We start from the raw sequence: 56032 nt of genomic DNA, 5'->3' as shown, positions 1-56032 counted from the left end.
GCTGGTGCTCAGTCTGTTGATGATGGGCGGAGCGACGTTCGCCATCGGGCTGTTGCCGACGCATGCCACGGTCGGGGCCGCCGCCCCCGTGCTCCTCACCCTCCTGCGTCTGGTGCAGGGCTTCGCCCTCGGTGGTGAATGGGGTGGGGCCGTGCTGCTGGTTTCGGAGCACGGGGACCCCGAGCGGCGCGGATTCTGGGCCTCCTGGCCGCAGACCGGAGCTCCGGCCGGGCAGTTGCTCGCCACCGGGGTGCTCTCCGCTCTCACCGCGCTGATGTCGGACTCGGCCTTCGGGGCATGGGGGTGGCGCATCCCCTTCCTGCTCTCCGGGGTTCTGGTGCTTCTCGGCCTGTGGATTCGTCTCTCGGTCGACGAATCGCCGGTGTTCAAGGCAGCGCTGGCGCAGGCCGAGGAGCGCAAGTCCGCCGCCGGCGCGACGGAGAAGATGCCGCTCGTCGCCGTACTGCGGCACCACTGGCGCGATGTGCTGATCGCCATGGGGGCCCGGATGGCGGAGAACATCAGCTACTACGTCATCACGGCGTTCATCCTCGTCTACGCGACCACCGCGGCAGATCTGGGCAAGCAGACGGCGCTCAACGCGGTACTCATCGCCTCGGCCGTCCACTTCGCGGTCATTCCGGCGTGGGGCGCGCTGTCGGACCGGATCGGACGCAAGCCCGTCTATCTGGTCGGCGCCATCGGCGTGGGGCTGTGGATGTTCCCGTTCTTCGCGCTGATCGACACCCGGAGCTTCGGGAGCCTGCTGCTCGCCGTCACTGTCGGGCTCATCTTCCACGGCGCGATGTACGCGCCCCAGGCGGCCTTCTTCTCGGAGATGTTCGCCACCCGGATGCGCTACTCGGGCGCGTCGATCGGGGCGCAGTTCTCATCGGTCGCGGCCGGTGCCCCCGCGCCGCTCATCGCCACCGCTCTGCTGGCGGACTTCGACAGCTCGACGCCCATCTCGCTGTACGTCATAGCCGCGGCGCTCATCACCGTACTGGCGGTCGGTTGCGCCAAGGAGACCAGGAACCGGGATCTCACGGACATCGAGGGGGCTGCCGCCCCGGAGCCGGACGCGCCCGCCGCGCTGCCGGCCGACGCGCGAGGCGTCTGAGCCGTGCCGTCGGACGGGCCGGGGAACCGGGCCCGTCCGACGGCACCGTCGTCACTCCTGAGCGGTGGGCTCGAACCAGGTGGGTCCGTCGGTCAGCGACTGCTTGATCCTGAAGAGCCCGAACTCGTTCAACGGCGGCAGCGCGTCCACCGGGAACCAGCCCACCTCCAGCGACTCGTCGTCGTTGACGCGTGCCTCGCCCCCGGTCGCCCGGCAGCGGAAGGTGACGTCGAGATACTGGCAGCGGTCGCCGTTGGCGTACTGCACCGGTTCCAGGGCCTGTGTGAGCACCACCCGCTCCGCCACACAGCGCACAGCGGTCTCTTCGTACACCTCGCGCTCCGCCGTCGCCGCCGGCTGCTCACCCGGCTCGCAGATACCGCCGATGACCGACCACTTGCCGGTGTCGGAACGGCGCCCGAGGAGCACTCGCCCCTCGTCGTCGAAGACCACGGCGGTGACGCCCGGCAGCAGGAGCAGCTGTTGGCCCGCGGTGGCGCGGATCTCGCGGATGAAATCAGGAGTAGCCATGGGCCCGACCCTACGCGGCGGACGGGATGGTCAGCGGCGGCGCCTCACCCGTACCGAACGCACGGTGACCCAGCCGAGCCCCGCGACGGCGATCAGCGCGAGGACTCCTTCGGGGAGCGTGCCCATCCTGGTCGCGGGCGTGAGCGAGGACCTCAACGGCACCTTGTCCACCAGCGCGTCCGCGGTGAACAGCTTCGTCTGCTGGACGATCGACCCGTCGGGACGGATGACCGCACTGACCCCGCTGGTGACGGGGACGACGACGGACCTGCTGTGCTCGACCGCCCGGACCCTGGACATGGCAAGCTGCTGATAGGTCATCTCGCTGCGCCCGAAGGTGGCGTTGTTGCTGGGTACGGCGATCAGTTGGCTGCCGTGCTCGACCGTGTCCCGTACGGCGTCGTCGAACGCCGCCTCGTAACAGGTCACCAGTCCCACGTTCGTACCCGCCAGGTCGAAGACACCGACCTGCTTTCCGGGACCGAAGTCCCGCCGTACACGGTCCACGTCGGAACTGAAGAGGCGTACGAAGGAGCGCATCGGGATGTATTCGCCGAACGGCTGGATGTGCCGCTTGTCGTATGTGCTGACGGGCCCCTTCTTCGGGTCCCACTGGATGAGGGTGTTGCGCAGCTTGCCGGTGTCGGGCTCGACCACCGCGCCGATCACGGTGGGTACGCCGATCGCCTTCACCGCGTCGTCGATCACGATCCGGGCGTCGGCGTTCCGGTAGGGGTCGAGGTCGGAGGAGTTCTCCGGCCACAGGACGAAGTCGGGCTGGGGAACCTTGCCCGCCTTGACATCCTGGGCGAGCTGTTCCGTGCGGCGCACATGGTTGTCGAGGACGGCGCGGCGCTGGGCGTTGAAGTCGAGTCCGAGCTGCGGCACATTGCCCTGGATCGCGGCGACGGTCGCGGTGCCGTCCTCGGGCGAGTCGTCCACGAGCGGCAGGGCGGCGAAGGCCGCGGCGACGGGTACCAGGACGGTCACGGCGGCTGCGGCGACGGCGGCTCGGGGCGCCTCGCCCGTGCTGCGGTAGATACGGAACCGGCGTACCGCTTCACAGAGGCCGAAGCCGCACAGCACCACCGCGAAGGAGAGCAGCGGTGTGCCGCCCACGGCCGCGAGCGGCAGGAACACGCTGTCCGCCTGCCCGAAGGCGATCTTCCCCCAGGGAAAGCCGCCGAACGGCACCCTGGCCCGGATCCCCTCGTCGAGCGCCCAGACCGCGGCGGCCCACACCGGCCACCAGGCGAGCCGGGAGACGGCGGCGATCCCGATGCAGCCGACGGCGATGAACAGCGCCTCGGCCGTGGCGAGCGCCAGCCACGGCACCGGACCGACCTCCTCGCCCGTCCAGTGCAGCAGCGGCAGCATGAAACCGAGCCCGGCGAGAAGGCCGAGGCCGAATCCGGCGCGCAGTCTGCGTTCGTGCAGCACCCAGCCGAGCAGGGCGAAGCCGGGCAGAACCAGCCACCACAGGGGCCGGGGCGGGAAGCTCAGATACAGCAGCACTCCCGAAATCACGGCGGCTGCAGGCCGTACGAGCCGCGGCATCACGCGTCTGCCCCTGGACGTGGGGGTGGATGCGGGCCGCTGCGGGTCGTCGACTGGGGTGATGGTGGCGCTCACCCGGCGGAGTCTACGGTGGTCGGCGGTGTGCCAGGCAGCCCTGCTCGCGTGATGGAACCCCTCGCGCCGGATCGTTTCGCCACTTTCCCGCACAGATCCGGGCCGCTGGCATTACCGTGTGCGCCAGCCCCCCACAGATCGGCCGTGTCCGGCCGATCGCGAACGGGACGGTCACAGGTCGGGGGCGAACGTGACGATTGCACCAGCGGGACGGGGCCGAGCGCGGGAACGCGGCAGCACTTCCGACGGAGCCGGGGCCGTGATCCTCGCCGCCTGCGCGATCTGGTCGTTGATCAGCGCCGCCGGACGGGAGACGGGCCCGGAAGGTGTCCTGCTGGCTCTGCTCGCCGTCGCCGCGGGCTTCGCCTGCGGACGGATCTGCGGAACGCTGCTCCCGGTGGCGACGGCCACGGCGGCCGCCGTGGCGGCGCTCCTTCTGGGGCTCCTCTCGCGTCATGGCGTGCCGGGCGCCACGGCCACGACGGACACGGCGCCCGGTCACGCCGGGGCTGCCGCCGCACTGCTGGTGCTCGCCGCGGGCGCCGCCTGCTGCGCGGCGGCGACGTCCCGGCAGGCACCACTGCGGTTCGCCCTGCGGCTGCTCGCGCTCGGCACCGCCTGCTCCGCGCTGGCGCTGCGCTCGGTGGCCGGGTTCGCCGCGGCACTCGGGGTGCTGCTGTGTTCGCTGGCCGCCACCAGGATGCGACAACGGCTGCTCGGCCTCGCCGGGCTCGCCCTGGCCACCGGTCTCGTCGTCGCCACGTCCTGGGCGGTCGCCGCGGACGCGCTGCCCCAGGGCCTCAAGATGTCCCTGGAAGGTCCGCTCACGGCGCACCGGGTGCAGCTGTGGCAGGACGCGTCGGAGCTGGCGGGCGAACATCCGGTGCTGGGCATCGGCCCGGGACGGTTCGCCGAGCTGAGCCCCACCGTGGAGCAGACCGTCCACTCCGACGGCAAACCGCACTCGGCACCCCTGCAGCAGGCGGCCGAGCAGGGTGTGACGGGAGTGGTGCTGCTGGGTTCGTCCTTCGGGTGGCTGCTGTACGTGCTGTGGCGCTCGCCCCGCAGCACGGCCGTCGTCCTGACCGCGGGCACCACGCTCACCGCACTCGCGGTGCTGGCAAGTGTCGGCAACGCGCTGAGCTTGACGCCGGTGACCGCGGGGGCGGGGCTGCTCGCGGGGCTCGCGTCGGCCCGCAGCCCGATCGGCGAGGGCACGGCGGGCGTGGGCGGCACGGCTGACGACGGGGAGGTCCGTACGCACGGGACGCATGAACCGGACGGTGCCGGCAGCGTCCGGTGATCCGGACGGGGCGAACGATGCGGCGTACGGGCCCGGCGTTGCGGCCGGAACGGCCCGCGGGTCGCGGTACGGGCGATACGGCGTACGACCCCTCGGTCACGAACCGTCGTGCCCGGCCGGCCCGTCGCACCCCGCTCCGCGCCGTTGCCGGGGCCCGGGGACCGCGGTTCGTGCCGCGGGTCAGGCTCCGGCCGGCGCGCCGGTCGCCCGCAGGTGCAGGCGCTCGCGGATGAACCGTACGCCCGCTTCCGCGTCGTCGACCGTGATGGTGAACGTGCGGCCGTCACCGAGCCTGAGCACCAGCCCCTCGCCCCTGCGGACCACCACGGCCGTGCCCTGCTCGGGGCGCCAGCGGTAGCCCCAGCCGCCCCACTGACGCGGGGTGACCCGAGGGGCGAATTCCGCGCCCACCACATGAGTGAGCAGGATCCGGCGGCGCGGCAGGCCCATGTGGCCGCAGCGCACCTCCAGAGCGTCCCCGTCGACCCTGACGGCCACGTTCACGAAGGCGAGCGTGCCGAACAGCATGAGCAGTCCGGCGGCGACGCAGCCGATCACGGACATCAGCAGCGGGGCGATACCGGAGGTCCAGTTGGAGGTCACGGCCAGTTGGACGCCGAGCGCCACACAGGCCGCCCCTGCGGCGGCGAGCACCCACTGGGCCCGGTTGGTGGCCCGGCCGATCCAGACCTCGGAGTGGGGGTCGGCTCCGGTGTGCCTCGGTTTTCGGGGGTGGTCCCTCATGTCAAGCAGCGTACTCAAGAACCCGCACGCCGGAGATGGGCCCGACGGCCCGCGCCGGGTCAGCGGGCGGGGCTGACGGCCCCCAGCAGCTGCCCCTCGGCATAGGCCAGAGCGGCTTCCGGCAGGTCGGCGACGCGCCCGTTGAGGAGCACGGTGAGGCCTCCGGCCGATTCGGCCGACGGAGCGGGTTCGACCCCGATCCGGCGCAGTGCCTGGGCGGCGACTGCGTCGGCGGAGCCGTGGAGCGCGACGGGAGGCAGACCGGGCTGCCGGACGGCGGCACGGATGCGCTCGGCGACCAGTTCGTAATGCGTGCACCCGAGGACCACAGCCCGCACATCACGCGGGGTGAGCGCGGCGGCTGCGGCGACGGCCCGGTCGATCGCCGCCTCGTCAGCGTGCTCCACGGCGTCGGCGAGACCCGGGCACGGAACTTCGGTGACGGCGACGGGGCCGGCGAATTCACGGATGAGTCCGCGCTGGTACGGGCTGCCCGTGGTGGCGGGCGTGGCCCAGATCGCGACGGGGACGCCGTCGGCGACGGACGGCTTGATGGCGGGAACGGTACCAATGACCGGCACTCCGGGTTCGAGTTCGGCGCGGAGCGTCGACAGGGCGTGCACGGAGGCCGTGTTGCAGGCGACGATCAGTGCGTCGGGCCGGTGGGCCGCAGCCGCTCGGGCGACGTCCAGCGCGCGGACGGTCACGTCCTCGGGGGTACGCGGCCCCCACGGCATGCTGTCCGGGTCCGAGGAGAGCACCAGATCGGCGTCGGGCCTCAGGCGGCGTACCGCGGCGGCGGCCGCGAGCAGGCCGATTCCGGAGTCCATGAGCGCGATCTTCACCCGGTCACCTTAGTCGACCGCCCTTGCGGTTCCGTCACAGTGGGGCAGACTGCGGCAAATGAGTGCCGTTGCCTGGATCGCCGTGGGTTCGCTGGCCGCGTGGTTGTGGCTGCTGCTGGGACAGGGTTTCTTCTGGCGCACCGACCAGCGGCTGCCGCCCAGGGAGGCCCCGGAGCACTGGCCGTCCGTCGCGGTCGTCGTGCCCGCGCGTGACGAGGCGGACATGCTGCCGGTGAGCCTGCCGTCCCTGCTGGCGCAGGACTATCCGGGGGTCGCGGAGATCTTCCTCGTCGACGACTGCAGCGAGGACGGCACCGGCGATGTCGCCCGCGCGCTGTCCGTGCGGTACGGGGGGCTGCCGGTGACGGTGGTGTCGCCCGGCGAGCCGGAGCCTGGCTGGACGGGCAAGCTGTGGGCCGTGCGGCACGGGATCTCGCTGGCGCGGGCCCGGCAGCCGGAGTATCTGCTGCTGACGGACGCCGATATCGCGCATGAACCGGACAGTCTGCGGGAGCTCGTCGCCGCCGCCGTCTCGGGCGGGTTCGACCTGGTCTCGCAGATGGCCCGGCTGCGGGTGTCGAGCGTCTGGGAGCGGATGGTCGTCCCGGCCTTCGTGTACTTCTTCTCGCAGCTCTATCCGTTCCGGTGGGTGAACCGGGCGGATGCCCGGACGGCCGCGGCGGCCGGCGGGTGTGTGCTGCTGCGGACCGGAGCGGCGGAGCGGGCCCGCGTGCCGGAGTCGATCCGGCAGGCGGTGATCGACGACGTGTCGCTGGCGCGGGCCGTGCGGCACGGCGGCGGGCGGATCTGGCTGGGGCTGGCGGAGCGGGTGGACAGCGTGCGCCCCTATCCGTGCCTGGCGGATCTGTGGCGGATGGTGTCGCGGAGCGCGTACGCCCAGCTGAGGCACAGTCCGCCGTTGCTCCTGGGGACGGTCCTGGGGCTCGCGCTGGTCTATCTCGCGCCGCCGGTCGCACTCGTCGCCGGGCTGCTCGGCGGGGCCCCGGTGGCGGCGTGGGCGGGCGGAACGGCGTGGGCGGTGATGACCGGCACGTACATGCCCATGCTCGGCTACTACCGGCAGTCGCTCTGGCTGGCGCCGCTGCTGCCGTTCACCGCCGCGCTCTATCTGCTGATGACGGTCGATTCGGCGGTACAGCACCACCGGGGGCGCGGCGCGGCCTGGAAGGGGCGTACGTACGCCCGTCCCGAGGCCGCGCCGGACCGGTGAGCGGAGTCGGCCGTGGGCCGATGACCGCAGTACCGACCGGACCCCCGGGGGGTCATTTACGGCCGGGCGTCCAGTTCATGCCCCACCCGTAGGCGTAGTCGATGGTGCGCTGCGGGCTCACTCCGCGCTCGGGTACGAGATAGCGGGCCTCGCGCTGCACCGTGAGGTCTCCCCCGTTGTTGGTGAGGAGCGCGAGCGCGCAGACGGTGGACGGCACGGTGCACTCGTCGAGCGAGAAGTCGATCGGGGCGCCGTGCTGGGGCCGGAGGGTGACCGTCGCATGGAGATCGGCAAAACTCCGGGCGCCTTCGTAGATGGTGACGAAGATCAGGACGCGGCGGAACTTGTCCTTCTGGTCGAGGTTGACAGTGAGGTTCTCACCGGTGGCGACCGCGCCGGTGCGGTCGTCTCCGTCGAGATGGATGTAAGGGGGCTGCCTGAGCGCACCGAACGCGTTTCCGAGTGCCTGTACGACTCCCTTGCGGCCGTCGGTGAGCTCGTAGAGGGCGCAGAGGTCGAGATCGAGGTCCGCGTGATCGGCAACCGCTCTGCCGAGTTTGCTCGCCCAGCCCTTGAACTGTTTGCGCACTTGCCAGTTGAGATTGACCTGCAGGACTCCCGTGGTACCGCCCTGTTTGGCCAGGGAGACCGAAGGCGTCTCCTTGGTGAGCGTCACCTTCGACAGACGGACGGGCGGGACGGCAGGAGGTACGGGGGGCGCCGTCGGCGGCGCGGGCGGGAGGACCGGCGGCGGCAGGGGCAGATCGTCAACCCGCGGACCCCTCTGGGTCTGTTGGGGCGCTTGGGGTTGTTGATACAGCTGGGGCCGCTGTGGTTCATCGACGGAAATACCGAAGTCCGTCGCGAGACCTTCGAGACCGCTGCTGTAACCCTGGCCGATGGCTCGGAACTTCCAGGCGCCCTGGCGCCGGTAGAGCTCGCCGAGAATGAAGGCGGTCTCGACCGTCGCGTCGGCACTGTCGAAGCGCGCGATCTCCGAACCGTTCGACGCGTCCATGACCCGTACGTGAAGCCCGGCCACCTGGCCGAAGGTGCCGCCGTCCGCGGAGGCCGCCAGGACGATGGTCTCGACGGCCGGCTCGACGCGTACCAGATCGACGGCGAGGCTGTCCGTCACCCCGTCGGCGGTGGTGCGCTTGCCCTCGTGACGAACCGCGCCGGATGTGTGGGACGGCTGGTTGTAGAAGACGAAGTCGGCGTCGTCGCGCACCTTTCCCGACACGAGAAGGAGTGCCGAGCCGTCCACGTCCGGTGTCCCTGGAAGGGCGCGCCACCCCAATTCGACCCGCACGGCCCGAGCCGCCACCGGAACATTGGCGCCTTTTAGCATGGTCATGCTCGCCCCCATCGCGAGTCCGGCTGCCCGAAGGCTTTTCTCCGACAACCTAATCCCCTGCGCGCCACGGGGCCCACAGCAGTGCGTCCACCGCCCGGCGATCCGTCGGTGACTCCCCGGGAACTCGCCCTCCGCACGATCCCAGCGCCGCCGCGTCACACGAACGTCGAGCAACCCGGAACTTCCGCCTGCCCGGGAGGAGTCATGTCGCGCAGCCGCTCCCGGGCGAACTCGGCGAGCGCCTGCTGCTGCTTCTGACCCTCGTGGCTCCCGCCACCGGCGGCGGTGCGTCAGTCCTGCTGCTGCACCGTCCGTCCTGGCGTGCCCTCTCCGCCGGGGCTCCGCCGCGATGGCGCTCATGGTCACCGGGCTGCTGGGCGCCGTCACCCGCAGATGACCTCCTCCGCGGCGGTGCACATCCCCGTGTCACCGCAGAGCCCGCGCCTCCTCACTCCGGATACTTCGGTATCAGCCGGGGAGCCGGGCGCCCGGACGAGGCACGGGCTTGATTCATGCCGACGTGCCGTACGGCCTGGAGCGAACCAGCCGCCCGCCGTCCTGTACTGCTCCCCCGCTGCTCGCGCTCTTCTCTACTCCTCGACGTCCGGCAAGCAGAACGGGTTGGGGTCGCAGCTCTGCGGGCACATGTCCGGCTCACAGCTTTGCGGACAGCCGTCGGGAACGCACGCGCTCTGCGGGCAGTCGCCCGGCACACAAGGCCCGACGTCCGGTGAGCAGTACGGCTCGGGTTCCCGGAGCTCCGAGGGTTCGCAGGCCTTCGAGCGGTCCGCGTGGGACTGCGCCCGGGGAACCCACACCTCCTCGCGGATGGTCTGACGCATCCGGTCGAGCGGACCACTCCGGAGGATCTGCGCGAGCTCCTCCTCCAGAACGTTGCCGACCGGCCACTCCCGCGCCATGACACAGGCGTACGCCGTACCGTCGGGGCTCACGCAGAGCCGTCCCCGCCAGCAGTGGCCGCACAACCCTGAGAGCTGCGCGTTCTGCGACATGACGTCCTGCGCGCGGCCGAACTCCCGGATGTCGCCCACGCGCACGGAGTCGACGCCCATGCCGTGCAGGAAGTCCTTGGTCCGGTCGATGTCGTCCTGGCCCTGATCGATGGCGATCACCGCTGCGCGGACGGTCACTCCGCGCTCGACGAGCCTGCGGAGGTTCCGGACGGTGCGCTCGTGGCTCGACCGCACCTTGGTCACGCGGTCGTGCACAGCGGGGTCGTGAGAGTACACCGACGTCGCGAAGGCAACGTCGTGCTCCACTGCGAAGTCGAGCGTTTCGTCGCTGAGGTGCGTCAGATTGGAGAACACCTCGACGAATTCGTACCCGATGTGCTTCGCCCTCGCCAGGAGGTGGCCGAAGTGCGGGCTCAGCTGCGGCTCCCCGCCGATCAGCTGCACCTTCCGGCATCCGAGCTCGTAGGCGTCCGTCATGATCTTGTCGTAGTGGTCCTTCGACAGAAGGTCGCGGTGGCCGCTCTGCGGGTGGGAGTCCGTGTAGCAGTGCACGCACTGCAGGTTGCAGCGATTGGTCAGCTCCAGCCAGAGGAAGTCCAGCCAGACCGACTCCTCCTCGAGGACCGGTTCCGCGCAGACCTGACCGCCCACTTCGACCACACTCCCTGACGTCGGGACCTGCCGTCGGCCCACACCCGTGCCACTGTCCCACCGGTCTCCCGTCACGGTCCGCACACGCGTACCGTCCAGACGGGTGTGTCGCGGCAGCACACCGCGCCACGCCCCTCAGGGCGCGGTGCGGCCGCGAGCCCGGCCTGATCCACAAGACGCGGCCCGGGCTGTGGAGGCCGCCGACCGGCAGCAGACCAGCCTGCCCGCTGCCCTTGCCGCCGACGGCGCTTGCAGGGTGAGGCCTCTGTCCTGAGGCCGATCTGCCGGGTCTGCGGTGACACGGTCGACCGACGGGCAGGCCTGCGGGAGTATCCGGTTGCGGCATCCGACGGTGAGGAGCCCGGTGATCACTCAAGGAGCAAAGGTCACGGCGCGGTGCGGCGCCTGCGGTGGCGTGCTGATACGCAAAGTCGGCCAGTTGCGGTTGCGGGGCGGCGGCCGACGGCACGAGGTGGGTCTTCTCGTCTGCAGGAACGGGCCCAGCGGCGATCAGGCGGCGGATCGGGTCTGGGCAGCCGGTATTCGGCTGTGCACCTTGTGCGGTGTGACGCCCGAACTCAACCGTGTGCTCCGCGCGGCTTCGATATTCGGCGCACGCCCCACGCGTGCTCGACGAGTTCGGGCGGCGGATCGAGTCTGCCCCGGAACGACCGAATCGTGATCGGCGACTCCGTCACTTCGAGCCGTAGTACAGCCGGAGGAACTCCTCCATCGCCGCGTCGACACCGACGCGGTCACCGGTGGCGAGCAGGTCGAGCAGCAGGCCACGGACGGTGGCGAGTCCCAGCCTGGCACGGTTCCGGGCCACGGCAGGGTCCGCACCTGCGGCGACCTCGGCGGCCATGAGCGGCTCCAGCCAGTCGTTCACGAGCCCTTCGAGGACCGGGGCGGCCTCGGGGCGGCCCCGCAGCGCGTGCCCGCAGATTTCGAAGAAGAGCCGCTCCTGACCTGCCAGTCGAGGGTCCGTCAGCTGCCGCCAGAGGAGCCGCGCGGTATCGGAGGGCGAGAGACCGGGATCCAGGCGGAACCGGGACAGCAGATCACGCTGGCGCTGTTCCGACGTCCGGACGATCTCGACGAGCAGCTGCTCCTTGGAGCCGAAATAGTGGATCAACATGCGGTGACTGACGCCGATCGCGGCACCCAGGCCGCGCAGGCTCAGGTCCGCGAAGCCGTGTGCCGCGACGTGGTCGACAGCCGCGTCGACCAGTTGAGAGCGCCGGCCCCCGTCCGTGCCGGGCGCGGCCTTGCCCTCAGGATGCGAGCCGTCCGTATTCACCACGTCGCGAGTGTACCAATTGGTACATGCGCTATGTACCGTGTGGTACATGAAGTCTGTCACCGTGTTGATCGACGTACCGCAGACGCCCGAGCAGGTCTACGACTTCCTCGATGTCGTGGCTCACCACGAGCGATTCACCAACCACTACCTGACCGACTGGCACTACAGTGGCCCCGCCCGCGGCATCGGATCGTGCGCCACGGTCACAGCCGCGCTGGGCGGTACGAAGACCGACGTCACCATCGAGGTCGTCGAGGCCGACCCGCCGCGGCGCATTGTCGAACGGAACGTCAGCGCGGCCGGCCGGCGCCTGGCCCACGGCACCTACACCATCGAACCGCTGCCTACCGGCGGAAGTCACGTGTCGTTCACATACGCCTGGGCGCGTGTCCCGCTCGCCGACTGCCTGCTGGCGCCCGTCATCCGTGCCACGATGCGGCGCGCGAACCGTACGGTCATGCGACGCCTGGCCACCGAGTTGGGTCACCACGTGTCCACTGCCGGATCCTGACGCGTTCGGTACATGTCGCTCTTCCGCCCGTCACAGGACCTGTTATGGAGACGGACACCCGGCCTCCCTGACGGCCCCGTGAGCCGCTCGGGGGCGATACGCCCTGATGCCCTTTCATGCCCAGGACGCAAAACCAGAAGCTTCAGCCCGCCCTGCACACGTCGCGCCAACCCGACCCGAAAGAACGCCAGTTGGAATGAAGCTCAAGATCCTTCCATGGCGGATTCCTCGTTGTGCCGTCGGCCGCGAACCCTCGCAGGGGGTGCCGAGGGAGGGTGAGGACCGTGTCAGACATGTCCCGGCGGAAACTACTGGGCGCCACCAGCACGGTTACCGCTGCAACGATTCTCACCACGACGGGAGCGGCTCAGGCAGCCGAAACCGCGGGTGACATTCGTGGAGATACACCGAACACCACCACGAAGGACACCGACACACCCATGGCCGGCACAACCTCGACGGTCAAGTACGAGGCGTACCTCGTGGAAGACACAGAGGGCGAGTGGGCGGCCAGTGCCACGTTCGGGTCCGGTGCCGACCCCGGTGACATGTGGGCGTTCGTCGACGCAGCCAAGGCACGTATCCAGCGAAGGTATCCGACGTTGACCTTCACCGGCCATGTCGTCCGGTACGACGAAGTCACCACCGAGATACCGCACCCGTAGCCGCACCTTCAAGGCAACCCCTCTCTCGCCTGCGCGCGGAAGGGAAGATGGGGTACCGGCTCTCCGGCCACTTGGCGGGAGAGCGGACTTCGCATGACTTCGCCCCGCCGGACAGATCCGGCGGGGCGAAGTCACAGGGCTCGAATCGGCCAACAGCGTCCGGAGGTGGTCGGCGGGGGCCTTCCGCGTTTCTCATACGGGCGGAAGCCTGAAGAGCGCCGTACTTGTCACTGTCGGTGCGTCAGAGGACCGGCTTCTGAACGGAGGTCGGCCTGGTGGCGAGCAGCGCCGTGATCTCATCGGCGAGCTGCTCGCCGAGCCGGCCCCAGCCGTCCTTGTAGCCGTAGACGCCGGCCAGGGTGCGGGCCTCGTAGTCGCCGTTCATGATCTCGATGTCATCGGGTGTGATGAGTGCCGGGTGGGCGACGCCGACGGCCGCCGAGACCTTCATCAGCTCCTTGCGCAGGGTGCGCAGGTAGACAGCGGCTCTGGTGGCCTTCGAGGTCGGGTCGATGCCGCGGGCCAGCCACGGGTTCTGGGTGGCGATGCCGGTGGGGCACTTGTCGGTGTGGCACTTCTGCGACTGGATGCAGCCGATCGACAGCATCGCCTCACGGGCCACGTTGATCATGTCGGCACCCAGAGCGAACGCGACCGCGGCGTTCTCGGGCAGGCCGAGCTTGCCGGAGCCGATGAAGGTCAGGTCATCGGTCAGCCCCCGCTCGGCGAATGTGCCGTAGACCCGGGAGAAGCCCATCCGGAACGGCAGCGACACCGAGTCGGTGAAGATCAGCGGCGCCGCCCCGGTGCCGCCCTCGCCGCCGTCGATCGTCACGAAGTCGACACCACGGTCACCACGCGCCATCAGCGTGGCCAGATCCTGCCAGAAGCCCATCTCCCCCACCGCGCTCTTGACCCCGACCGGCAGACCGGTCTCGGTGGCGAGCAGCTCGACGAAGTCGAGCATCGAGTCGACGTCGCTGAACGCGGTGTGCCGCGACGGGGAGGCGCAGTCCTTGCCGGCCGGGATGCCGCGGATTCCGGCGATCTCCGGGGTCACCTTGGCGCCCGGCAGCATCCCGCCCAGCCCTGGCTTGGCTCCCTGGGAGAGCTTGATCTCGATCGCCTTGACCGGGGCGCCGGCGACGACATCCTTGAGCTTGTCCAGGTCGAAGCTGCCGTCCTCGTTGCGGCAGCCGAAGTACGCCGTACCGAGCTGAAGGACGAGGTCGCCGCCGTTGCGGTGGTACGGCGACAGGCCGCCCTCGCCCGTATTCTGCATCGCGCCCGCCAGCGCCGCCCCCTTGTTGAGCGCCGTGACGGCCGCGCCGGAGAGCGATCCGAAACTCATCGCCGAGATGTTCACCACGCTCGCCGGTCGGAACGCCTTGGCGCGCCCACGCGGCCCGCCCAGCACCTTGGCCGAGGGCAGTGGGGCCTGCGGGTCGTGCATGTCGGGCAGAGTGTCGGCGAACGTGCGCTGCTTCAGGTAGGCGTGCCCCTGCACGTGCTCGACATCCACGTCGGTTCCGAACCCGAAGTAGTTGTTCTCCTCCTTCGCCGACGCGTAGATCCAGGTGCGCTGGTCACGGCTGAAAGGCCGCTCTTCCTCGTTGGAGGTCACGATGTACTGCCGCAGCTCCGGCCCGATCGTCTCCAACAGGTATCGGGCGTGTCCGATCACCGGGAAGTTCCGGAGCAGTGCGTGCCTCTTCTGGACAAGGTCGCGGGCGGCCACCAGCGCCAATGCTGTTGCGGCGACCGCGCCGATCCTCCGGGCGTGCATGAACGTTCCTCCTCGATGAGCGGCTCCATCGCCGCGCGGTGGACGTCGTTGTGTCGTGTTGGGCGCCAGGCGACGGGCGCTGCCGGTCAGGCATCAGCGTCCGCCAAAGAAAGCGAAATGATATTAACCTCGCGCTTTCGTGAGCGGCCCGTCCGGCAGGTGATCGGACGGACGCCGGGGCGCGGGCACAGACGTTGGCGGATCGTCGCGGTGGAACGCCCCCAGGAACAGAAAGATGCCTTGTGAAGTGGACGCCGGGGCTTTCCAGGAACTCCATCCGGCAAGAACAGCAAGGCATCTCGTAGGTGCGATCTCCTCATGCCACGGCGGCGGCCCGGACCGCGTCGGACGAGCAGAACCTGTTGCCGGTGCGGTCGCGGGCCACCACCGCATGCGGGATCCGCCTCCACCACCACGCCCGCGCGGGGCCGGGCAGGCGGTGGGCGTCAGGGGCGTCGGCGCCGAAGGCGGTTGCGGCTGAGGTCAGGCTCTCCCGGACCGTCAGCGTCTCCCGCAGCCCCTGGGGCATGGCCGGGGCACTGTCGGGTGGTGCGGCCGGGGACGTGCCGAACATGCTGATCTGAGCGGGACCACGTCGCCGCTGTCGGCCGGGTTGGTCCATTGCCCGACTGGGGCCGGCCAGTCCCCTGTACCGCCCTGCTGCGGTGCGGGCTGCGGACGGTCGAAGACCAAGCCCGGCCGGACCCGGCGGGGAGCCGAGGGTGGTGGCCAGGGTCGGTCGCGGCCGCTCCGGCCGGGGCACGCACAGCGCCTCGTAGGCGACCACCTAGTGCCGGTCACGGCACTAGCCCAGCGAGTGCCCCATGACCACCCGGGTGTCCGGCGTGATCAGCTCCGAAGTCCGGGCCCGTACGGCTTCACGCGGCTTGGGCACCGTGAAGTAGCGACGCACCTGCTCCAGGGTCGAGACGAGTGGCCGGCCTGATACGGCACCGAAGAATCGAGTGCGGGTGAGAGCGTGCAGGGGCGCGGCGAAATGGAATCCCGGCGCAGGGCGATTCCGGCCCCACCGCGCAGCGCCGGCTCGACTTCCGCCAACAGAGCCTCAGGGGTGTCGAGTTGCCGCCGTCTCCATCCTGGGGAGTGCCACGCGGGTGTCGCCCCCGCAGCCCATCCACCACTCCCGTTAGTCATGGGCCCTTCAACGGAATTGCCCCCGCTGTTATCGGAAGCCTTAGCGATGATTTAGCAGGTCAGGCGGACAGAACCAGCGTAAAACGGATGACCCCGAGATTGGGACTCCCCAACCAGCACATCGTGGGCTTAACTTAGGTGTCATGACCTCCCCTCGCTCCACCTACGGCGGCGGCTACTACGCCGCCCCGTCGTTCCCCGACACTCCGATCTACGACTCCCTGGTCGCGGAGCGGGGCACCCCTCAGATCGCTCCGATCCGAGTGCCTGCCGCCTATGACACCGGCAACAGCTATCTGCCGGCTCTCCCGGCGGCGCTGCCGGCCCTTCCCTCGGCCCCTTCCCAGCCCAACCCCTCGTACGGCCACCCGCAGCCTGCGCAGCAGGGCTACGCGCCGATGCAGCCCGCACAGCTGCAGCACGCCCCGGCCCCGTACATCCCGCAGCAGCCGACCGCGGCCCGCGGCGGGTACCAGGCGCCCTATCCGCCGCCGCAGCAGCAGCGGCCCGCGCCCGGCACCGGGTACGAGGCCATGCGCCCGGCGTCACCGCGGCCCGCCCCGGCCCCCTCCCCCTACGAGGACCCGTACAACCGCCCGTACCAGGGCCGGGGGTACTGAGCCGGTCATCACGGACGGTCGCACCGAGGTCGTCGTCGAGCCATGGGGACTCGCCGGCGACCTCGACGTACCCGCACCGGGCCGAACGGCCCACCTCGCCGCACGCACGCCCCGGACGGACCGTCAGCCCCGACGGTCGCCGGGGAACTCACGGGGGTGGTCCGTGCGTTGGACGGGGTGATGTCGCTCTCTCTTCGTCGCTTCATCGTGCGAAGCGTGCCGTATCGGGTCAAGAGGGATACGGAAGGGGGTGCGGGACTGTGCGAGCGGTCACGGGAGTGTGGCGCTGGCGGCGCAATCCTCTGCGCCGCGCCACCGACCGGCGCGAGGCGTGGGTGGCTCTTGCAGCGCTGCTGCTCATGGTGCTGGCGGCGCCGGCGCTCGGCTGGGTGTGCGGGTCGCTCACCGACAACGCGCTGCAGGAGTCGGTGCGCACCCAGCAGGCACAGCGTCACGCCACGACAGCGGTCGTGGTGCGCCGGGCACCGGACGCGCCGCATTTCGTCTCCGATCCCGAGGTGTCCTCGGAGCACGCCCCGCAGACCCTGGTGGTCGCGCGATGGAAGGCTCCGGACGGCACGAACCGGCACGGTACGGTGAGCACGCTCTCCCGGAAGACCCGTCCCGGCGCCGTCGTGGAGATCTGGACCGACCTGGACGGCCGGCCCGCGCTGCGCCCCATGGACGCGCCCACGGCTCGTACGCATGCGGCCCTGGCCGGGTTCGGGGTGGCGCTGCTCACCGTCGGACTGGTCGAGGGAGGCCGGCGTCTGATCGTCTGGCGCATGGTGCGGAAGCGGTACAACCGGATCGACCGGGCCTGGGCGGCTGCCGGTCCCGACTGGGGCAGAACCGGGACCGGCAGCTGATCGGGTCAACTCCCGCCCGTCGCGCGCGCTACGGTGGACCGGCCCGCCCCCTTCCTCGGCGGGCGGGCCCGGGGTTCGCCGCTGTCTGAAGGCCGGTGACCGGGCATCACACACGCACGAGGCGGGGACACAACAGCGCCATGGCACAGGGCACGGTCCAGGTGACGCACACCGGCACATCGCGGTGGCGGCGCCGCACAGGCGAATACGCCTCCCTCACCGCAGCCCTGGAGGCCGCGGCGGACGGTGACGTCCTCACCGTCGCTCCGGGCACCTACCGGGAGAATCTGGTCCTGCACCGCGCGGTGACCCTGCGCGGTCCCGAGGGGTCGGTCGGCTCCGTGCGGATCGCTCCGGTCGACGGCGTGCCGTTGACCGTCCGCGCCTCCGCGGTCGTCTCGGACCTGCATGTGGAAGGGCAGGACTCGACCGCTCCGGCGCTGCTCGTCGAGGACGGCGCCCCGGAGCTCGCGGATCTGCGGATCGTGACACGTTCGGCCGCCGGGATCGAGGTGCGCGGTGCGGCCCGGCCGACCGTGCGCCGCTGCACGGTCGACAACCCGGCCGGCGCCGGCATCGCCGTACTCGACGGTGCGGGCGGCGTGTTCGAGCAGTGCGAGGTCGTATCGGCCGGCCAGGCCGGCGTCTCGGTGCGTGACGGCGCGCATCCGCGGCTGGAGCGGTGCCGGGTCCACCACGCGTCCGGCGCGGGGCTGAGCATCACCGGCGAGGGCAGTGGCCTGGAAGCCGTCGGCTGCGAGGTGTACGAGATCAAGGGCAGCGGAATACAGGTGACCGCCCGCGGCGCCGCCCACCTCACCGACTGCACGGTGCACCGCACTTCGGCGGACGGCGTCACCCTCGACACCGACGCCGTGCTGACGCTCGCCGACTGCGACATCCACGACATCCCGGAGAACGCGGTGGACCTGCGTTCCCGTTCGGTCCTCACCCTCACCCGCTCCACGGTCCGCCGGTTCGGCCGCAACGGCCTCTCCGTCTGGGATCCCGGCACCCGTGTCGACGCCAACCAGTGCGAGATCCATGACAGTACGGGCGACTACCCGGCGGTCTGGGTGAGCGACGGGGCGACCGTGATACTGGACTCCTGCCGGGTCCACGACGTACCCGACGCCATCTTCGTGCTCGACCGGGGATCGCGCGCCGACGTGGTGGACAGCGATCTCTCCCAGATCCGCAACACCGCGGTGTCGGTGAGTGACGGGGCGACCGCCCAACTCGACGACTGCCGCATCCGCGAGGCGTCCACCGGCGCCTGGTTCCGCGATCACGGCAGCGGCGGCACGCTGAACAACTGCACCGTCGACGCGGCACAGACCGGAGTGATCGTCACCAAGGGCGCCGACCCGACGATCGAGCGCTGCACGGTCACCTCGCCCGCCGAGGCCGGTTTCTACGTCTCCGCCGAGGGACGCGGCACCTTCCACAGCTGCCGGGTCACCGGCAGCGAGGGCTACGGCTTCCACGTGATGGACGGCTGCCGTACGACGCTGACCCGCTGCCGTACCGAGCGGTGCGCCCGTGGTGGCTACGAGTTCGCCGAGGGCGGCGACGGTCAGGGATCGGGGCCCGTCGTGGAGGACTGCACGAGCGACGAGAGCGCGCTGCGTGCCCCGGCTCCGCCCGCCCCCGCCGTACTGACGGCGACCCAGTCGCCCCCCGGGCTGCTCGGCGCGGTCCCCGGGCCGCGCGCCGTCGAGCCCTCCCCCGCCGAGGTGCCCGCCGCCGAGCCGGCACGCGCCTCGGACGCCGTCCTCGGGGAGCTGGACGCGCTGGTGGGCCTGGACAGCGTCAAGCGGGAGGTGCGTGCCCTCACCGACATGATCGAGGTCGGCCGCCGGCGTCAGGAGGCGGGGCTCAAGGCCGCGTCGGTCCGGCGCCATCTCGTCTTCACCGGCTCCCCCGGCACCGGCAAGACCACCGTGGCGCGGCTGTACGGAGAGATCCTCGCCTCGCTCGGGGTGCTGGAGCGAGGCCACCTCATCGAGGTGTCCCGCGTCGATCTGGTCGGTGAGCACATCGGCTCGACCGCGATCCGTACCCAGGAGGCCTTCGACCGCGCGCGCGGCGGGGTGTTGTTCGTCGACGAGGCGTACGCCCTGTCGCCAGAGGACTCCGGCCGGGACTTCGGCCGGGAGGCGATCGACACGCTCGTGAAGCTGATGGAGGACCACCGCGACGCGGTGGTCGTCATCGTCGCCGGGTACACCCATGAGATGGAGCGGTTCCTCACCATCAACCCCGGTGTGGCGTCCCGCTTCTCACGGACGATCACCTTCAGCGACTACGAGCCCGCCGAACTGCTGCGGATCGTCGAGCAGCAGGCCGACGAGCACGAGTACAGCCTGGCCCCCGGAACCGGGGAGGCGCTGCTGAAGTACTTCACCGAGCTGCCCAAGGGCCCGGCGTTCGGCAATGGCCGCACGGCCCGGCAGACCTTCGAATCGATGGTGGAGCGGCACGCGGGCCGGGTCGCCCAGCTCGCCGAGCCGAGCACGGACGACCTCAGCCTGCTCCACCCGGAGGATCTGCCGGAGCTCCCCTGAGACCGGGGGCCTTCGGGGCCCGCGCCCCGTCGGCCTGACGGGGCAGGACCGGTGCGAGCCGGTCCAGCAGCGCTGCGCGTTCCTCCGCGAAGACCGGGTCCGCCTGGTAGTCCGAGTGCCCCAGAACGGGTTCGGGCAGTGGATGTTCGGGGGTCCGGCCGTAGACCAGCGGGTCCTTCAGCGGCCCCCGGTCCACCGCGGGCTCCGGTCCCTCGTCGAGCCTGACCATGCCGCCGATCGGGTCGGTGGCCCGCCACAGGTTGCGCCAGCAGTTCACGGACCGATGGAGTCCGTGCAGCGGTACGGGGCCGAAGTAGGCCGGGAACCAGCGCCCGTACAACCGCTCGATCGGCGATCCGTAGGTGAGCAGCGCGACCCGGCTCCGGGTTTCGGCGGGCAGTTGCCAGACCGCGGAGGCTGCGAGGACGCTGCCCTGTGAGTGGCCGGAGATGACGAGCCTGCCACGGGTCAGTCCGGTCCAGCCGGACATCCGTGACGCCAGATCGGGGACGGCGCGCTCGGCGTAGCAGGGCGGGGCGAAAGGGTGTGCGGCGCGCGGCCAGAACGTGCCGACGTCCCAGAGGATGCCGATGGTGCGCCGCGCGGAGGCGTCACGGTAGGCGCGCCGCCCCCAGGTGACGAAGAGTATGAACCCGAATCCGATCATCCAGGAGCCGGTGGACTGGGCCGCTTCGGCCACGGCCTCGGCGAACGGGCCGCTGCCGTTGAGCGCCAGACCGGGCACCTCACCGCTCACCCAGGCCCCGCCGACCGCCGCCGCGCCGAGCAGCAGCGTGGCTCCGGAGACCGGGCCGAGGATCCAGGGCGCGGAGTCGGTCAGGGCCGCCGTGGCCCGGATCCGGGCGATCTGCCGGGTCCTGGCGGGGTCCGGCCGCTCCTGCCCGTACTCCCGGTCGACATCGGGTTCCAGGGCGCGGGCGGCGAGCCAGGTGCGCGCCAGCAGCAGGAGGGCGGGAATCGCCAGGAGCACCAGGAGCACGGGAATGACGGAGGCCTGCCAGCTGAGCAGTACCGGTGGCCCCTCGATGGCGGAACCCCTGCCCATGCCCGGGGTACCGGATCCGTCGAGCCAGTCGGCGACGCGCTGGGCGACCCCGCCGGTCATGACGCCGCCGAGGGCGCACGCGAGCATGGCGACGACCGGTCCGCCGAGTCCGTACATGACGGTGCGGGGTTCGGGGGTGCGGCGGTACAGGCTCAGTGAGACCACCGCGAGGACGACGACGAGCATTCCTTGGCCGAGGGTGACGACGCTGAACGCGACATCACCCGGCAGGGCGCCCGCCGACACCCAGGCGGGGCGCGACCACGACGCGTACACCGCGGCGAGGACGAGCAGGGCGAGCGCTGCGCCGGGCAGATAGGTGATGAGGGCCTGGTCGAGCCGGTTGTCGAGGCGCCGTTCGCTCCGGCCGCGGCGGCAGACGACCCAGAGCACCACGAGCGCGCACAGGACCAGTGCCGCCTCGATCAGCCGGCCGAGGATCCCGGGCACGGGGCCGCTGACGGCGCGGTCGTGGCGGGCCGCGGCGCCCGCGACCGACGCGGCGACGGTCAGGAACCCGGCGGCGGTGTGGGCGGCGCGCAGCCGGGCGACCAGACGGCGGCCGTACCAGAATCCGGGCCGGCCGAGGGCCGGCCGCCCACCGGGAGCGGTGCCGGGCGTGCTCAGGTCGTGTCCGGTCTGCGGGTCGACGTCGTCCGGTTCGGACCCGGTGAGCGGGCGCTGTGACTCGTACGCGCTCCAGGTGCGGTTCGACAGGAACCAGAGCAGCCCCACCACGGCCGTGGGCACCAGCGAGGCGAGGGCGAGCCGCCGGCCCGGCTGGGACCACCAGCCGCCCTGGGCGGTCGACAGGAACCCCAGCCAGGACCGCTGGTTCGAGCAGTCCGGCACGCCGGCGCACTGCCAGGCCGTCAGATCGAGCGCGACCTCGCAGGCCGCCGCGGTCAGCAGGACCGTGAGGCTGAGCGCGACGAGCCGGACGACGACGCCGTACAGGCGTACCGCGCGGGTTCGGGCGCGGGCGGTGGGACGCATCCAGTGGGCAAGGTTGACGACCATGAACGGGAGCAGCAGCAGCCACAGGGCGCGGGAGCCGTTGCCGGAGGTGAGGTTGGACCAGCAGTAGGCCTCGGCGATGGGCCGGTCGCGGTACCGCTCCGGGTGCTGCTCGGCGTCCATGTCCTCGGCGCGCCGGTAGATGGCGGCGGTCGCGTCGCCGGTGACCCGGACCGTACGCGGATCGTCGAGCATCTCCTGAGGGGTGGCACCGCCCACGCCGTGGACCAGAAGTTCCAGCGCGGGCCCCGGACTCTGCGGGGCCTGGGTGTCAGGTGGCACTGGAGTGACTCGCTCTCTCGGTCGTGGGGGGGGGTGCTGATGCACGGTCACCAGAATCATGGCAGCGGAAGGGTGCACGCATCGCTCTCACGGAATCTCCCCAGTGCGACGGCCCACGACACCGCGTGGCAGGATGACCCCGTCCGAAGAGAGCCTGCCGTACGGCCAGAGGGAAGGACCGGACCGGCGTTGAGCGAGAATCAGAACCTGCTCGCGGAGCAGCGGCGTGCCCTGATCCTCGACGAGGTGCGCAGGCGTGGCGGGGTACGGGTCAATGAGCTGACCCGCAAGCTGAGCGTCTCCGACATGACCGTCCGCCGGGATCTGGACGCGCTGGCCCGCCAGGGGCTGATCGAGAAGGTCCACGGCGGGGCCGTTCCGGTGGTCGAGGCCAGTACGCACGAGCCCGGCTTCGAGGCCAAGTCGGCTCTGGAGCTGACCGCCAAGGAGGACATCGCGCGGGCGGCCGCGGCGATGGCCGTGCCCGGCAGCGCCATCGCGCTCTCCGGCGGTACGACGACGTACGCGCTCGCCCAGCGGTTGCTGGACGTACCGGATCTGACCGTGGTGACCAACTCGGTGCGGGTCGCGGATGTGTTCCACTCCGCGCAGCGTTCCGGGGCCGCGGGCGGGGTGCGGACCGGGGCCGCCACGGTGGTGCTCACCGGCGGGGTACGGACTCCCTCGGACTCGCTCGTCGGGCCGGTCGCCGATCAGGCGATCGCCTCGCTCCACTTCGATGTGCTCTTCCTCGGGGTGCACGGGATCTCGGTGGAGGCGGGGCTTTCGACGCCGAATCTGGCGGAGGCCGAGACCAACCGCCGTTTCGTGCAGTCGGCGCGTCGTGTGGTGGTGGTCGCCGACCACACCAAATGGGGCACGGTGGGCCTGAGTTCGTTCGCCACTCTGGCCCAGGTGGACACGTTCGTGACGGACGCGGGTCTGTCGGCCGCTGCCCGCGAGGAGATCGAGGAGCATCTGCCGGGCCTGCTCGTGACGGGCGGGATCGAGGACGGCGACTGCTGAGGCGCCGGGCCGTGTGTCGTTTCCGTACATCCTGGACCGGGCGGCGCACCGCCTGAGGGCCGTCCCGTAATTCTTGGTGGATCGGCGCGCGGCGTCGGATGCGGCGCGTCGCAAGGCGGAGGGACGTGCGCGTACCGGATGTATTCGGATGTTCCGACCGACGCGTGTTCCTGTTCCGACCGACGCGGCGAGGTGCCGTGGCTGTCGTCGTGCGCCCGCCGGGGGTTACGGGGCAGCCCGTAGGATCGTGCTGTGGCCGTCTTCCGGATCGAGCGCTTCACGCATCTTCCCACTGCCGAGGCCTGGCGTCGGGTGACGGACTGGGAACGGCACGCGGCGCACGTCCCGCTGACCACGATCACCGTCCGCACGGGACCGCCGACCGGGACGGGGACCGTCTTCGTGGCGCGTACGGGTGTGGGTGCGCTCGGGTTCGACGACCCGATGGAAGTGGTGCGGTGGACGCCGCCCGCCGCCGGGCGGGCGGGGCTGTGCCGGCTGGCGAAGCGCGGTTCGCTGGTGCTGGGGCGGGCGTCGATCGACGTGTGTCCGACGGACTCCGGGTCCCATGTGGTGTGGGTGGAGGAGCTGAGTGTCCGGCTGCTGCCGCGGTGGTTCGATCCGTTGATCGCCGCGGCGGGCCGCCGGGTCTTCGGCCGGGTGCTCGACGGCATGCTGGACCCTCCGGCCGGTCCGTTTCCGCGGCCCGGCATGGCCGGGTGACCCGTGTGCCGCCGTTCGGACTGATCCACCGGGCCCCGTGCGGCGAGCCGGTGGAAGACTCGGCCGGGTGAGCGAATCCTCCGGTGACACGCCGCTGCGTTGCCTGGTGACCGGTGCCTCCGGGTACATCGGCGGCCGGCTGGTGCCCGCACTCCTGGACGCCGGCCACCAGGTGCGCGCGCTGGCCAGGACCCCGCGGAAGCTGCGTGACCACCCGTGGGCGGACAGGGTCGAGGTGACCGAGGGGGATGTCTTCGACGCCGCCTCGGTGCGCGCGGCGATGCGGGACATGGACGTGGCCTACTACCTGGTGCACGCGCTCGGCTCCGGGCCGGGGTTCGAGGAGAAGGACCGGGAGGCGGCCCGGATCTTCGGCGAGCAGGCGCGGGCCGCGGGGGTCGGCCGGATCGTGTACCTCGGCGGACTCACCCCGGCCGGGGTGCCCGAGCGGGAACTGTCGCCGCATCTGCGTTCGCGGGCCGAGGTGGGGCGCATCCTGCTGGATTCCGGGGTGCCGACGGCCGTCCTGCGGGCCGCGGTCGTCATCGGATCGGGCTCGGCCTCGTTCGAGATTCTGCGCCATCTCACCGAACGGCTGCCGGTGATGATCACCCCGAGCTGGGTGCGCACGTCGATCCAGCCGATCGCCGTACGGGACGTCGTGCGGTATCTCGTCGGCTGCGCGCGCCTGCCGGCCGAGGTGAACCGCACGTTCGACATCGGCGGCCCGGACGTCATGACGTACCGGGACATGATGCGGCGGTACGCCGAGGTCGCCGGTCTGCCGCATCGGGTGATCCTTCCCGTACCGGTGCTCACGCCGGGACTCTCCAGTCTCTGGATCGGTCTGGTGACACCGGTGCCGCCCTCCCTCGCCCGGCCGCTCGCGGAGTCGCTGCGCCACGAGGTGGTCTGTCGCGAGCACGACATCGTCCGGTATGTGCCCGATCCGCCCGGCGGATCCATCGGCTTCGAGCGGGCGCTGCGGCTGGCGCTCCAACGGATCAAGGACGCCCGGGTCGACACCCGCTGGTCGTCCGCCGCGGTGCCCGGTGCGCCCAGTGACCCCTTGCCCACCGACCCCGACTGGTCCGGCGGCAGTCTCTACCGCGACGAACGGGAACTGACCGTGCCGGTGGCGCCGGACGCTCTCTGGCGGGTGATCGAGGGCATCGGCGGCGAGAACGGCTGGTACTCCTTCCCGCTCGCCTGGGCCGTGCGGGGATGGCTCGACCGGATCGTCGGCGGTGTCGGGCTGCGGCGCGGGCGGCGGGACGCGCAGCGGCTGCGGGTGGGCGACTCCTTGGACTTCTGGCGCGTGGAGGAGATCGTTCCCGGTGAGCTGCTGCGGCTGCGCGCGGAGATGCGGCTGCCCGGTCCGGCCTGGCTCGAACTGTCGGTGGACCGCGACGAACAGGGGCGGACGGTCTACCGGCAGCGGGCTCTGTTCCATCCGCGCGGACTGCTCGGCCACGCGTACTGGTGGAGCGTATGGCCGTTCCACTCAGTGGTGTTCGGCGGGATGGCCCGCAACATCACCGCGGCCGCGCGTGCGGTCCCGTAGCGGAGTTCCAGGCAATTCGCTTGCAGGGAAGGACATCTGACGATCTGTCAGCTATGGTGTGCGCGAACCGTCCGCCGCCGACCGCATGGGAGGTGCGATCCGTGTTCCGTCGACTCCGTTCCGTGGAACTCGACTTCGTCGAGTCCGCTCCACTGCGACTGGTCTTCGCCGCCGAGGTCTCCGCGCCGCCGCAGGCGGTCTACCGTGCGCTCGCGGACGATGTGGCGGGCTGGCCGAGCTGGTTCACCTCGGTGACGGCGGCCCGGCCCACCCGGGCGGGCACGGGGCGCCAGGTCCGCCTCAAGGGGGGCACGGTACTGCGCGAGACGATCCTCGCGACGGAGCCGGGAGAGCGGTACGCCTACCGGGTCGACGAGTCCAACGCGCCTGGTCCGCGGGCGCTGCTGGAGGAGTGGCGGCTCACCCCCGCCGGGACCGGGACGCGGGTGCGGTGGACGTTCGCCGCGGACGGTTCCGCACTCTTCCGGTTCGCGCTGCGGCTGGGCCGGTCGGGGGTTGGGCGGGCCTTCCGGGACGCGGTGCGCATGCTCGACGGACGGCTGACCGGGCCCACGGCCTGAAAGCGGCCGTGGACCGCGCGGACCCCGTTCCGTCGGGCTATCCGGGCCATTCACCGCTGCGCAGGAAGGAGTCGATGGTCTCGGTGTACGGGGCGATGTCCAGGCCCTGTGCGGCGAGCCAGCTGTCGGAGTAGTACTTGTCGAGGTAGCGGTCGCCGGGGTCGCAGATCAGGGTGACGATGCTGCCGGTGGCCCCCTCCCCGACCATTTCCGCGACCAGTTTGAACGCACTCCACAGCCCGGTGCCGGTGGAGCCGCCCGCCTTCCGGCCGATGGCCTTCTCCAGGGCACGTACGGCGGCGACGCTGGCGGCGTCGGGCACCTTCATCATCCGGTCGATGGCCCCGGGCACGAAGCTCGGCTCCATCCGGGGCCTGCCGATGCCCTCGATCCGGGAGCCGCAGTCGCTGGTGGCGAGGGGGTCGTGGTGGGTCCAGCCGTCGAAGAAACAGGAGTTCTCCGGGTCGGGCACACAGATCCTGGTGTCGAACTGCATGTAGTGCACATAGCGGGCGATGGTCGCCGAGGTGCCCCCGGTTCCGGCCGTGGCCACGATCCAGGTCGGCTCCGGGTACCGCTCCAGTCTCAACTGCTGGTAGATCGACTCGGCGATGTTGTTGTTGCCGCGCCAGTCGGTGGCCCGCTCGGCGTAGGTGAACTGGTCCATGTAATGGCCGCCGGTGTCGGCGGCCAGCGTCGCCGACTCCTCGTACAGCCTTCGCGAATCGTCGACGAAGTGGCAGCGGCCGCCGTGGAATTCGATCAGCCGGCATTTCTCGGGACTGGTGGTGCGGGGCATCACGGCGATGAACGGCACACCGATCAGCTTGGCGAAGTACGCCTCCGAGACGGCCGTCGATCCGCTGGACGCCTCGATCACCGGCTTGCCGGGCCGGATCCAGCCGTTGCAGAGCCCGTAGAGGAAGAGCGAGCGGGCCAGCCTGTGCTTGAGGCTGCCGGTGGGGTGCGTCGACTCGTCCTTGAGGTAGAGGTCGATGCCCCATGCCTCGGGGAGCGGGAATCGCAGCAGATGGGTGTCCGCGGAGCGGTTGGCGTCGGCCTGGACCTTGCGTACGGCCTCATTGAGCCAGGCCCGGTACTCGGGGTCGGAACGGTCGATGTCGATGGTCGCCGCGGCCCGGCCGTCATGTGTGTGCTCACTGGTGCCCATCAGCGCGTTCCTCCTCGTGTCACCGGACTCTGGCCGTCAACGATATTCCCCCCACCTGCAGAAACGTTCACTTTGATGTCCCATAGCCCCGCCTTGGCCTCGACGGACCGGGCGGCCGTGACATTGCGCCATGACGCGGCCTGGCGCGTCGCTCCCGGGTTGTGCAGACTGCCCATCAGAGACACCACGAAGGGGGCGAAGCGGCCATGCCGGAAACGGAGTTCAGCGCGACGGGGGTACGGATCGAGCGGTGGGCCCGCTCGCTCACCACGGCCGGGCAGGTGATCGTCAAGGACGGCAGGCTGGCCCTGCTGACCAGCTACGGGCGCGAGATCGACAGCGCCCCGGTGGTGGCGGTCAGCGCGGGCAGGCCGTGGTTCGCCGGGGCCGGTGCGGCCGTGGCACGTCTCAACGGCACGCGGTACCGGCTGACGATGGGGCAGCGCAATCATGGCCCGGACGCGGCGGGGCCCACGCGCAGGTTCCTCGAAACGCTGCGCAGTGCGGGCGGCCGGATGATCTGACGGGACGGCGCCACCGGAAGGGGGCACCGCGAGTTGCGGTCCCGTGACCCCTGAGCGACATTGGTCACACGTCACTCATGGTTTACCGGCGGTGACACTCGGATCCGCACCGTCGGGCCGGACTCAGCGGCTGGATGTCTGCTGATTCCGTTCCTCCGTCTTCTTCCGGACCTATTTCGGGGAGTCGCAGCCGTGATCAGCGAGCCAAGCAGGCACTGCACGGTGGAGCTCCAGGCCCTGCCGTCGCGGATCGGTCAGGTCCGCAGAATCGTTTCGGCGCAGCTGCGCTACTGGCATCTCGATCCTCTGATCGATCCTGCGGCGCTCGGCGTCACCGAACTGCTGACCAATGTCCACCGGCATGCCCAGCCGGACAAGGCATGCACCGTCGAGATCGAGTTGCTGCTCGAACGGCTGACGGTGTCCGTCCACGATCACGACCCCCGCCTGCCGACCGTGCGCGAAGCCACCGCGTCCAGCACGTCGGGGCGTGGGCTCGCCCTGATCGCCGCGGTCAGCGAGAGCTGGGGGGTGCGCCCGAGGGGCGGGGCCGGGAAGGTCGTCTGGTTCACGCTTCCGGCACCTCCCCTGTTCGCCGCACAGCCGCCCCACCTGGTGTACGGGGCGACGACTGACGGACCGTTCGAGCCGGGCGCCGTCGTGTACCTGGAGACCGCCACGCCGTCCGCCGCCCGGTCGGCGGTGGTCGGGTAGCGGACGCAAGGAGGAGCGGGGTGTCGGCCGACGCCCCGCTCCTCCTTCCGCCGTGCCGCTCCCGCGGCGGATCCCGCTGTGCGCTACTCGGCGGCGACCGCTCGGAGCACGTCCAGCCGGGCTGCCCGGCGGGCCGGCCGTCGGCCCGCCAGCGCCCCGGCCGTGATCCCGACGAGGGCGACCGCCAGGAGCCGTAGCGGCGGGAGCGCGAAGGCGAGGGAAGTGCCGCCCGTGGACGCGGAGGCCTCGACCAGCACCCAGCCGAGGAAGCCGCCCAGCAGCAGACCGCCCGCCGTGCCGAACGCCGCGACCAGGACGGACTCCCAGCGGACCATGGACCGCAGTTGGCTCCGGGTCTGCCCGACGGCCCGCAACAGGCCCAGCTCCCTGGTGCGTTCGTGCAGGGCCAGGGTGAGTGTGTTGGCGATGCCCAGCAGGGCGATCAGTACGGCGAGCGCCAGCAGGGCGTAGACCAGGGTGAGCATCATGTCGATGCCGCCCGCCGAGGACTGCGCGTACTCGCTGCGGGTCTGTACGTCCGGGTTGCCGTACGCCGCCGCGGTCCTGGCGACCGCCGCCTTGCCGTCGGCGGTGGACACACCGGGCTCGAAGGAGACGGCGATCAGCGAGTCGGAGTCCTGCGCGCGGTGCGGGGCCCAGGCCTGACGGGTGATGAGGTAGTCGCCCGCGAGCTCCGACCGTGCGTAGACGGCGCGGACCGTGAAGTTCCGCTGTGCGCCGTCGGCGAAGGCGAGCCGTGCGGTGGAGCCGGTGCGCAGTCCGCGCTCGGCGGCCTCGGTGCCGGACACGGCGATCCCGTTCGCGCCCAGGTCCTTCAGCGACCCGTCGACCGTTCCGAGGTCGAAGACCCTGCCGAGCGCGGCCGGGTCGGTGACGGTCAGGGCGCGTCCCGCGCCGTCGACCTCGGCGACCCCTTTGCCGAGGCCGACAGCGGTCGCGACCTGCGGCAGCCGGGCGACCGCCGGGGCGAGCCGGGGGCTGAGGCCGCTGCCGCCCGCGCCGAAGGCGGGGGCGCTGATGGCGACGTCGCCCGCGAAGGACCGGTCCACCGTCCGGTTCATGGTCGCCTTCAGCGAGGCGCCGAAGACGGTGAAGAGACAGACCACGGCGACGCCGATCATCAGCGCGGTCGCGGTGGAGGCGGTCCGCCGGGGGTTGCGCAGGGCGTTGCGCACGGCCAGTCGGCCCGTGACGCCGCGCAGCCGGTCGAGCGGGGCGCCGAGGAACCGTACGGCGTACGAGGAGGCGACGGGTCCGAGCACCATGAACGCGGCGACTGCCAGCACCGCGCCGATGGCCGCCGGCAGGACGGACGGATCGCCCGACACACCGGTCAGGATGGTGCCGACGGAAGTCAGCATGAGCACGGACCCCGCGACGGCGCGCGTCCGGGAGGCCGCGGAGTCGTCGACGGCGCTCTCGCGCAGGGCGGCGAGCGGGGCGGTGCGTCCGGCCCGGACGGCGGGCAGGAGGGCGGAGCCGAGACAGACGAGGACGCCGACGGCGAGCGGCAGCAGCAGGGACACCGCGCCGATCACCAGCGCGCCCTCGGGGAACGGGAATCCGACGGCGGGAAAGAGCGCCCGCAGTCCGGCGGCGATGCCGATGCCACCGGCCAGACCGGCCGCGGAGGCGATCACGCCGACCACTGTCGCCTCGACGAGTGTCGCGCCCACGACCTGCCGACGGGCAGCCCCGAGGGCGCGCAACAGCGCGTTCTCGCGGGTTCGCTGGGCGACGACGATCGCGAAGGTGTTGTGGATGGAGAAGGTGGCGACGAGCAGCACGATCCCGGAGAACACCAGCAGCAGCGTGGTGAACACGCCGAGGAACGCCCCGGAGATCAGGTCCCGGTTCTCGGCGGCCGAGGCCTGTCCGGTGATGGCCTCGACTCCCGCGGGCAGTACGGGGCGCAGCGCGTCGACGAGTTCCTGCTGGCTGGTGCCCGGGGTCGCGCGCACCTGGATGGCCGATGCCTCGCCGGGCCTCGGCGTGAGGTACTTCTCCGCATCGGCCTGCGTCAGCGCGGTGTAGGTGACCTGCCCCATGCCGTCCTGGCCGCCGAAGGTGGCCAGACCGACGATCCTGACGTGCACGGGGTCGGGGGTGCGCAGCACGGTCGTGTCGCCGATCCTGAGCCCGCCCCGGACGGCGGCGCCGCGGTTGACCACGGCTTCACCGGGTGCGGACGGGGCGCGCCCGGCGGCGAGGCGGTACGGGTTGAGCTTCGGGTCGTCGATCCAGTTGCCGGCCAGGGTGGGCGGCCCCTGGCCTCCGACGGGTGTGCCGTCGGAGCCGATGAGCTGACCGGCGCCCTGGATGTCGGGCGCCGCCGCGGCGACCCCGGGGATCCGCTCGATCCTCTGCACGAGTGCGGTGTTCACCGGTTGCCGGGTGCCCTGGGACTCACCGGCGACGGTGACGACATTGGAGCCGCGCACCACGGCGTCGGTACCGGCGGCCGCGTTGCCGAACATGGTGTCGAAGCTCGCGCGCAGGGTGTCGCCCATGACGAGCGTCCCGGTGAGGAACGCGACGCCGAGCAGGACGGCGACGAATGTGCCCGCGAACCGGCGCTTGTGGGCACGGAGCGAGGAGATGCTCAGGCGTACGGAGGTACGGGTGCCGGTCATGTCGTCACCGCCTGTGGGTGGGGCGGGGCGAAGGACTTGAAGCGGTCGAGCACGCGCTCCGCCGTGGGGTCGGGCATTCGGTCGACGAGCCTGCCGTCGGCGAGGAAGACGACCTCGTCGGCATGGGCCGCGGCGACCGGGTCATGGGTCACCATGACGACGGTGCGGGCGGTCTGCCGGACGGTGCGGCCGAGCAGCCGGAGCACCTCCTGGCCGGAGCGGGAGTCGAGGTTGCCGGTCGGTTCGTCGGCGAAGACGACGTCGGGGCTGCCCGCGAAGGCCCGTGCGACCGCCACGCGTTGCTGCTGTCCGCCGGAGAGTTCACCGGGCCGGTGGTGCAGCCGGTCCCGCAGTCCGACGGTGTCGACGAGCGCGTCGAGCCACTCCGGGTCGGGCCGCTCCCCCGCGAGGTCCAGGGGGAGGGTGATGTTCTCGGCGACGGTGAGCGTCGGCAGGAGGTTGAAGGACTGGAAGACGAAACCGATGCGTCGGCGGCGCAACAGGGTGAGCCTGCGGTCGTCGAGGGTGCTGAGATCGGTGTCGCCGATGAAGGCCGAGCCGGAGGTGAGGGTGTCGAGTCCGGCCGCACAGTGCATCAGCGTGGATTTGCCGGAGCCGGAGGGGCCCATGATGGCGGTGAAGCGGCCCGCCGGGAAGTCGACGCTCACCCCGTCCAGGGCCCTGACCCGGGTGTCGCCGCTGCCGTAGAGCTTCACGGCGTCGACGACCCGGGCTGCGGCGTCGGCGGTGGGGGCGGACGCGGAGGTGGGGAGGGTGGTGGTCATGCCGGTCCTCCCTTGCTGCCGCGGCCGAACTGTTCGTCGAGGACGGAGATCCTGCGCCAGTACTCGTCCTCCTCGATCTCTCCGGCCGCGAAGCGGCGGCCGAGCAGGGTGATCGGGGACGGTTCGGCGGGGCCTTCCTGGGCGGCACGGGCCTGCCAGGGGCCTCGGTGGCCGCGCCGGGCCGTGCGGCGCAGAAGAGTGATGCCGCCGACGACGACGGCCGCCCAGAAGAGCGGGAGGAGTGGGAAGAGCGGGATCCAGGGACCGGGCCCACCGCTGTGCGCCAGAACGTTCATCTCGGTCGTCTCCCTCGGTTCGGAGGTCGCGTTCAGGTTTTCCTGACCCTGAAGAGCCTGGCCCCGGGAGGGGGTCCGAGTCGTCGTACGGCCAGCGGCCGTACGCGTACCACCTCGGGAGTACGCGACGGATCCACGGCTGCTCCCGTCGGTCGACCGAAGATCGCCGGATTCTGTACCTACCGGTTCGTGCGGTCGCTCCACGAGTGCTCCGGAAGGCCCGATCGAAGCCGCCCGGGAGCTTCTGTGGGGGCACGGCCATGTGGGCACCGGCGCCGAGGCCGTCCGGCGGCAGGCGGGCGCGGGCCGGGGCAGCGCGTACCACCACGTCGCGGGGGAACCCGCTCCCCGCCGCATGCGACAGGGGGATCATCCGCGGCCTCGTCGCGACGAAGGGGCACCTGCTGCACGCCTTCCGCGGCCTCGGCGTCGAGGCGCATCCGATCCGCGAACGGGGCGGGTGCTGCGCCCATCGCCGTCCACCTGGAGCCGGGGACGGCCGCGCTCGACGTACTGGTCCCCTTCTGCGGGGATTCGGCCGTCACGCCCCAGCGGGTGCTCGGTCATGCGGGCCGGTCTCCGGACGCAGTCGTACGGCGTGACGCGGCGCGGACGGGAGCGTTCTTGGCGCTCGACGACCCGTCACGGGCCCATCACAGGAAAGCCCTTGGGCGCAGACACGAGGTGCCCGGTACCCCGAGCCTGCCGCATCCGCTGCGGCGGCCGCACCCTCGCCTCGAACAGAGCCTGGGCAGAAGGGCGTTGGCTGGAATCCCGGTGGACGACGCGGCACGGGCCCTCGCATGGAGGACCTCATCTGGCCCCTCCGCAGGACGAGGACGGCGCGGCCGTCCCCCACGTCGTCACGCGGGCACGGCCGTCCCCGTCACGCGAGCGCGGCCAGCGGATCGTCCAGCACCGGCTGCCAGGCCAGTTCGGCCGCGCCCACCAGGCTGTTGTGGTCGAGCGTGCACGGCAGGATCGGCACGCTGCCGCTGCGCCCCCACAGGCTGCGGTCGGCCACCACCGCGCGCAGCCGTTCCGGATCCGCGTCGAGCAGGGCCCGGTGCAGGCCGCCGAGGATGATGCGGTCGGGGTTGAGGATGTTGACCAGTCCCGCGAGCCCGAGGCCGAGCCGGTCGATCAGCTCCTCGGCCGCGCCCCGCACGGCCACGTCCTCGTACTCCGTGCGCAGCAGATCGCCGGCCTGCTTGAGCAGCGACTCCTCCGGACCGGGTTCGCGGCGGGCGGCGACGAGGAAGGCCAGCGGGTCGGTCTCGACGTCCAGGCAGCCCCGGCCACCGCAGTGGCACGGGCGGCCCTCCGGGTTCACCGTGAGATGGCCGACCTCCAGCGCCAGTCCCGAACTCCCGGTGTGCAGACGGCCGTCGAGGACCAGAGCGCCGCCCACTCCCCGGTGCCCGGTGGCCACACAGAGCAGATGCTGGGCACCGCGCCCGGCACCGTGCCGGTGTTCGGCGAGCGCGGCGAGATTGACGTCGTTCCCGGTGAACGCCGGTCCGGGGATGCCCGCTTCCCGTACGCAGGCGGCGAAGATCTCACGCACCGGTGCCCCTGCCGGCCAGGCGATGTGCAGCGGGTTGAGCGCGGTTCCTTCCGGCTCGGCGACCGCGGACGGCACCGCGAGGCCCGCCCCGACGCAGCGCAGCCCGCTGTCCCGGAGCAGCCGGGCGCAGTCGTCGACCACTTCACCGATGACCTGTGCCGGGTCCGCCGTGACGGTGACGCAGCCGGGGGCGGTGGCGACGAGCCGTCCACCGAGCCCGACGAGCGCGGCCCGGAACCCGTCGGCGTGCACCTGCGCGGCGATCGCGACGGGCCCCGACTCATGGATGGCCAGCCGGTGCGAGGGGCGACCCTGCGATCCGGCGGCGGAGCCCGGCCGGGAGTCGACCCGGATCAGGCCGAGCGCCTCCAGTTCCGCGGCGACCGCACCGGCCGTCGCCCGGGTGACGCCGAGTTCGGAGGTGAGGACGGCGCGGGTGGGCGCGCGTCCGGTGTGGACCAGTTCCAGCGCGGGTCCGAGCGCGCTGCGGCCCCTCTCCAGTTTTGTCCGGGTGGTGGTCACCTTGCCGTTCATGGGGGCGAGTCTCCCATGATCCGGGGGTGCCGCCGACGCCCCGGTGGCTCAGTTGTGCCCCTTGCGGCCGCTGCGGGCGGCCGTCTTGCGCCCGTTGTCCGGACGCCCCTATGCTGAGTTTGTGCCGCAACTAAACAAACTGCGGACGGCCCTGCCGGGGGGACCGGGCGGAGACACCGCCTCACCTTCGACGACCAGCCTCCGTACCGCGCTGACCGTGTTCTTCGCCCTCGACGGCTTCCTCTTCGCCGGCTGGGTGGTCCGCATCCCGGCGATCAAGCACCAGACCGGTGCTTCGGCCTCCACCCTGGGGCTCGCCCTGCTCGGCGTATCCGCCGGGGCCGTGGTGACCATGATGCTTACCGGTCGGCTGTGCCGTCGCTTCGGCAGCCACCCGGTCACGGTGGTCTGCGGCGTCCTTCTCTCCCTGAGCATCGCCCTGCCCGCACAGACGCATTCGGCCCTCGCGCTCGGCTCGGTACTGTTGGTCTTCGGGGCCGCGTACGGCGGGATGAACGTGGCGATGAACAGCGCGGCGGTCGATCTGGTGGCCGCGCTGCGGCGCCCGGTGATGCCGAGCTTCCACGCCGCGTTCAGCCTCGGCGGAATGGTCGGTGCCGGGCTCGGCGCACTGGTCGCGGGCGGCCTCTCCCCCGCCGCGCACCTCTTGGCCCTCACCGGGGTCGGACTCCTCGTCACCGCGGCGGCCGGACCGGCACTGCTGCGTCACCCGGCACCGAAATCCGCACCCGCAGCCGGCGGGGCGCGAGAGCCGCGACGACTGGACGGGCGGGCCCGGCGCCTGGTGCTCCTCTTCGGCGTGATCGCGCTGTGCACCGCGTACGGCGAAGGGGCGTTGGCCGACTGGGGCGCCCTGCATCTGGAACAGGATCTGGACGCCCACCCGGGCACCGCCGCCGCCGGGTACTCCCTGTTCGCACTGGCCATGACGGCCGGCCGGCTCAGTGGCACAGCACTGCTCGAACGGCTCGGCCAGACCCGCACCCTGGTCGTGGGCGGTGCCACGGCCGCCGCCGGAATGCTGCTCGGCTCACTGGCCCCGACCGTCTGGCCGGCGCTCATCGGCTTCGCCGTCACCGGCCTCGGTCTGGCCAACATCTTTCCCGTCGCGGTCGGCCGGGCCGGTGAGCTGGCCGGGCCGGGTGGAGTGGCCGCCGCGTCGACGCTCGGTTACGGAGGAATGCTGCTCGGACCGCCCGCGATCGGCTTCCTGGCCGACTGGGCCTCCCTCCCGGCGGCCCTCACCACGTTGGCGCTGCTGGCCACCGCGGCGGCCGCTCTGGGGTACGGAGCGCGCAACGCCGCACACGCCTGAGAGACCGGCCGCACCGCGCGGGACGGCCGGAAGCACCCCTCCGGGCAGGCCGGACCACTGGCACAATCGAAGCCATGGAGATCACGGACCACATCGAGTCCCTGGCCGACGAGGGACGGATGCTGGCGACCGCCGCGCAGAAGGCGGGCACGGGGGCACCGGTACCCACCTGTCCGGGCTGGCAGGTGCGTGATCTGCTCCGGCACACGGGGATGGTGCATCGCTGGGCGACCGCTCTCGTCGTCGAGGAACACACCTCCTACCGACCCGGCGGCGGGGAACCCGATCTGGACGGGCCCGAGTTGCTCGGCTGGTTCCGCGAGGGCCACCGCCTCCTGGTCGAGACGCTGCGGGCCGCGCCCGCCGGACTGGAGTGCTGGACCTTCATGCCCGCACCGTCACCACTGGCCTTCTGGGTGCGACGGCAGGCGCACGAGACCACGATCCACCGGGTGGACGCGGAGTCGGCGCGCGGCGGCAGGCCGTCGCCGGTGACGGCCGATCACGCGGTGGACGGGATCGACGAGTTGCTGTGCGGATTCCATGCGCGCGCGAAGAGCAGAGTGCGCACCCGCACACCGCGCACCCTGCGGGTCCGGGCCACCGACGCGGGCACCACGTGGACCGTACGGCTCTCACCGGAACCGCCGCAGACCGTACGGCATGAAGCGGCTCCCGAAGAGGGCTCGGCGGACTGCGAGTTGAGCGCGACGGCCGGTGAGCTCTATCTGATGCTCTGGAACCGGCTGCCACTCACCGCGGTCGCCGTGAAGGGCGACCGCGAACCGGCCCGGATCTGGTGCGAGAACTCCGGGGTGACCTGGTCCTGAGCGCGGCGCGGGCCGAGGCGGTGTCCGGCAGCCCCTGCCCCGGCCGGGCCCGCGGCGAGGCGGTCAGTCCCCCGCGCCGTCCAGCATCCGGGCGAGCACCGATCTCTGCAGCGGCTTGACCTCCGCGTGCCGCGCCCGGCCCTTCGCCGTCAGTTCGACCCTGACACCCCGCCGGTCCTCGCGGCACATCCCCCGGCACACGAGGTCGTCCTTCTCCAGTCGGGCGATCAGGCGGGACAGCGCGCTCTGGCTGAGGTGGACCCGGGAGGCCAGCTCCTGCACACGATAGGCGGAGCCGCCGTCCTCCGCCGCGCCCTCCGCGAGGACGTCGAGCACCTCGAAATCGCTGGCACCGAGGCCGTGTCGGTGCAGCTCGCGGTCGAGCTCACAGAGCGTCCTGGCGTGCAGGGCGAGGATGTCCCGCCACTCGTCGACGAGCATCCGCTCCGACTTGTTCGCTGCCATGACCGCACGTTAGCAGAGATGCCGCCGTTTGTTGCATCGGAATTAAATGCACTTGCATTCAATGCATGTGCATGTACTGTGCTGCTCATGACCTCTCCGCTCAACGTCCCCGATTCCCATGAGCGTTGGAGCCCGCGCCTGTGGGGCACCCTGCTCGTGCTCTGCGCCGCGATGTTCCTGGACGCTCTCGACGTCTCCATGGTCGGCGTCGCACTGCCCTCCATCGCGGACGATCTCGGGCTGACCACCTCGACCCTGCAGTGGATCGTCAGCGGCTACATCCTCGGATACGGCGGCCTGCTGCTCCTCGGCGGCCGTGCGGCCGATCTGCTGGGCAGGCGCCGGGTCTTCCTGATCGCGCTCGGCGTCTTCGCCCTCGCCTCGCTGCTCGGCGGATTCGTCGACTCCGGACCGCTGCTGATCGCCAGCCGCTTCATCAAGGGGCTGAGCGCCGCCTTCACCGCACCGGCCGGGCTCTCCATCATCACCACGACGTTCAAGGAGGGCCCGCAGCGCAACCGGGCCCTCTCCATCTACACCACCTGCGCCGCCACCGGCTTCTCCATGGGCCTGGTCCTCTCGGGCCTCCTCACCCAGCTGTCCTGGCGGTGGACCATGCTGCTGCCGGCTCCCATCGCGCTGATCGCCCTGCTGGCCGGCCTGAAGCTGATCCCGCACAGCGAACGCGAGGACACCCACCGCGGCTACGACCTGCCGGGCGCCGTCACCGGCACGGCCTCCATGCTGCTGCTGGTGTTCACGGTCGTACAGGCCCCCGAGGCGGGCTGGGCCTCCGCCCGCACACTCCTGTCGTTCCTCGCCGTCGCCGTACTGCTCACCGCCTTCGTCACCATCGAGCGGCGCACCGCGAACCCGCTGATCCGGCTCGGGGTGCTGCGCTCCGGCAGCCAGGTCAGGGCGCAGCTGGGGGCCGCCGCGTTCTTCGGCAGTTACGTGGGCTTCCAGTTCCTGGTCACCCAGTACATGCAGTCGCTGCTCGGCTGGTCCGCACTGCAGACCGCGCTGGCCTTCCTGCCCGCAGGCGTGCTGGTCGCCCTCTCCTCGACGAAGATCGGCGACGTGGTGGACCGGTTCGGCACCCCGCGTGTCATCGCGACCGGCTTCACCGCCCTCGTCATCGGCTACGCGCTGTTCCTGCGCATCACGCTCACCCCGTCGTACGCGGCGGTGATCCTGCCCTCCATGCTGTTGCTCGGCGCGGCGTGCGCGCTGACCTTCCCCTCGCTCAACATCCAGGCGACCAACGGGGTGGACGACGACGAACAGGGCATGGTGTCGGGTCTGCTGAACACCTCGATCCAGGTGGGCGGGGCGGTCTTCCTGGCGATCGTGACCGCGGTGATCACGGCGCACGGCAGCGGGGACGGATCCCGCCAGGCGGTCCTGGACAGCTACCGGCCCGGTCTGGTCGTGGTGACCGCGGTCGCGCTGGCCGGGCTGCTGGTCACACTGACCGGTCTGCGGCGCAGCCGGCCCGCGCAGCGCACCGTACTGGTCGCCTCGTCCGAAATGGACCGGACCGCCGCGGTCGAGGCGGCAGCCGCCCACAAGGTGTCCGTGCGGGACTGACCGTCCCGCGAGGGGGGAACGTGCGGTGGCCGACGGGGATTCGCCCCGTCGGGCACCGCACATCCGACGCTTCGCAGCGGGAGGCGTCAGCCGAGCCAGCCGGGACGCACGAGGCCCGACTCGTAGGCGAGCACGACGAGTTGGGCCCGGTCGCGGGCGCCGAGCTTCACCATCGTCCGGCTGACATGGGTCTTGGCGGTGAGCGGACTGACGACCAGCCGTCTGGCGATCTCCTCGTTGGAGAGCCCGATGCCGACGAGCGCCATCACTTCCCTTTCCCGTTCGGTGAGTTCGCTCAGCCCGGTCGCCGCGGCGGGCTCCTTGGAACGGGCCGCGAACTCGGCGATCAGACGGCGGGTGACCCCCGGCGAGAGCAGGGCGTCGCCCCCGACCACGGCGCGCACCGCGCGCAGCAGCTCATCCGGTTCGGTGTCCTTGACGAGAAAGCCGGAGGCTCCGGAGCGGATCGCCTCGAAGACGTATTCGTCGAGCTCGAAGGTGGTGAGCATGACCACCTTGACGTCGCCCAGTTCGGGGTCCTCGGTAATGGCGCGGGTCGCGGCGAGGCCGTCGAGACGCGGCATCCGGATGTCCATCAGCACGGTGTCCGGACGCAGTTCGCGTACCAGGCGTACGGCCTCCTCGCCGTCGGCCGCCTCCCCCGCCACCTCGATGTCGGGCTGGGCGTCCAGCAGGGCCCGGAAACCGGCCCGGACCAGCGACTGGTCGTCGGCGAGCAGTACGCGGATCACGTCGTCTCCTCCTTGCGCGCCGCCGCGCCAGGTGTGTCGGAAGGCAGCGGGAGCTCGGCCCGCACCCGGAAGCCGCCGTCGGTCCGGGGCCCCGCCTCGATCGTGCCACCCAGCGAGGCGGCCCGCTCCCGCATGCCCGCCAGCCCGTTGCCGCTGCCTCCGGCATCGTCGCCGGTGGCGGGTCCCCCGTCGTCGATCCGGAGCCGGATCCGGCCGGGCTCGTAGCCGATCCGGACCTGCGCGGTGCGCGATCCGGAGTGCCGGACCACATTCGTCAGCGCCTCCTGCACGATCCGGAAGGCGGCGAGATCCGCCCCGGGCGGAACGGCGCCGCGCACCCCTTCGGTCTCGACGGTGACGGTCAGTCCGGTGCTCGCCGCCTGTTCGACGAGCTCGGGAAGCCGGTCCAGTCCGGGGGCCGGGGTCCTGGGGGCGTCCCCGGGGGTGCGCAGGGTGTCCAGGACCTGGCGGACCTCGCCCAGCGCCTCCTTGCTGGCGGCCTTGATGGTGGTGAGGGCGGTGCGGGCCTGCTCGGGATCGGAGTCCAGCAGGGCGAGTCCGACGCTCGACTGAACGTTGATCACGGAGATGCTGTGGGCCAGGACGTCATGGAGCTCGCGGGCCATCCGCAGCCGCTCCTCGTCGGCCCGGCGCTGTTCCGCGGCCTCCCGCTCCGCGCGCCGGTCCGCCCACTGCTCACGGCGTACGCGGACGAACTCGGCGGCGGCGATGATGGCCACCACCCAGGCGGCGACGCCCAGTTCCTGCCCCCAAGGAGGAACGTGGTCCTCGGAGGGCGGCAGCCAGCGGTAGAGCCAGTGGGCCACCAGGACATGCCCCAGCCACACCATTCCGACAGCCGACCAGGCGGCCCGCCGGTACCCGGCGACGACCGCGCTGAAGCAGCCCACGGCGACGGCCAGGAAGACCGGCCCGTACGGGTAGCCGGCCGCCAGGTAGACCATCGCGGCGGTCGAACTCCCGAAGACGGCCACCACGGGGTGGCGGTGGCGCAGCAGAAGCACGGCGACGGCCAGGAAGAGCAGCAGCCGCGCGAAGACGTCCAGCGGCGCCCGCTCGTCCATCTGTCCACGGGCCGCGACGGTCGAGCCGATCATGACGACGGCGCCGAGCACGATCGTCGACGGCCAGGGCAGCCGGGAGGAGTACTCCCCCGGTGTCTCCGTCAGCCATCGCGGAGGCTCGCCGTGCAGCCGGTGCGGGTGTCGCTCTTCCATGCCCGCCACGCTAGACCGCGGGCCGTGGCGGGGTCGTCAGCCGAGCGCGGTGATCACCCGTACTCCCTGGGGAGTACGTCGTACGGGGCGCGCGGCGGGCGAGGAGTGCCGTGTCCCGGGACAATGGCCCGGGTCCGCCCGGCGGATCCCGTCTCCGACCTCCTCGCGCACGGCTCACGGCCGCGCCCGCCGACTACTACCGCGCGCGAGGTCGTGGGCTGTTGTGCCCGAGGTCGTCAGCTGCTTCGGTGGCCGACCAGACCGACCGCGCGCGAGGCCGTCGGCTGCTGCGCCCGAGGTCGTCAGCTGCTTCGGTGGCCGAGCAGACCGACCGTGCGGGCCAGTTCGGTGACGGCCTCCCGGAAGAAGATCTCCCGGGCCTCCACCACTCGCTGGAACTGGCCGAAGATCTCGAAGGAGATCATCCCGAACAGCTGCGACCAGGCGGCGATCAGCGGGGCGACCACTCCGGGGGGCAGACCAGGGGCGAACTCGGCGACCATCCGCTCGGCCTCGGCGCGCAACTCGTCGGCGAGCGGCGGCACGGCGAGACCGTCGGTGCGAAAGGCCTCGCCGACGACGGCGATCAGGACGAGGCCTACACGGGAGGCGGGGCCGATCGTCGCCTGGGGCGCGTTGTAGCCGGGCACCGGCGAGCCGTAGATCAGTGCGTACTCATGCGGGTGGGCGAGGGCCCAGTCACGAACGGCGCGCGCGACCGCCGTCCAGCGCGCGAGGTGGGGGGCGGCGTCGGCACGGGCGGCCCGGTGGGCTGCCTCGGCGCTCTCGCCGACGGAGTCGTACGCATCGATGATCAGGGCCGTGAGCAGTTCGTCCCGGCTGGGGAAGTAGCGATAGAGCGCGGAGGACGCCATCCCGAGTTCCCGGGCGACCGCACGCAGCGAGAGCTTCGCGGCACCCTCGGCCGCAAGCTGCTTCCTCGCCTCCTCCTTGATGGCGGCAGTGATCTCGACACGGGCTCGTTCCCTGGCTCCTCGAACAGCACTCATGTTTCTCAGTCTGTCATGAAGAAGAGCACCGACCAATAACGAGAGCACCGCTCTTGCTTTGGAGCACCAGTTCCGTGCACACTGATCTCAAGCGAGAGCACTGCTCTCAATATGCGAGGGAGTCACCATGTCTCAGCCGTACTACCTTCAGGGCAACGCCTTCACCATCCGGATGAACAGCGTCATCGGCTGGCTCGCCCGGCACGGCGTCAGCCTGCTCGGCTCGGCCGAGCTGTCGGTACGCGGCCGCAGGAGCGGACAGCTGCAGCGCATCCCGGTGAATACCCACACCTACGACGGCGCGCAGTATCTGGTCTCCGCGCGGGGCCACTCCCAGTGGGTACGCAACATGCGGGTAGCCGGTGGCGGCGAACTGAGGGTGGGCCGGAAGATCCGCGCCTTCACGGCCGTGGAGATCGCGGACGACGAGCAGAAGGTGCGGGTCGTCCGCGCCTATCTGGAGCGGTGGGGCTGGGAGGTCAACCAGTACTTCCAGGGCATCACCGCGAAGTCCACGGACTCCGAGCTCCTGGCCGCCTGCCCCGACCACCCCGTCTTCCGCATCACCGTCGAGGGCTGACCGTGCGGCCCGGCCCGCCCTCGGCGTCACGACCTGCCACCGTGACCGGGGGGCCACGGGCTCGCGGCGTCCGGCACGGCGCCTCGACACGTCACCCGAGTGCACCCGGCACGAGGCCGATCCTCCGCACCCTGCGCCGCACCGCGCCGGACGCCGCACGGCCCGGCGTCCGGCCGAACGACGCCGGCTCGAAGACCCTAGCGGTCCATCGCGGACAGGGCCCGCTGCGCCAGCGGATGCGTACGGACCAGTTCGGCCAGGGAAGTCGTACCGCGGGTGACCCCGGCGAACGCGTTCCAGGCCGGACGGAACCCCGTCAGCACCGCGTGCAGCACCCCCGGGCGGCGCTCGAACAGCTTGAGCATGCGCCGCCCGACACCCATCTCGACACCCAGGCCCGCCTTGATGGCGAAGGCGTAGTTCAGCGCCTGGCGCCGGGCGTCCACCGCGTCGTGCGACTCCGCGATCCGGACCGCCCACTCTCCGGCGAGCCGCCCCGAGCGCAACGCGAAGGAGATGCCTTCGCGGGTCCACGGCTCCAGCAGCCCCGCCGCGTCGCCACACACCAGCACCCGCCCGCGCGACAACGGCGAGTCGTCACTGCGGCAGCGCGTCAGATGTCCGGAGGAGATCTTCGGTTCGAAGCCGGCCAGACCGAGCCGGGCGATGAAGTCCTCCAAGTACCGCTTGGTTCCCGCTCCGTCGCCCCGCGCCGAGATCACACCGACGGTGAGGGTGTCCCCCTTGGGGAACACCCAGCCGTAACTGCCGGGCATGGGGCCCCAGTCGATCAGCACCCGACCGGCCCAGTCCTCCGCCACGGTCTGCGGAACCGGGATCTCCGCCTCCAGGCCGAGGTCCACCTGGTCGAGTTTCACCCCGACATGGGCTCCTATCCGCCCCGCGCTGCCGTCCGCGCCGACGACCGCGCGGGCCAGGACCGTCTCGCCCCCGGAGAGCACCACGGCGACCGTGCGCCGGTCCGGCACCGCGGCACCGTGCTGCTCGACCCTCGTCACCGTCGCTCCGGTACGGAGTTCGGCGCCCGCCTTCTGGGCCTCCTCGACCAGCCCCGCGTCGAACTCGGGGCGGTTGATGAGCCCGAAGAGCATCCTCTTGGAGCGGCGGGTTCGCGCCAGCCTGCCGTTGAGCGAGAACGTGACCGCGTGGATCCTGTCCCGCAGGGGCAGTTCGAATCCGGGTGGCAACGAATCACGCGAAAAACCGATGATGCCGCCACCGCACGTCTTGTAGCGGGGCAGCTCCGCCTTCTCCAGGAGCAGTACCCGTCGGCCGGCCACCGCCGCCGCGTATGCCGCGGAGGCTCCGGCCGGTCCGCCGCCCACTACGACGACGTCCCACACGGACGACTCTTCGTGCTCATGCCCGGCGTCTGCGTTCTCGCTGCTCACGATGTGCTTCTGCTCCCGATCCCACCAGTGGCCCATGCTGCTCACGGCATCCTACGGCGCGCCCGGCCCGGCCCCCTCTGTGGGAGGATCGACCGTACGTTCATCCTCCATGCAACGCCGCTCACTCGGTATGCATGTGCCCGGATACGTACCCATAACGTCGCACCCACGAGGAGCGTGCCCATGACCGCCCGTCCGATCTCCGAGACCATTGCCTCGCTGATGCCCCGTGCCAAGGCGGAGCTGACCGAGCTGGTGGCCTTCCAGTCGGTGGCGGATCCCGCGCAGTTCCCGAGGAGCGAGTGCGAGGCGGCCGCCGACTGGGTCGCCGACGCGCTGCGCGCCGAGGACTTCCAGGACGTCGCCCTTCTCGACACCCCCGACGGGACCCGGTCGGTGTACGGCTTCCTGCCGGGCCCGGCAGGCGCCCCGACCGTGCTGCTCTACGCGCATTACGACGTGCAGCCGCCGCTCGACGAGTCCGCCTGGCTCTCCCCGCCGTTCGAGCTGACGGAGCGGGACGGCCGCTGGTTCGGCCGAGGCGCGGCGGACTGCAAGGGCGGCTTCATCATGCACCTCCTCGCCCTGCGCGCACTCAAGGCGCACGGCGGCATCCCGGTCTCCGTCAAGGTGATCGCCGAGGGTTCCGAGGAGCAGGGCACCGGGGGTCTGGAGCGGTACGCCGAGGCGCACCCCGAGCTGCTGACCGCCGACACGATCGTCATCGGTGACACCGGCAACTTCCGGGTCGGGCTGCCGACGGTCACCGCGACGCTGCGCGGTATGACGATGCTGCGGGTCACGCTCGACACCCTCGAAGGGAACCTGCACTCCGGCCAGTTCGGCGGCGCCGCCCCGGACGCGCTGGCCGCGATGATCCAGCTGCTGGCCTCGCTGCGCGCCGAGGACGGCACCACGACCGTCGACGGACTCGACACGGACGCCGACTGGGACGGACTGCAGTACCCGGAGGCCGACTTCCGCAAGGACGCGAAGGTTCTCGACGGTGTCGGACTCATCGGAACGGGTACGGTCGCCGACCGGATCTGGGCCCGGCCCGCCGTCACCGTCATCGGCATCGACTGCCCGCCCGTGGTCGGCGCGACTCCCTCGCTCCAGGCGAGCGCACGGGCTCAGATCAGCCTGCGGGTGCCGCCGGGCCAGGACGCCGCCGCCGCGACGGAGCTGCTGACCGCCCACCTGAAGGCGCACGCCCCCTGGGGAGCCAGGGTGTCGGTGGAACAGGTGGGCCAGGGCCAGCCGTTCCGCGCGGACACCTCCAGCCCGGCATACACGTCGATGGCGCAGGCGATGGAGGCCGCGTACCCCGGCGAGAAGATGCAGACGTCCGGGATGGGCGGCTCGATCCCGCTCTGCAACACGCTCGCCGCCCTCTACCCGGAGGCCGAGATCCTGCTGATCGGCCTGAGCGAGCCGGAGGCGCAGATCCACGCAGTGAACGAGAGCGTGTCGCCCGAGGAACTGGAGCGGCTGTCGCTCGCCGAGGCCCTGTTCCTGCGGAACTACGCCGAATCCAAGCGAATCTGAGCACACGCCACCCACGTCCGGCCCCGCGGACCCACGGCACACGGCACACGGCCGGCCCACGGGGTGCTGGTCGGACGCGCGGCCGGATCTACGCGCTGAGCGAAGCTCGCCCAGAGCGTAGATCCGGTCGCCGAGCGGGCAGGGACACGTACGTTCGACGTATGGATCTCGTCGAGGTACTTCCTCAACTGCACATGTTCCGCTTCCCCATCGGCCAGGCGTATCTGTGGCGCGACGGCGCGGACCTGACTCTGATCGACGCGGGCGACATCGATGCCGCGCCCGCGATCGAGGACGCGGTGCGCGGCCTCGGCCTGGACCCGGGCCGCATCGGCCGGATCGTCGTCACCCACGGGCATCGCGACCACTACGGCGCGGCCCAGGAGCTCGCCGACCGCCACGGCGCCGAGATCCTGGCCCATCGGCTGGACGCGCCGGTGATCCGCGGCGAGGCGGAGATCGCCGACCCCGTCCTGCTGGACTGGGAACGCCCACTGTACGAGCACGCGCTGACCGTTCCTCCGGCGCCGCCGACCCGCGTGGACCGCGAACTGGCCGACGGCGACGAGATCGCGTTCGGTTCGGGGGCCCGGGTGGTCCACGCCCCCGGTCACACCCCCGGCTCCATCGGGATTCATCTGCCGCACCACGGTGTGCTGTTCACCGGCGACTGCGTGGCCGGGGTCGGCCAGGTGATGCTGGGCGTCTTCAACATCGACCGGGCGCGGGCCGTGGCCTCGTTCCGGCGGCTGGCCGCGCTGGAACCGGCCACGGTCTGTTTCGGGCACGGCGATCCGCTCACCGTCGACGCCGCCGCGGTGCTGCGTGCGTCAGCCGACCGGGACTCCGGCCTCCAGGTTGAGCACGGTTGACCGCTCCCGGGCGCGCAGCGCCCAGCGCAGCCGTTCGTACCGGGTGGGGGGCAGCATGGTGGCCGCCTCCGACTCGGTGACGAAGCGCCAGCCGCGCAGTTCGGAACCGGGCAGCAGCAGCCGTTCGGCGTCGGCACGGGGCAGCGGGCCGCCGTCGAAGAGCATGCGCAGCCCCCCGTAGCCGGGGGGTTCGGGTGCCTCCCAGTCGACGACGAGGAGTTTCGGCACCCGGTCGAGATGGATGCCTATCTCCTCGGCCACTTCTCGGATCCCGGCCTGCGCCGGTGCCTCGCCGGCCTCGACCACTCCGCCGGGGAACTCCCAGCCGGGCTTGTACGTCGGGTCGACGAGCAGGACCCGGTCGTGTTCGTCGAAGAGCAGTACACCGGCCGCGACGGTCTCCGCGCTCGGCTCGGGGGTCTGCACGATCTCGCATGCGGCGGCCGTTCCGGTGCGGACCGCCTCGGCTATGTGCTCGGCCGTCCCATGCGGGGAGAGGGCACTGGTGTCGATGGTGTGGGCGTCCCGGGTGAGCCAGCCGAGCGCCGCCCGATAGGGCTCGATGTGTTCGTAGGCCCACTGCCGGATCCGTTCGCTGTGCTCCGGGTCGTCGGCGAACTCCACCCGGTCGGCGATCCGTTTGCGCAGGATCGTTTCCTCAGGCGAGAGCAGGACATGGCGCACCGGAATGCGCCGGGAGGCGAGCCCCCCGAAGATCTCATCGCGATACTCCTGTCGCAGCAGCGTCATCGGCACCACCAGCACCCCGGGCATCTCGGCGAGCAGGGCCGCCGCGGTGTCCACCACCAGTCGCCGCCAGATCGGCAGGTCCTGGAAGTCCGTCACCTCGGCAAGCCGCTTCTGGGGCAGCAGGTACCGCAGCCCCGCGCCGATCAGCTCGGGGTCGTAGAAGGTGCTGTTCGGGATCAGATCGACAAGCTCGCGCGCGGCGCTCGTCTTGCCCGCGCCGAACGCACCGTTGATCCAGACGATCATTCGTACTCCAAGACGGGAAGGCCGCTGAACAGCAGCGGAGCAGGGGTCACGAGATCTTCTGGGAGAGGCATGGGAAAAGGTGGCATCCACAGCCCGGCCCCCACCACCTCCTTTTCCCACACCCGCTGGAGATACCCCACAATCCGCTCCTCCATCGCGACCGTCACCTCGCTGTACACACCCTCCACACCCGGAAGCTCATGCCCCATTCGGGCGGTAGGCAGTGACGTCGATCCCGGTCGGCAGCAGGCGCGGCTCACCCGAGATGCGCATCTCCACGGGCAGGCCGGCAAAGGCGATCCGGTCGATCAGCGGGCTGATTCGGCTCAAGCTCGACTGCGGTGAGAGGTCAATACCGTAGGGCTCGTCGTCGCCGTTCTGCGCGGGTGCGAGCAGGCCGAGCAGGTGCCGCAGCTCGGTCATCGTGTTGCTGGACGGCCTGTCGCTGGAGATCAGGGCGGGGGACGCGGTCGCCGTGATAGGCCCCTCCGGCTGCGGCAAGTCCACCTTGCTCAACATGGTGGCCAGCCTCGATCGGCCGACCTCGGGCGCAGTCGAGGTGCAGGGTCATGACCTCGGAAACTGAACGAGACCAGGTTGGCGCTGTTCCGGCGGCGGAACGTTGGCATGATCTTCCAGTTCTTCAACCTCATCGACGATCCGCCCGCCCTGGACAATGTGGCGCTGGCCGCGCAACTGACCGGCACCCCGGTCCGGCAGGCGCGCCGCCGCGCCCTGGAGCTCCTCGACGAACTCGGTGTCGCCGAACGCCGGAACAACTATCCGGCGACGCTGAGCGGCGGCGAGCGGCAACGGGTCGCCGTGGCCCGGGTCCTGATGAACCGCCCGGCCCTGTTGCTGGCCGACGAGCCGACCGGCGCCCCCGACAGCCGGTCGGGAGAGCAGGTAATGGATCTGCTGATCGACCTCAAGCAGATCGGCCAGACCCTGTTGATCGTCACCCACGACCCGCAACTGGCCACCCGCTGCGCCAGCCGGCTGATCCAAGTCGCCGACGGCCACGTCGCCCGCGAGAGCACGCTGGAAACGACCGCGTGAGCGCCGTATGGAGAGCCTCACGCGCGGCTGTGAAACGCCGTCGGCTCCAGACCTTCGTCATCGGGCTCGTCGTGCTCTGCTCCACCACGACCGCCCTGCTCGCGCTGGCGCTGCTGAGCGCCGCATCAGGCCCCTTCGACAAGGCCTACGCCAAACAGCGCGGTGCCCATACGGTGGCGACTTTCGACACCACTAAAGTCTCGCAGGAGCCGCTGGCGCGGACCGCCCGGCAGCCCGGGGTGGAGGCCGCGGCCGGACCGTTCGGGCAGGCCGTCGTCGACATCCCCAAGGACTGGCTCTGGATGGCGGGCGGCACCCTCACCGTGGTGGGCCGGGCCGATCCGGCGGGCCCTGTGGACCGGATCGACCTCCTTGAGGGTCACTGGGCCACCGCACCTGGCGAGATCGTCGTCAACTGGAGCGACCAGGGCTCCCCCGGCACCGCCCTCCTCGGCACCGAGCTTAAGATCCCCGGCTGAGCGACGCTGACCGTCGTCGGATTCGCCACCAGCATGAGCAAATCGGCCAGTGCCTGGGTCTCGCCCGAGCAGATGGCCGCACTGCACCCGACCTCCGCCCAGATGCTGTATCGCTTCACAGACTCCTCGACAAGGGCCCAGCTGAGCGCCGGGCCGGCCCGGGCCACCACCGGACTGCCCAAGGAGTCGCTGACCGGCGCACGGACCTACCTCACCCTCAAGCATGCCTTCTCCGCGCTGGCCGACTCCTACCTCCCGTTCATGACGCTCTTCGGCATCCTCGGCCTGCTCGTCTCCACCCTGATCGTCGGCAACGTGGTCAGCGGGGCGGTCGTCTCCGGGAACCGGCACATCGGGGTGCTCAAAGCCCTGGGCTTCACCCCCAACCAGGTCGTCGCCGTCTACCTCACGATGCTCCCCGTACCGGCCGTGGTGGGCTGCGTGCTGGGCACGCTGGCCGGCAACGCACTGGCCGGGCCCATCCTGAAAGTCGCGTTTGTCGGAATCGATGTAGGTAGCCGCACCCTGTTGACCAGGCCGCCATCGTCCTCGGGGTCACCACGGTCCTGTGGACCGGCCTGACCACCACCCTGGTCGCGTACGGCAATGTCGGACGGGAGGACGGAGGCGCCAGGATCCGCGTGACGACCGGAGGGTCGGGCAACGACCGGACCCCGCCCCGGCTCAGTGACCTGCAGATCGAGGAACGGCTGCGGTCCCTGCCAGGTGCGGCGGGGGTACGGGCCCGCGCGCCGGCCCAGGCGAATATGAGCGGGCAGACCCAGCCCGTCTTCGCGGACTTCTACCGCGGCGACGATTCTTTGTACAAGCACACCATCGTCAAGGACCGGGCGCCGACCGCGGCAGTCGAGATCGTGGCCGGGCCGGCGTTCCTGACCCAACGCGGGCTGAAGGTCGGCGACCGGGTTGTTCTGGGGCTGAACGGCAGGAAGATCACCGCGATCGTCGTGGGCCAGGTCATCGAGGGCAACGCCCTTGCACTGGGGGCCACTTGAGAGAGTCTTGTCCGACTCGCACCGGACGCCCACGCCACCGAGTACACGGTGCGGCTCACCCCCGGCACCGACGCGCGCGCCTACGCCGAGGCGGTCGCGGCGCTCGACCCGGGCCTGCACGCGTCGGTGACGGGCTCCGGCAACGCTGGCACCGCCACCGTCATCACCTTCTCGACGGTGTTCACGGTGCTGCTGACCCTCATCGCGTCGCTCGGTGTCTTCAACACCGTCCTCCTGAACACCCGTGAGCGGCGCCGGGACCTGGGCATGCTCAAGTCCATCGGGATGCTCCCTCAGCAGGTGGTGGCGATGACAGTGACCTCGGTCGCGGGTCTGGGCGCGGTCGGCGGGCTGCCCGGTATCCCGCTTGGGATCGTGGCGCACCGCCTCGTCGTGGACAACGTCGAGGTAATCGACTTCCCCGCGTATATGAAGGACGTGCGGCACGCGCCGCAGCCGGCCGCGATGCTTCTGGCGGGTGTGGCGATCGCAGTCCTCGGCGCCCTGGTCCCGGCTTGGTCAGCGGCCCGGATGACCATCGCCTCGGTGCTGCACACCGAGTAGATCACCTGTCGGCATGGTGCAGAGAAGGGCGAGGACGCTTTCGCCGACGGCCGGGGCGACCATGCCGCGCTCAGTCATCATCCGGCTGATCGCGCTGCCGAGCCCGAGCGGCTCGCGCCCGTCGCGCCGTACGACGGCCTGATCTCCGTGGTGCCCACCATCATCCGCACCACGCTACCGGCGGCCACTGACACGCTCAGGGAATACGGCCGGATCTGCAACACAGTGTGCAACACGCGGTCCAGGAGCCCCTTCCCGGTGTATCCGCAGGTCACGGGTGCAACGCACGGGACGTTGCACCGGCCGTGTTGCAGCACCCGGGCCAGTGTTGCGGTCGACTGCACGGTCCCGGACAAGCCCCCGGGGCCGACGGTCGTCAAGCCGGGGCCGGGACCGTGCCGCCCCAGCGCAGCGCGTGGCGTCAGGTGGGAGAACCCTGGCGGATCCGAGTCCGGACCAGCGGCGTGATGTCAGCCCAGGCGCCCAGATGCTGCCTCGTGACGCAGGACCAAGGGACAGCCTACGGCTGTGTCCGGGAGGTGACTTTGTCGAACGGGCCGCTCACCGTGTCGCTGGACCCCGCTTCGCTGGACGATCTGGGGCTGGCGGGCGCCACAATCGAAGCACAGCTCTATGTGTCGGACGAGGACATCGAGCGGATGCGCGATGTCCTCGTCCAAGTAAGCAGTCACGAACCAGCTGGCCAAGGCCATGTCACCGGCACACCAAGACCGCTACGGGCCACTGGTCCAGGCAGTCACCGCGCAGACCACCGCGTTCACCACCAAAGGTACCTCCGCCGAGGACGCAGCCCAGGTAATCTCCAAAGCCGTCAACGCCCGCAAGCCCCGCACCCGCTACACCATCGGCCGCGACGCGGCGCTGCTCATCCGCCTGACACGGGTGCTGCCGGACCGCATCCTCGACCGCCTCGTCGCAGCCAGCCTGCGCCCTTACTGGCCGAAGACCGCCGCGCCCTCGCTGGAGCAGGTGGCCGACCGCGTCTGATGACCGGCCCTCAGGCCACTTTGGACGGCACACCGCCGGTCGCACGGATGACCGGTCGGCGGCCTGCTCCTGTGTCGCACCGTGGGGACGGCGGCACGCCCCCCGGGGAACGGGCGGGTCCTCAGCCGCCCGCGCCATATACCGACGTGGTGACGTGGGCGTTCTCACGGAACCTCCCACCATGTTGCCCGCGTGATTCTCAACTCCGGTCCATATCCGCACGGTTCTCGCCGACGAGGCGGGTACGTCCGAGGCGCTGACCAGCGCGTTCTCACACCGACGCCACATGTGTGGTCGATATGGCCTCGTCTCCGAGAATATGGCGCGGACCTTGAGAACCTACAGGATGTGTAGGGTCTCGCGGTTGGTGTCGGAGATCGCCCTCGTGACCTGCTGCTTCTTCCGTTGCCTCACGGCGTGTCGGACATCGCAGCCTCAGCTTCGTGTCGCTTCCTCGGCGGTCTGTCTTGATTGGAGCAGGCCGCCGGGCTTGTGACCTGGGCTGTCGCGCATCTTCCGAGTCAGCAGCCCGCAGGCCTCCCACCCGTGCGGTTGCCAGGTGGTTTGGGGACGAGCCCGGTGTCGGGTCAGTAGTGCGGGCACGCGTCGACGCCGCCGGCGAGTACTTGGACGCGGGCTGCCGGAACGGAACTCGCGTGGGCAAGCTTCCGGGTGTGTGACCCGCTCGATCGCGCCATGCGGTCGATGCTCTTTCCCGGCCGGCCGGACGGGCGGATCAGCGCAGTCCGGCGAAGAGATCGTTCTCGGGTATGGCCGCGCCGGTGGCGTCCTGGACACGTACGAAGGTCTCCATGCCCATCAACTCGCCGAACCTCTCCTTGCCCATCTTGAGGAAGAAGATGTTCTCGCCCTGACTGGCGTGCGCGGCCAACGCGTCGAACTTCTGACCGCTGAATGCGATGGTGTCCACCCACGTGGTGATCTCATCGTCGGGCAGGCCGATCTCGGCCATCGCGGCGGCCTCGGCAGGATCCGGCTCCGGCATGTCCCCTTGAAACTCGCGCATGGTCTCACCGAACCGCTGCATCATCGAGCGGGGCATCGTGGTCCAGTACACCTTCGGTGCCAGCGCGGTCATCCCCAGCGCCGCCATCGTGATGCGGTGGGCCTGGATGTGGTCAGGGTGGCCGTAGAAGCCGTTCTCGTCGTAGGTGACGACCACATCGGGCCGGTAGTGCCGCATGAGTTCCGCAAGTCGGGCAGCGCCTTCCTCCACGGGGGTCTGCCAGAAAGATCCGGGGGCGTCGTTGCTCGGCCAGCCGATCATCCCGGAGTCGGCATAATCCAGCATCTCCAGATCGCTGACCTTCAGGACGTCACAGCTCGCCTCAAGTTCTTGACGGCGCATCAAGGCGACCGCCGCCGGATCGTGCCCGGGGTCGCCCGGCTTGACACCCCCCGGTCCGTCACCGCAACCGCCGTCGGTACACGTCACGAGAACCGTGCGGATACCTTCCGCCGCGTACCGCGCGAGGACCCCTCCGGTTCCGGTGGCCTCGTCGTCGGGGTGGGCGTGCACTGCCATGAGCGTCAAGAGCCGGTCAGTCATGAAACATTCCTCCACAGAAATACGTCTTGGTCCGAGCGCGCGGCAGGCGTAGCGCGATCCCGGGGGCCCGGATCCTGGTGGGGCGGACGACCTTGTGGTCTCCGTGTCCCCGCCCGTGCGGGGCCGGTCCCCCGGTCTATGCAACCGCGCCGACCAGGCCGGCTGTTCCCGCCACAGCCGTGGCCTCGAGGCTTCGGGTTCGCCTACGCCCAGGCCGAGGGAGTCGAGCTCCGCCTGGACGCCACCGAGGTCCAGGTTCGTCGGCCTGCTGCCGGCCGCGGTGGACGGCGGGCGTTCGTCTCGGGCAAGAAGCGTCGTGTTCGTCACGTCGGACACCATGCCGTCACCGCCGGGATTCCCGCCGACCGCGGTCACCACACCACCGAAGGACGACGCCCCGCCCGCGGTTCCGGGGTTGTTCCCGAGACCCCCGGCACCGCCCGCACCGACCACGACGGACTCGACATCGGCCAGGGCTCCGACCTCGATGACTGACTCCGAGTACCCGCCGCCGCTCCCGCCGGGCCGGGCGATCAGCCGCTTCGCCGCTGCCTCGGCTCCGGCTGACCCGCCCCCGCCGGCCTGGACCTTGACCCTGATCCGGGCCAACCACGGGTAATCCGCCTTCAGGAACTTGAAGGTGCCGGGCGTGCCGAACTGGACCGTTTTGCGGAGTCCCATCGTGTCCGGGTTCAGGCAGAGTTCGCCGGTTTCGTCGACGTTGAAGTACTCGCCGCACGCACAGACGCTGGCCACGATCCCCTCCCAGGGGGTTGCAGTGACGAGTCCGGCCCAAAACCAGCGACTTCACCGACCCTAATGCAGGCGCCATTACGTCGGGCACTGCGGCGACCGCCGAAAGGCATTGCGCTCCCCCAGACCTTGCGGAAGATCCGCGCGTCTTCGGCGACACAGCGCCGGACGTTCGGCCACGCTGTCAGGGAGCACCCTGGCGCCGTAGGGACGAACTCGTCTCCGTCCGCACGCTATTGCCCTGAGCGCCTGGAGCGATCGTCTGGCGCGCCGCAAACGGCGATGCCCCCCCCACCAGACAGTGGGGGCATCACCATCTTCATTACCTTGGCTGCTGGGCGTAGTCGGCCAGCGCTGAGGAGGAGATTTGCCCCTCCTTTACGGGCGCGAGCTTGCCGGTACGCGGATCAGCAATGTAGCCCTGCTGCCCTGCGGAGAACGGCACCACTCGACCGTCTGGACTTACGAACCCCAGAGCGACGTAGCGCCCTGTCTTGGGGTCCGCCTCATATGCCAGCGGCCAGCCGGCCGCTGCGGCCTCAGTTGCAGCGTGATCGGTATCCGTCGGGGTTGAGGCAACGACGGGGGCGGCGCCTGCTGCCATCCCTAAGACAGCGGCCGTAGCAACGATGTGATGCAGGAACTTCATGAGGACCTCGCGTCAACACTGGGAAATACCCCTAAGCATAGGGGCGGCAAACCCGTTGGCCGCACAGCGTCCGAAAGAGGCCGCCGCACTAAATAATGGCCGAAAGTAATGACGTGATCACCTTACGTGTGGAAAGTGTCGTAGGTATTGATCGCCGTGACGGCCGTGAGGGACACGGTCCGAAAGGTGGGGATTTTCCAGTGAAGCTACGTGGAACGGCAGTTGTAATGAGCGCCTTGGTCGCCGGAGGTCTCCTCTCGGGTACCGCGCAGGCGTCGACAGCGGACACGCCTGCTGACGTGAAGCCCATGACGTGGGTTGGGCCGTCAGTGTCCAGCGAGTCCGCACCGGCGGGGAAGGTGGCTCACTACCAGGCCGATCCCGAGAAGGGGACCATCAAGTTCCTCGGCTTCGTCGACCCCGAGCCCGAGATCACAACCACGATCGTGCAGCACAATCCCCCCAGTCCGGAGACTGCGTCCTCTCCCCGTGGAGCACCCCGTATGCCGCGTACGGGGTGCGTGGAGCGGGCCCGATGAACGGGACCTGGGAAGATCGCAAGCGAATCACTGGGGGCACGGAGCGATGCGCCGGCACCTTCCACGCGTAGAGCGGAGGCCCCAGCTTCAACACAGCCATCCTCGCTAATGGCGCCTTCGTCGACTTCACTTCTCCCGCCGTGATCACACAGGTCCGCATCCGACCCCGCGTCCCGTGGCGCGCCGGGACTGCCCCAGCGCGCCAGACTGCTGATTCCGCCGAGGTCAGGCTCCGCCACCTGGCAGCCACAAGCTGGCCACACGCGCTGAACCACAGCGGGATCACGTGGCGCACGGCGGGACAGTCGGACAATCCAGAGGGGCTGCCGAGTATCTGTGCAGCCCCTCTGGCGCACACACAGCCCAACGAACGATCACCACACAACGTCTTACCCTCGATCCGCCAAAGTTGCGGTGAGGTGTATGTCGACCCCGGCGGCTGGAACGGCGGGCAGCAGGCCGAGCCCGAGGACCGGCCGGGTGCGCCGGACGCGTACCGTCACCGCGGTGCCGGTGATCTCCTCGGCGGTGACGGTCAGCGGTCTGTCTTCGCCGCGGGCCGGGGTGAGGCGATGGCACTGATGACGGGCGGTTCGGCCAGAGGTGCTGGCGATAGCGGATACGACCTGCTCGGCCACCACGATCCGTAGCCGCCGCGACGAATGGATCCGCCTCGGCGTCTTCGCCCATCTGAAGCAGATCGCGCTGGAGACGTACGACAGGATCGTGGGGCTGGTCCTGGACCGGATCGCCGTTGACGGCTGCATCACCAAGGCGCCGGGCGGTGGCGAGGTCACGGGGCGGTCGCCGGTCGACCGGGGCAAGCAGGGCCTAAAGCGCTCCGGCTTGGTGGACGGCTATGGCATTCCCCTCGGCCGCATTCTGGCTGGGGCCAATCGCCACGACTCCCCGCTCCTCGCTCCAACCCTGGACCTGCTGAACGACCTCGGGCCCGTGCCCGAAGGCACCACCGTGCACCTTGACGCCGGCTACGACAATGCCGACACCCGCACCCTGCTCGCCCAGCGACATTTGCACGGACAGATCACCCGCAAGGGGATCCAAGCACCCACCCAGGCCACCCGACGGTGGCACATCGAACGTACCCACGCCTGGCAGAACGCCTTCCAGCGCCTCGCCCGTTGCACTGAGCGCCGCGCCACGGTCATCGATGCCTTCTGCGACCTCGCCGACACCATCATCACCGTCCGCAGCCTCATCCGCCGTGCATGGACCACCTACCGCTGGCACACCCGACCCCATCAACGCCCCTGAACAACCAGCACCTGCACGCCCCTCAGGCAGACGCCACGGCCGGCGTACTTGTTCAGAATCCGGTCAGCGGTGGGTCAACACCGCCACCTCCTTGCCGAACCCCACCACCAACCTCCCGTCCGG

General features: G+C 70.8%; 52 protein-coding genes and 2 pseudogenes (1 of these 54 cut by a window edge). 30 read left to right on the top strand and 24 right to left on the bottom strand.

The window, feature by feature from the left end; all coding sequences use genetic code 11:
* Window positions 1–1120: the 3' portion of an MFS transporter gene (locus ACIQCZ_RS10715; protein WP_376294853.1), read on the top strand. It extends 269 nt beyond the left edge of the window; the window shows 1120 of its 1389 coding nt (coding positions 270–1389); its start codon lies off the left edge, out of view; it ends in the stop codon at window positions 1118–1120.
* 51 nt (window positions 1121–1171) lie between these two features.
* On the opposite strand, the gene ACIQCZ_RS10710 is transcribed toward ACIQCZ_RS10715, so the two are convergent.
* A complete protein-coding gene (locus tag ACIQCZ_RS10710; RefSeq protein WP_402281356.1) occupies window positions 1172–1651 on the bottom strand; it encodes an NUDIX hydrolase in 480 nt (159 codons plus the stop codon).
* Between the two features lie 30 nt (window positions 1652–1681).
* Entirely contained in the window at window positions 1682–3283 is a 1602-nt protein-coding gene (lnt, locus tag ACIQCZ_RS10705; protein WP_402281354.1) for an apolipoprotein N-acyltransferase, read from the bottom strand.
* A 259-nt stretch (window positions 3284–3542) separates the two neighbouring features.
* Here lnt and ACIQCZ_RS10700 point away from each other — a divergent pair, with 259 nt between their 5' ends.
* Window positions 3543–4586, top strand: coding sequence for an O-antigen ligase family protein (locus ACIQCZ_RS10700; protein WP_402281353.1), 1044 nt, complete (start codon window positions 3543–3545; stop codon window positions 4584–4586).
* 180 nt (window positions 4587–4766) lie between these two features.
* Here the strand turns inward: ACIQCZ_RS10700 and ACIQCZ_RS10695 are convergent, their stop codons facing one another.
* Together ACIQCZ_RS10695 and ACIQCZ_RS10690 are read right to left on the bottom strand one after the other, a co-directional pair.
* A complete protein-coding gene (locus ACIQCZ_RS10695; protein WP_402281352.1) occupies window positions 4767–5330 on the bottom strand; it encodes a hypothetical protein in 564 nt (187 codons plus the stop codon).
* Between the two features lie 59 nt (window positions 5331–5389).
* Window positions 5390–6175 carry a glutamate racemase gene (locus ACIQCZ_RS10690; protein WP_402281350.1) on the bottom strand — a complete coding sequence of 262 codons (786 nt, stop codon included), beginning with the start codon at window positions 6173–6175 and terminating at the stop codon, window positions 5390–5392.
* Window positions 6176–6233: 58 nt separating this feature from the next.
* Here ACIQCZ_RS10690 and ACIQCZ_RS10685 point away from each other — a divergent pair, with 58 nt between their 5' ends.
* Complete coding sequence (locus ACIQCZ_RS10685) at window positions 6234–7406, top strand: glycosyltransferase (protein WP_402281349.1); 1173 nt, start codon at window positions 6234–6236, stop codon at window positions 7404–7406.
* A 52-nt stretch (window positions 7407–7458) separates the two neighbouring features.
* Here the strand turns inward: ACIQCZ_RS10685 and ACIQCZ_RS10680 are convergent, their stop codons facing one another.
* From ACIQCZ_RS10680 to ACIQCZ_RS10670, 3 genes are all read right to left on the bottom strand, one after another.
* A complete protein-coding gene (locus tag ACIQCZ_RS10680) occupies window positions 7459–8775 on the bottom strand; it encodes a TerD family protein (RefSeq protein WP_402282135.1) in 1317 nt (438 codons plus the stop codon).
* 578 nt (window positions 8776–9353) lie between these two features.
* The gene (locus ACIQCZ_RS10675) at window positions 9354–10388 is read right to left on the bottom strand and encodes a radical SAM/SPASM domain-containing protein (protein WP_402281348.1); all 1035 of its coding nucleotides are present in this window, start codon (window positions 10386–10388) and stop codon (window positions 9354–9356) included.
* Window positions 10389–11082: 694 nt separating this feature from the next.
* Entirely contained in the window at window positions 11083–11691 is a 609-nt protein-coding gene (locus ACIQCZ_RS10670) for a TetR/AcrR family transcriptional regulator (RefSeq protein ID WP_402281347.1), read from the bottom strand.
* Window positions 11692–11737: 46 nt separating this feature from the next.
* Here ACIQCZ_RS10670 and ACIQCZ_RS10665 point away from each other — a divergent pair, with 46 nt between their 5' ends.
* Both ACIQCZ_RS10665 and ACIQCZ_RS10660 read left to right on the top strand, forming a co-directional pair.
* Window positions 11738–12202, top strand: a complete 465-nt coding sequence (locus ACIQCZ_RS10665; RefSeq protein WP_402281346.1) for an SRPBCC family protein — start codon at window positions 11738–11740, stop codon at window positions 12200–12202.
* A gap of 440 nt (window positions 12203–12642) precedes the next feature.
* On the top strand, window positions 12643–12867 hold the full coding sequence (locus ACIQCZ_RS10660) for a hypothetical protein (RefSeq protein ID WP_402281344.1): 225 nt from the start codon (window positions 12643–12645) through the stop codon (window positions 12865–12867).
* Between the two features lie 241 nt (window positions 12868–13108).
* Here the strand turns inward: ACIQCZ_RS10660 and ACIQCZ_RS10655 are convergent, their stop codons facing one another.
* Both ACIQCZ_RS10655 and ACIQCZ_RS10650 read right to left on the bottom strand, forming a co-directional pair.
* Window positions 13109–14653 (bottom strand): FMN-binding glutamate synthase family protein, encoded by a 1545-nt coding sequence (locus ACIQCZ_RS10655; protein WP_402281343.1) that lies wholly within the window; start codon window positions 14651–14653, stop codon window positions 13109–13111.
* A gap of 316 nt (window positions 14654–14969) precedes the next feature.
* The gene (locus tag ACIQCZ_RS10650; protein ID WP_402281342.1) at window positions 14970–15227 is read right to left on the bottom strand and encodes a hypothetical protein; all 258 of its coding nucleotides are present in this window, start codon (window positions 15225–15227) and stop codon (window positions 14970–14972) included.
* A gap of 724 nt (window positions 15228–15951) precedes the next feature.
* Here ACIQCZ_RS10650 and ACIQCZ_RS10645 point away from each other — a divergent pair.
* From ACIQCZ_RS10645 to ACIQCZ_RS10635, 3 genes are all read left to right on the top strand, one after another.
* Entirely contained in the window at window positions 15952–16428 is a 477-nt protein-coding gene (locus tag ACIQCZ_RS10645; RefSeq protein ID WP_402281340.1) for a DUF6643 family protein, read from the top strand.
* 260 nt (window positions 16429–16688) lie between these two features.
* Complete coding sequence (locus tag ACIQCZ_RS10640) at window positions 16689–17297, top strand: hypothetical protein (RefSeq protein ID WP_402281339.1); 609 nt, start codon at window positions 16689–16691, stop codon at window positions 17295–17297.
* A gap of 140 nt (window positions 17298–17437) precedes the next feature.
* On the top strand, window positions 17438–19864 hold the full coding sequence (locus tag ACIQCZ_RS10635; RefSeq protein WP_402281337.1) for a right-handed parallel beta-helix repeat-containing protein: 2427 nt from the start codon (window positions 17438–17440) through the stop codon (window positions 19862–19864).
* Here ACIQCZ_RS10635 and ACIQCZ_RS10630 read toward each other — a convergent pair.
* On the bottom strand, window positions 19824–22289 hold the full coding sequence (locus ACIQCZ_RS10630; RefSeq protein ID WP_402281335.1) for a hypothetical protein: 2466 nt from the start codon (window positions 22287–22289) through the stop codon (window positions 19824–19826). The two genes, ACIQCZ_RS10635 and ACIQCZ_RS10630, sit on opposite strands and share 41 nt — an antisense overlap.
* A gap of 129 nt (window positions 22290–22418) precedes the next feature.
* Between ACIQCZ_RS10630 and ACIQCZ_RS10625 the strand changes: the two genes are divergently transcribed.
* The 4 genes from ACIQCZ_RS10625 (at window position 22419) to ACIQCZ_RS10610 (ending at window position 26123) form a co-directional block, all read left to right on the top strand.
* Entirely contained in the window at window positions 22419–23255 is an 837-nt protein-coding gene (locus tag ACIQCZ_RS10625) for a DeoR/GlpR family DNA-binding transcription regulator (RefSeq protein WP_402281334.1), read from the top strand.
* 252 nt (window positions 23256–23507) lie between these two features.
* Window positions 23508–23978, top strand: a complete 471-nt coding sequence (locus ACIQCZ_RS10620) for an SRPBCC family protein (protein WP_402281333.1) — start codon at window positions 23508–23510, stop codon at window positions 23976–23978.
* A gap of 67 nt (window positions 23979–24045) precedes the next feature.
* On the top strand, window positions 24046–25542 hold the full coding sequence (locus ACIQCZ_RS10615; RefSeq protein ID WP_402281332.1) for an SDR family oxidoreductase: 1497 nt from the start codon (window positions 24046–24048) through the stop codon (window positions 25540–25542).
* A 101-nt stretch (window positions 25543–25643) separates the two neighbouring features.
* A complete protein-coding gene (locus ACIQCZ_RS10610; RefSeq protein WP_402281331.1) occupies window positions 25644–26123 on the top strand; it encodes an SRPBCC family protein in 480 nt (159 codons plus the stop codon).
* Between the two features lie 37 nt (window positions 26124–26160).
* Here the strand turns inward: ACIQCZ_RS10610 and ACIQCZ_RS10605 are convergent, their stop codons facing one another.
* The gene (locus ACIQCZ_RS10605; protein WP_402281330.1) at window positions 26161–27294 is read right to left on the bottom strand and encodes a PLP-dependent cysteine synthase family protein; all 1134 of its coding nucleotides are present in this window, start codon (window positions 27292–27294) and stop codon (window positions 26161–26163) included.
* Window positions 27295–27500: 206 nt separating this feature from the next.
* On the opposite strand from ACIQCZ_RS10605, the gene ACIQCZ_RS10600 reads away from it, so the two are divergent.
* Window positions 27501–27818: a hypothetical protein gene (locus ACIQCZ_RS10600; protein WP_402281329.1), complete on the top strand. Its 318-nt coding sequence runs from the start codon at window positions 27501–27503 to the stop codon at window positions 27816–27818.
* A gap of 192 nt (window positions 27819–28010) precedes the next feature.
* The gene (locus tag ACIQCZ_RS10595) at window positions 28011–28532 is read left to right on the top strand and encodes an ATP-binding protein (RefSeq protein ID WP_402281328.1); all 522 of its coding nucleotides are present in this window, start codon (window positions 28011–28013) and stop codon (window positions 28530–28532) included.
* 83 nt (window positions 28533–28615) lie between these two features.
* Here ACIQCZ_RS10595 and ACIQCZ_RS10590 read toward each other — a convergent pair whose 3' ends face one another.
* The 4 genes from ACIQCZ_RS10590 to ACIQCZ_RS10575 form a co-directional block, all read right to left on the bottom strand.
* A complete protein-coding gene (locus ACIQCZ_RS10590) occupies window positions 28616–31186 on the bottom strand; it encodes an ABC transporter permease (protein ID WP_402281327.1) in 2571 nt (856 codons plus the stop codon).
* Window positions 31183–31971: an ABC transporter ATP-binding protein gene (locus ACIQCZ_RS10585; protein ID WP_402281325.1), complete on the bottom strand. Its 789-nt coding sequence runs from the start codon at window positions 31969–31971 to the stop codon at window positions 31183–31185. The genes ACIQCZ_RS10590 and ACIQCZ_RS10585 overlap by 4 nt, the downstream gene beginning before the upstream one ends.
* On the bottom strand, window positions 31968–32267 hold the full coding sequence (locus tag ACIQCZ_RS10580; RefSeq protein ID WP_402281324.1) for an SHOCT domain-containing protein: 300 nt from the start codon (window positions 32265–32267) through the stop codon (window positions 31968–31970). Before ACIQCZ_RS10580 ends, ACIQCZ_RS10585 begins: the two co-directional genes overlap by 4 nt.
* A gap of 886 nt (window positions 32268–33153) precedes the next feature.
* Window positions 33154–34368, bottom strand: a complete 1215-nt coding sequence (locus ACIQCZ_RS10575; RefSeq protein WP_402281323.1) for an ROK family protein — start codon at window positions 34366–34368, stop codon at window positions 33154–33156.
* 121 nt (window positions 34369–34489) lie between these two features.
* Here ACIQCZ_RS10575 and ACIQCZ_RS10570 point away from each other — a divergent pair, with 121 nt between their 5' ends.
* Both ACIQCZ_RS10570 and ACIQCZ_RS10565 read left to right on the top strand, forming a co-directional pair.
* Window positions 34490–35704 carry an MFS transporter gene (locus ACIQCZ_RS10570; RefSeq protein ID WP_402281322.1) on the top strand — a complete coding sequence of 405 codons (1215 nt, stop codon included), beginning with the start codon at window positions 34490–34492 and terminating at the stop codon, window positions 35702–35704.
* A 74-nt stretch (window positions 35705–35778) separates the two neighbouring features.
* Window positions 35779–36534, top strand: coding sequence for a maleylpyruvate isomerase family mycothiol-dependent enzyme (locus ACIQCZ_RS10565; RefSeq protein WP_402281320.1), 756 nt, complete (start codon window positions 35779–35781; stop codon window positions 36532–36534).
* 63 nt (window positions 36535–36597) lie between these two features.
* On the opposite strand, the gene ACIQCZ_RS10560 is transcribed toward ACIQCZ_RS10565, so the two are convergent.
* Window positions 36598–36999, bottom strand: coding sequence for a MarR family winged helix-turn-helix transcriptional regulator (locus ACIQCZ_RS10560; RefSeq protein ID WP_402281318.1), 402 nt, complete (start codon window positions 36997–36999; stop codon window positions 36598–36600).
* 87 nt (window positions 37000–37086) lie between these two features.
* Between ACIQCZ_RS10560 and ACIQCZ_RS10555 the strand changes: the two genes are divergently transcribed.
* Window positions 37087–38589 carry an MFS transporter gene (locus ACIQCZ_RS10555; RefSeq protein WP_402281317.1) on the top strand — a complete coding sequence of 501 codons (1503 nt, stop codon included), beginning with the start codon at window positions 37087–37089 and terminating at the stop codon, window positions 38587–38589.
* Window positions 38590–38675: 86 nt separating this feature from the next.
* Here ACIQCZ_RS10555 and ACIQCZ_RS10550 read toward each other — a convergent pair whose 3' ends face one another.
* The 3 genes from ACIQCZ_RS10550 to ACIQCZ_RS10540 all read right to left on the bottom strand — a co-directional run bounded on the left by ACIQCZ_RS10550 (window position 38676) and on the right by ACIQCZ_RS10540 (window position 41589).
* Window positions 38676–39341 (bottom strand): response regulator, encoded by a 666-nt coding sequence (locus ACIQCZ_RS10550; RefSeq protein WP_402281315.1) that lies wholly within the window; start codon window positions 39339–39341, stop codon window positions 38676–38678.
* On the bottom strand, window positions 39338–40579 hold the full coding sequence (locus ACIQCZ_RS10545; protein WP_402281314.1) for a sensor histidine kinase: 1242 nt from the start codon (window positions 40577–40579) through the stop codon (window positions 39338–39340). The genes ACIQCZ_RS10550 and ACIQCZ_RS10545 overlap by 4 nt, the downstream gene beginning before the upstream one ends.
* Window positions 40580–40881: 302 nt before the next feature.
* Window positions 40882–41589 carry a TetR/AcrR family transcriptional regulator gene (locus tag ACIQCZ_RS10540; protein ID WP_402281313.1) on the bottom strand — a complete coding sequence of 236 codons (708 nt, stop codon included), beginning with the start codon at window positions 41587–41589 and terminating at the stop codon, window positions 40882–40884.
* Window positions 41590–41716: 127 nt separating this feature from the next.
* Here ACIQCZ_RS10540 and ACIQCZ_RS10535 point away from each other — a divergent pair, with 127 nt between their 5' ends.
* Window positions 41717–42169, top strand: a complete 453-nt coding sequence (locus ACIQCZ_RS10535; RefSeq protein ID WP_402281311.1) for a nitroreductase family deazaflavin-dependent oxidoreductase — start codon at window positions 41717–41719, stop codon at window positions 42167–42169.
* 197 nt (window positions 42170–42366) lie between these two features.
* On the opposite strand, the gene ACIQCZ_RS10530 is transcribed toward ACIQCZ_RS10535, so the two are convergent.
* Window positions 42367–43617, bottom strand: coding sequence for a geranylgeranyl reductase family protein (locus ACIQCZ_RS10530; RefSeq protein WP_365692298.1), 1251 nt, complete (start codon window positions 43615–43617; stop codon window positions 42367–42369).
* A 147-nt stretch (window positions 43618–43764) separates the two neighbouring features.
* Here ACIQCZ_RS10530 and ACIQCZ_RS10525 point away from each other — a divergent pair, with 147 nt between their 5' ends.
* A complete protein-coding gene (locus ACIQCZ_RS10525) occupies window positions 43765–45129 on the top strand; it encodes a dipeptidase (RefSeq protein WP_402281309.1) in 1365 nt (454 codons plus the stop codon).
* A gap of 161 nt (window positions 45130–45290) precedes the next feature.
* Window positions 45291–46001 carry an MBL fold metallo-hydrolase gene (locus ACIQCZ_RS10520; protein WP_402281308.1) on the top strand — a complete coding sequence of 237 codons (711 nt, stop codon included), beginning with the start codon at window positions 45291–45293 and terminating at the stop codon, window positions 45999–46001.
* Here ACIQCZ_RS10520 and ACIQCZ_RS10515 read toward each other — a convergent pair.
* Genes ACIQCZ_RS10515 through ACIQCZ_RS10505 form a run of 3 tightly spaced genes read right to left on the bottom strand, consistent with a single transcriptional unit; the run spans window position 45960 to window position 47516 of the window.
* Window positions 45960–46997, bottom strand: coding sequence for an NUDIX domain-containing protein (locus ACIQCZ_RS10515; RefSeq protein WP_402281307.1), 1038 nt, complete (start codon window positions 46995–46997; stop codon window positions 45960–45962). The two genes, ACIQCZ_RS10520 and ACIQCZ_RS10515, sit on opposite strands and share 42 nt — an antisense overlap.
* Window positions 46994–47185 carry a hypothetical protein gene (locus ACIQCZ_RS10510; protein WP_402281306.1) on the bottom strand — a complete coding sequence of 64 codons (192 nt, stop codon included), beginning with the start codon at window positions 47183–47185 and terminating at the stop codon, window positions 46994–46996. Before ACIQCZ_RS10510 ends, ACIQCZ_RS10515 begins: the two co-directional genes overlap by 4 nt.
* A 10-nt stretch (window positions 47186–47195) precedes the next feature.
* The gene (locus ACIQCZ_RS10505; RefSeq protein ID WP_402282180.1) at window positions 47196–47516 is read right to left on the bottom strand and encodes a hypothetical protein; all 321 of its coding nucleotides are present in this window, start codon (window positions 47514–47516) and stop codon (window positions 47196–47198) included.
* Here ACIQCZ_RS10505 and ACIQCZ_RS10500 point away from each other — a divergent pair.
* From ACIQCZ_RS10500 to ACIQCZ_RS10470, 7 genes are all read left to right on the top strand, one after another.
* Complete coding sequence (locus tag ACIQCZ_RS10500; protein WP_402282133.1) at window positions 47473–47583, top strand: ATP-binding cassette domain-containing protein; 111 nt, start codon at window positions 47473–47475, stop codon at window positions 47581–47583. The two genes, ACIQCZ_RS10505 and ACIQCZ_RS10500, sit on opposite strands and share 44 nt — an antisense overlap.
* An 11-nt stretch (window positions 47584–47594) precedes the next feature.
* Window positions 47595–48056: an ABC transporter ATP-binding protein gene (locus ACIQCZ_RS10495; RefSeq protein WP_402281304.1), complete on the top strand. Its 462-nt coding sequence runs from the start codon at window positions 47595–47597 to the stop codon at window positions 48054–48056.
* Window positions 48053–48535, top strand: a complete 483-nt coding sequence (locus ACIQCZ_RS10490; RefSeq protein ID WP_402281302.1) for a hypothetical protein — start codon at window positions 48053–48055, stop codon at window positions 48533–48535. The genes ACIQCZ_RS10495 and ACIQCZ_RS10490 overlap by 4 nt, the downstream gene beginning before the upstream one ends.
* A gap of 33 nt (window positions 48536–48568) precedes the next feature.
* Entirely contained in the window at window positions 48569–49117 is a 549-nt protein-coding gene (locus ACIQCZ_RS10485; RefSeq protein WP_402281300.1) for an FtsX-like permease family protein, read from the top strand.
* Window positions 49118–49176: 59 nt separating this feature from the next.
* A complete protein-coding gene (locus ACIQCZ_RS10480; RefSeq protein ID WP_402281298.1) occupies window positions 49177–49551 on the top strand; it encodes a hypothetical protein in 375 nt (124 codons plus the stop codon).
* A gap of 48 nt (window positions 49552–49599) precedes the next feature.
* On the top strand, window positions 49600–50115 hold the full coding sequence (locus ACIQCZ_RS10475; RefSeq protein ID WP_402281297.1) for an ABC transporter permease: 516 nt from the start codon (window positions 49600–49602) through the stop codon (window positions 50113–50115).
* 711 nt (window positions 50116–50826) lie between these two features.
* Window positions 50827–51123 (top strand): hypothetical protein, encoded by a 297-nt coding sequence (locus ACIQCZ_RS10470; protein ID WP_402281296.1) that lies wholly within the window; start codon window positions 50827–50829, stop codon window positions 51121–51123.
* A gap of 736 nt (window positions 51124–51859) precedes the next feature.
* Here the strand turns inward: ACIQCZ_RS10470 and ACIQCZ_RS10465 are convergent.
* Entirely contained in the window at window positions 51860–52693 is an 834-nt protein-coding gene (locus ACIQCZ_RS10465) for a PIG-L family deacetylase (RefSeq protein WP_402281294.1), read from the bottom strand.
* Window positions 52694–52891: 198 nt separating this feature from the next.
* Here ACIQCZ_RS10465 and ACIQCZ_RS10460 point away from each other — a divergent pair.
* The 3 genes and pseudogenes from ACIQCZ_RS10460 to ACIQCZ_RS10450 all read left to right on the top strand — a co-directional run.
* Window positions 52892–53011: pseudogene (locus tag ACIQCZ_RS10460) on the top strand (IS5/IS1182 family transposase); the annotation flags it as partial.
* A 2042-nt stretch (window positions 53012–55053) separates the two neighbouring features.
* On the top strand, window positions 55054–55284 hold the full coding sequence (locus ACIQCZ_RS10455) for a hypothetical protein (protein WP_402281293.1): 231 nt from the start codon (window positions 55054–55056) through the stop codon (window positions 55282–55284).
* Window positions 55247–55909: pseudogene (locus tag ACIQCZ_RS10450) on the top strand (IS5 family transposase); the annotation flags it as partial. The gene ACIQCZ_RS10455 and the pseudogene ACIQCZ_RS10450, both read left to right, overlap by 38 nt.
* Window positions 55910–56032 lie beyond the last annotated feature (123 nt).

The organism is Streptomyces sp. NPDC093149, assembly GCF_044754145.1.
Taxonomy (GTDB): domain Bacteria; phylum Actinomycetota; class Actinomycetes; order Streptomycetales; family Streptomycetaceae; genus Streptomyces.
The sequence above is the reverse complement of the archived record's forward strand: the minus strand, read 5'-3'. Positions and strand labels throughout refer to the sequence as shown.

What these genes read in the sequence shown, in the direction of transcription:
- ACIQCZ_RS10710 (WP_402281356.1), bottom strand. Translation starts at nt 1,651, where the DNA reads ATGGCTACTCCTGATTTCATCCGCGAGATCCGCGCCACCGCGGGCCAA.
- ACIQCZ_RS10695 (WP_402281352.1), bottom strand. Translation starts at nt 5,330, where the DNA reads ATGAGGGACCACCCCCGAAAACCGAGGCACACCGGAGCCGACCCCCAC.
- ACIQCZ_RS10685 (WP_402281349.1), top strand. Translation starts at nt 6,234, where the DNA reads ATGAGTGCCGTTGCCTGGATCGCCGTGGGTTCGCTGGCCGCGTGGTTG.
- ACIQCZ_RS10680 (WP_402282135.1), bottom strand. Translation starts at nt 8,775, where the DNA reads ATGGGGGCGAGCATGACCATGCTAAAAGGCGCCAATGTTCCGGTGGCG.
- ACIQCZ_RS10665 (WP_402281346.1), top strand. Translation starts at nt 11,738, where the DNA reads ATGAAGTCTGTCACCGTGTTGATCGACGTACCGCAGACGCCCGAGCAG.
- ACIQCZ_RS10660 (WP_402281344.1), top strand. Translation starts at nt 12,643, where the DNA reads ATGGCCGGCACAACCTCGACGGTCAAGTACGAGGCGTACCTCGTGGAA.
- ACIQCZ_RS10655 (WP_402281343.1), bottom strand. Translation starts at nt 14,653, where the DNA reads ATGCACGCCCGGAGGATCGGCGCGGTCGCCGCAACAGCATTGGCGCTG.
- ACIQCZ_RS10650 (WP_402281342.1), bottom strand. Translation starts at nt 15,227, where the DNA reads ATGTTCGGCACGTCCCCGGCCGCACCACCCGACAGTGCCCCGGCCATG.
- ACIQCZ_RS10645 (WP_402281340.1), top strand. Translation starts at nt 15,952, where the DNA reads ATGACCTCCCCTCGCTCCACCTACGGCGGCGGCTACTACGCCGCCCCG.
- ACIQCZ_RS10635 (WP_402281337.1), top strand. Translation starts at nt 17,438, where the DNA reads ATGGCACAGGGCACGGTCCAGGTGACGCACACCGGCACATCGCGGTGG.
- ACIQCZ_RS10630 (WP_402281335.1), bottom strand. Translation starts at nt 22,289, where the DNA reads ATGATTCTGGTGACCGTGCATCAGCACCCCCCCCCACGACCGAGAGAG.
- ACIQCZ_RS10605 (WP_402281330.1), bottom strand. Translation starts at nt 27,294, where the DNA reads ATGGGCACCAGTGAGCACACACATGACGGCCGGGCCGCGGCGACCATC.
- ACIQCZ_RS10600 (WP_402281329.1), top strand. Translation starts at nt 27,501, where the DNA reads ATGCCGGAAACGGAGTTCAGCGCGACGGGGGTACGGATCGAGCGGTGG.
- ACIQCZ_RS10590 (WP_402281327.1), bottom strand. Translation starts at nt 31,186, where the DNA reads ATGACCGGCACCCGTACCTCCGTACGCCTGAGCATCTCCTCGCTCCGT.
- ACIQCZ_RS10585 (WP_402281325.1), bottom strand. Translation starts at nt 31,971, where the DNA reads ATGACCACCACCCTCCCCACCTCCGCGTCCGCCCCCACCGCCGACGCC.
- ACIQCZ_RS10580 (WP_402281324.1), bottom strand. Translation starts at nt 32,267, where the DNA reads ATGAACGTTCTGGCGCACAGCGGTGGGCCCGGTCCCTGGATCCCGCTC.
- ACIQCZ_RS10575 (WP_402281323.1), bottom strand. Translation starts at nt 34,368, where the DNA reads ATGAACGGCAAGGTGACCACCACCCGGACAAAACTGGAGAGGGGCCGC.
- ACIQCZ_RS10565 (WP_402281320.1), top strand. Translation starts at nt 35,779, where the DNA reads ATGGAGATCACGGACCACATCGAGTCCCTGGCCGACGAGGGACGGATG.
- ACIQCZ_RS10560 (WP_402281318.1), bottom strand. Translation starts at nt 36,999, where the DNA reads ATGGCAGCGAACAAGTCGGAGCGGATGCTCGTCGACGAGTGGCGGGAC.
- ACIQCZ_RS10555 (WP_402281317.1), top strand. Translation starts at nt 37,087, where the DNA reads ATGACCTCTCCGCTCAACGTCCCCGATTCCCATGAGCGTTGGAGCCCG.
- ACIQCZ_RS10545 (WP_402281314.1), bottom strand. Translation starts at nt 40,579, where the DNA reads ATGGAAGAGCGACACCCGCACCGGCTGCACGGCGAGCCTCCGCGATGG.
- ACIQCZ_RS10540 (WP_402281313.1), bottom strand. Translation starts at nt 41,589, where the DNA reads ATGAGTGCTGTTCGAGGAGCCAGGGAACGAGCCCGTGTCGAGATCACT.
- ACIQCZ_RS10535 (WP_402281311.1), top strand. Translation starts at nt 41,717, where the DNA reads ATGTCTCAGCCGTACTACCTTCAGGGCAACGCCTTCACCATCCGGATG.
- ACIQCZ_RS10530 (WP_365692298.1), bottom strand. Translation starts at nt 43,617, where the DNA reads ATGGGCCACTGGTGGGATCGGGAGCAGAAGCACATCGTGAGCAGCGAG.
- ACIQCZ_RS10525 (WP_402281309.1), top strand. Translation starts at nt 43,765, where the DNA reads ATGACCGCCCGTCCGATCTCCGAGACCATTGCCTCGCTGATGCCCCGT.
- ACIQCZ_RS10520 (WP_402281308.1), top strand. Translation starts at nt 45,291, where the DNA reads ATGGATCTCGTCGAGGTACTTCCTCAACTGCACATGTTCCGCTTCCCC.
- ACIQCZ_RS10515 (WP_402281307.1), bottom strand. Translation starts at nt 46,997, where the DNA reads ATGATCGTCTGGATCAACGGTGCGTTCGGCGCGGGCAAGACGAGCGCC.
- ACIQCZ_RS10505 (WP_402282180.1), bottom strand. Translation starts at nt 47,516, where the DNA reads ATGTTGAGCAAGGTGGACTTGCCGCAGCCGGAGGGGCCTATCACGGCG.
- ACIQCZ_RS10485 (WP_402281300.1), top strand. Translation starts at nt 48,569, where the DNA reads ATGAGCAAATCGGCCAGTGCCTGGGTCTCGCCCGAGCAGATGGCCGCA.
- ACIQCZ_RS10470 (WP_402281296.1), top strand. Translation starts at nt 50,827, where the DNA reads ATGTCACCGGCACACCAAGACCGCTACGGGCCACTGGTCCAGGCAGTC.
- ACIQCZ_RS10465 (WP_402281294.1), bottom strand. Translation starts at nt 52,693, where the DNA reads ATGACTGACCGGCTCTTGACGCTCATGGCAGTGCACGCCCACCCCGAC.